A 57,671-nucleotide genomic window follows, 5' to 3' on the forward strand; every position below is an offset into this window, starting at 1 on the left:
GTCGTCAAGGGATCGGGGCCCACATGTACCAACAAGTTGCGCGAGTGCGTCATGATGAGGGCATGAGCAAGCAGCCGAAGTATCGGCAGGTGGCCGACGCGCTCCGCCGCGAGATCGACAACGGCACGTACGCCCCTGGGGCGCGGTTGCCGTCAGAAAGCGAGCTGTCCGCCCGGTTCGATGCGTCCCGCAATACGGTGCGGTCGGGTCTGAACCTGCTGGTCACGGAGGGATTGATCTCGTCCAGCCAAGGGCTGGGCTACGAGGTGCGTTCGCATGAAGTCTTCGTGCTGAACGCGTCCCGCTTCGAGAACTTGGATCTCCCGCAGAACGGCGACGCGTACAGCACCGACGTGACGGCCGCCGGACGCCGGCCGCATCAGACCTTCCGGGTGGAGCTCACCACGGCCCCGGAGTACGTGGCCGAGCGGCTCAAGGTCGAGGCCGGGGATACGGCGGTCCTGCGGTTCTGTCACCGCTTCGTGGACGACGTGCCATGGTCCACGCAGGCCACCCACTACCCGGAGTGGCTAGTCACCAAAGGCCCGCGCCTGACCGAGCCAGGAGACATCGCCGAAGGGACGACCCGCTATCTCGCCAGTCTGGGCATTGAGCAGATCGGGTACTTCGATGAGATCGCTACCCGCATGCCGACGCCGGAAGAGGCCCGGCTCTTGGAGATAGGAGCCGGGGTGCCGGTGCTCCTCTGGACGCGTACCGGCTTCTCGGATGAGCGCCCGATCCGCTGCACCATCACGACCTTCCGGGGCGACCTGAACCGGATGAACTACGAGATCGGCGAACTGTCCGCCCGAAGCGAGAACGAGCCCCAGTGATAATCACCCCTGCCCAGCCGGGCGACCTTGCCAAGCTGCTCGCCTTCCGAGAGGAGGCGGCGGCTTGGCTGAGGGAACTCGGGAGCGACCAGTGGAGCCGCCCGTACCCGGCCGACCGTCTGATGGCCACCATCGAGAGCGAGACCGTGTTCATGGTCCGCGACGAGGATGCCACCGCCGCCACCATCACACTGACCCCAGAGGCTGAGGCGGGTCTCTGGACGGGTGACGAACTGGGCGAGCCGTCGATGTTCATCAACAAGCTCACCGTTGCCCGCACTCACGCCGGGCAGAACGTCGGCGGCCGGTTGCTCGACTGGGCAGGGGACCGGGCGCACCGCGCGTCCGCGAAATGGCTCCGGCTCGATGCTTGGACCACCAACGAGGGTCTACAGCGCTATTACCTTCGCCAGGGGTTCGATCACGTCCGGACCGTGAGGGAAGGGGGAGCGGTCAACGGTGGCCCGCGCGTCTCGGGATGGTTGGCGCAGCGGCCGGCCCGTCCGACGGATCACGGGTTCGTGGACCTGACCCCCGCTCCATCTGCCGTTTCGCCCATTTCCTGATGCGCGGCTGGGGCCGTCTGTGGGCCGTCAAAGGGCCGCCAACGCCGACTGATGCCGACCAACGTCGACCGCTCGGGGGAGAGCGGCCGACGGAAGGAGCGCTGATCAGCGGCCTCTGACCTACCCATTCGCTCGCAGGGGTGGCGGTACGGCAAGATGGGGTGTATCTGCCCACACATCGATCTGCCGGACGGTTTCTCTTGGCTGAGTACATCTACACCATGCGCAAGACGCGCAAGGCGCACGGCGACAAGGTGATTCTGGATGACGTCACCCTGAGCTTCCTGCCCGGCGCGAAGATCGGTGTGGTCGGCCCGAACGGTGCCGGTAAGTCCACCGTTCTCAAGATCATGGCGGGCCTTGAGCAGCCCTCCAACGGTGACGCCTTCCTGTCGCCCGGGTACAGCGTCGGCATCCTCATGCAGGAGCCGCAGCTCGACGAGTCCAAGACCGTTCTGGAGAACGTGCAGGACGGCGCCGCCGAGATCATGGGCAAGCTCAAGCGCTTCAACGAGGTCGCCGAGCTCATGGCGACCGACTACTCGGACGCGCTCCTCGAAGAGATGGGCAGGCTCCAGGAGGACCTCGACCACGCCAACGCCTGGGACCTGGATGCCCAGCTGGAGCAGGCCATGGACGCGCTGGGCTGCCCGCCCGGCGACTGGCCCGTGGTCAACCTCTCCGGTGGCGAGAAGCGCCGCGTCGCGCTCTGCAAGCTGCTCATCGAGGCCCCGGACCTGCTCCTCCTCGACGAGCCCACCAACCACCTCGACGCCGAGTCGGTGAACTGGCTGGAGCAGCACCTCTCGAAGTACGCGGGCGCCGTGGTGGCCGTCACCCACGACCGGTACTTCCTGAACAACGTCGCCGAGTGGATCCTTGAGCTCGACCGCGGCCGCGCCATCCCGTACGAGGGCAACTACTCCACGTACCTGGACAAGAAGTCGGCCCGCCTCAAGGTCGAGGGCCGCAAGGACGAGAAGCGTCAGAAGCGGCTCAAGGAAGAGCTGGAGTGGGTGCGGTCCAACGCCAAGGGGCGTCAGACCAAGTCCAAGGCCCGCCTTGCCCGTTACGAGGAGATGGCCGCCGAAGCCGACAAGATGCGGAAGCTGGACTTCGAGGAGATCCAGATCCCGCCGGGCCCGCGTCTGGGCTCCATCGTCGTCGAGGTCGAGAACCTCTCGAAGGCCTTCGGCGACAAGGTCCTGATCGACGACCTGAGCTTCACGCTGCCGCGCAACGGCATCGTCGGCGTCATCGGCCCGAACGGCGCCGGCAAGACCACGCTGTTCAAGATGATCCAGGGTCTTGAGACGCCGGACAACGGCTCGATCAAGATCGGCGACACGGTCAAGATCAGCTACGTCGACCAGAGCCGCGCCAACATCGACCCCAAGAAGACGCTGTGGGCCGTCGTCTCCGACGAGCTCGACTACATCAACGTCGGCCAGGTCGAGATGCCGTCCCGCGCCTACGTCAGCGCCTTCGGCTTCAAGGGCCCGGACCAGCAGAAGCCCGCGGGCGTGCTTTCCGGTGGTGAGCGCAACCGCCTCAACCTGGCGCTGACGCTCAAGGAGGGCGGCAACCTGCTGCTCCTCGACGAGCCCACCAACGACCTCGACGTCGAGACGCTCTCCTCCCTGGAGAACGCGCTCCTGGAGTTCCCCGGTGCCGCCGTCGTGATCTCCCACGACCGCTGGTTCCTGGACCGGGTGGCCACCCACATCCTCGCCTACGAGGGCGAGTCCAAGTGGTACTGGTTCGAGGGCAACTTCGAGTCGTACGAGAAGAACAAGGTCGAGCGCCTCGGTGCGGACGCGGCCCGCCCGCACCGCGCCACGTACAAGAAGCTCACCCGGGGCTGATCGTCAGTGGCCCGTCATATCTACCGCTGCCCGCTGCGCTGGTCGGACATGGATGCCTTCGGGCACGTCAACAACGTGGTCTTCGTCCGGTACTTGGAGGAAGCCCGCATCGACTTCATGTTCCGGCTGGCGCCGGGCGACGGGTCGCCGTCGTTCCAGGGCGGGTCCGTCGTGGCCCGGCACGAGATCGACTACAAGCGACCCCTGGTGCACCGGCACGAGCCGGTCATCATCGAGTCGTGGGTGACGAAGATGGGCGCGGCGTCGCTGACCATCTCCTACGAGATCAAGGAGCCCGGCGACGGGGGCCTCGTGTACGTCACGGCGTCCACCGTCGTCGTGCCCTACGACCTCGCGGCGGGGCGGCCGCGGCGGATCACCGCCGAGGAGAAGGCCTTCCTGCGGGACTACCTGGACGACGACGGTGCCCGTGCCGACGGTCAGGAGCGGGCCGCGGCATGAACGCCGTGCTGGGGTTCGACGATGCCAGGGAGGTGGCGGATCTCGCCGCCTTCCTCGGTCGCCTGATCCACTACGACCGGGCCGCCGCCGTCCGCCTCCAGGCGGGTGGCGGGGCGCTGGCCGTCTTCGGCCGGCCGCCGTCCTTCGAGGTCCTCGCGATCCGCACGGCGCGGCTCAGCGACGCGTCCCTCGCCCTGGACGTGACCGTCTCCGCGGGTGAACTCCTCGAATCCCTCGACGAGTCGGCGGTCGCCGCGGGCGTTCCCGCCGCCGTCACCGGGCCGCCGTGGGCCGGGGTCCTGCCGCCGCGCGGTGGCTGGCAGCCGGTTCCGGGGCTGCCGGAGCCGGAGCGGATGCGGGGCGCGGTCGCGGCCGCGGTCGCCGAATTCCGGTCGCGGGACGAGGAGTTGCCCGAGGCGCTGCGTACGCGGGCCGAGCGCGAGCGGATCGGGCGTGAGATCTGGTCCCGTACGCTCGGCTCCACCGAGCTGCCGCTGCGGGCCGTGCACGCGGCCCAGTCCCTCGGGTTCCTGCGCCCCGTACGTGCGCTCGCCTCGGCGGGCGCGCCCTCCGCCCCCGAACCGGTGGCCCTTTTCGCCTCCGGCCCGTGGCTGCGGCTGCGCACGGCCTACGGCTCGGTCGCGCTTCGCCGCGCGGGTGCGGCGGGTCTGTCGGTAACCCCGGCCTGACCATACGGCCCCGCGCCCCGGCCCGGGCACGCCGCTCGCGCAGTTCCCCGCGCCCCCAACTTGCTCTTGTCTGCGGGCCGTTGGTGGTGTTCGCGCGGTTCCTCGCGCCCCTGACCCGTTCTTGTCTGCGGGCCGTGGTGGGCTGTTCGCGCAGTTCCTCGCGCCCCTGAACCCGCCTTCGTCTGCGGGCTCTGGTGGGCTGTTCGCGCAGTTCCTCGCGCCCCTAACCCGCCTTCGTCTGCGGGCCGTGGTGGGCTGTTCGCGCAGTTCCTCGCGCCCCTAACCCGCCTTCGTCTGCGGGCTCTGGTGGGTTGCTCGCCCAGTTCCCCGCGCCCCCAACTCGCTCTTGTCTGCGGGCCGTTCGTGGTGCTTGCGCAGTTCCTCGCGCCCCCAACCCGTTCTCGTCCGCGGGCCGGGGCAGGGGGAGCGTCGGGGTCCTACTGGTCGGCCGGGCGGATCTGGATGTGGTCGGGCTCCAGTTCCAGCGCAACCCGGTCTGCCAACTCCAGCGCGCGCATGTACTCCGCAGGCAACTGCAACCGCCCCGCCCGGTCGAGCATCGCGTACTCGCGGGCCACCAGGGACTCCTCGCCGGTCGCCGCGTCGACCTGCGTGCGGCGCAGCACCTCCGTCGAGGTGCGGCCGTCCCGGATGGCCACCGTGCGGCGGACCTCGCTCGCCACCGCCTGGTCGTGGGTGACGATCACGATCGTCGTGCCGAGCTCCTCGTTGGCCCTGCGGAACGCCGCGAAGATCTGCTCGCCCGTCGCCGAGTCGAGCTCACCCGTCGGCTCGTCGGCGAGCAGCACGGATGGGCTGTTCGCGAGCGCGACCGCGATGGCGACCCGCTGCTGCTCGCCGCCCGACATCTGGTGCGGCCTGCGGTCGCGGCAGTGCGCGACCTCCAGGAGGGCGAGCAGTGAGTCCGCCCGTTCGGCCTTCTTCCGCTTCGACTGGCGACTGCCCAACTGCATGGGCAGAGACACGTTCTGAATGGACGTCAGATACGGCAGCAGGTTGCGGGCCGTCTGTTGCCAGACGAAGCCCACGACATCGCGGCGGTAGCCGAGCCGGGCCCGGGAGTCCATCGCCAGCAGGTCCCGCCCGGCCACCCTCGCCGCCCCGGCCGTCGGGACGTCGAGCCCGGCCAGAATGTTCATCAGCGTCGACTTGCCGCTGCCCGAAGCGCCGACCAGGGCCATCAACTCGCCCTCGGAGACCAGGAGATCGAGTCCCTGGAGGGCCTGGACCTCTACGCCGTCGGTGGTGAAGACCCGTACGAGCCGGTCGCACGCGATCAGCGCGTCATGGCCGTAGGCGGGCCGCTCGCGGTGGGCGGTGGCCCGGCGCTCCAGGTCTTCGAGCGATGTGGTCATCGAGCGTCTCCTGCCCTGAGTTCGGTGATGGTTCCGCGGCGGCCGCTCCACCAGGCCTGTGCCGCCGCGACGCCCGCCGCGAGCAGCACCACGCATACGGCGGGCAGTACCAGTGACATCGGGTCCGCGCGCAACTCGGCGCCGACCGGCGCCAGGCCGCCGGTGCTGGCCAGGGCCAGACCCGCCAGGTCGATGCCGGGTGCGAGCAGGGCGATCGAGGCCCAGCCGGTGAGCGCGCCGCCCGCCCCGGCGAGGAGGGCCGGCGGCAGCGCCTCCAGGACCAGGAGCAGGCGCCCTTGACGGCGCGTCAGGCCCATCGTGCGCAGCCGGGCGAGCAGCGCGGAACGTTCGGGGGCGCCGCGCAGCAGCGAAAGCAGCAGGGCGAGGACGGCCAGGCCCGCGCCCGCTGCGACGGCCGCCGCGTAGATGCGTCCGGCGCCGGTCTGCAGGGGCGAGTCGGCGTACTCCTGGCGCACCTCGGAGCGCAGCAGCACGCTCGCGTGGGCGCCCTCGGCGGCCTTGCGCAACGCCTTCGCGTCCAGGGAGACCCCGCCGACGAGCAGTACGGTCGGGTACTTCGTGCGCAGGCCCGCGGTGTCGAGGAGCAGGAAGTCGCTCTGCGGTACGGCCGCCGAGCGGTCCTGGGCGGCGATCACCCGGACCGTCACGTCCTGACCCCCGACATGCAGCCTGACCGGTTCCTTGCCCAGGTGCCGGGCGACGGACGGCGAGGCGATGGCGGGCAGCACGGCCTTGCCGGGTGCGCCGGGCGGCGCCTCCAGCAGGTCGGCGTCGATGCCGAGCGCGGTGCCCGCGGTCAGCCGGGCGTAGGAGGCGGGGTCGATGCCGGCGACGGCGGTCCTGTCGCCGTCGCCTGCGCCGGAGGGCAGCGGCACCGAGTATTCGATGTGGACCGGCGAGACGCCGGCGACGCCCGGCACCTTCGAGACCCGCTCCGGCAGGTCCTCGGGCAGCGGCAGATCGCTGCCGATCCGCGCGTCGGTACCCGTCGCGTACAGCGCGGCCCGGTCGCGCGCGTCGGCCGAGCCCGCCAGGACCGAGCCGCCGAACGCGGCCGTGGTCAGCGCCGTGAGCAGGGCGAGCAGCGGCAGTGCGCCGCCTCCGGGGGCACGTCCGGCCCGGGCGAGCGACAGGAAGCCGACCGTGCTGCGCAGCCGGGCTGCCGGGCGGGCCGCCCAGCGCAGCGGCAGCGGATAGAGCCGGATCAGGACGAGCGCCGCGATCACCCCGACCAGTACCGGTGCCGCGCTGAGCAGCGAGTCGGTGGGGCCGCCCGCGGTGCCCCGGCGGCGCAGCGCGAACACCGCGGCCACCGCGAGCGCGAGCAGCGTCAGCTCGGCCACCGTGCGCCGCGCGGAGGGCTTCTCCCTTACCAGATCGGTGCGTTCGGCCGCCGAGCGGACCGTGCGGTGGGTCAGGGCCGCGCGTACCGGCAGCGCCAGGCAGCCGAGTGCGGCGACCCCGGCGGTCGCCGCGAGCGCGGGCCCGAACCGGCCCTCGGGCACGGCGAGCACGGCGAGCAGCAGGCCGAGGGCGGCGGCCGGCACGACCACGACCGCGCTCTCCGCGAGCAGCCGTCCGGCGATCTGGCGCAGCGCGCCGCCGCGGGCCCGCAGCAGGGCGAGTTCCGCGGTGCGGCGGGACGCGGCCAGGCCGCCCGCCATCAGGAGCACCACGGCGGCGACCGTCGCGGTGCCGAAGCCCGCCACCGCCACCACCGGGTCGATCGAGTCGCGCACGGCCTCGTAGGACAGGAGCACCCGGTCGAGCTCGGTGTAGGAGGTGGCCGAGGTGGCGTAGACGGTGTGCAGCCGGGAGAGCGCCGGGCCGCTCCCCAGGGACGCCAGTGACGACTTCACCCCGCCCAACTGACGTGCCGTCAACGTCGCTGTCCCGGGCGCGAGTTGGACGTACATTTCCGGCTTGCCCTCGGTCGCGAACAGGGTCGCGGCGGCGCCGGGTGCGAGCAGCAGACCGCCGTGCCAGTACTTCGGCGCGTCGCGGTCGTCGCTCGCGGGGACCAACTCCGGGGTGCGGAGCGCCGAGAGGACCGACCAGTAGCCGGCCTGCGGCAGCAGGGGTGCCACGATGCCGGTCACCCTGAACGCCAGCGGCGGACGTCCGAGCCCGGCCACGCGCAGCACCGAACCCGCCGTGATGTGCAGGGTCCTGGCGGTCTCCGCGGTGACGGCGACCTCGGCCTCCGCCGCCTGCCGGCCGGCGGAACCGGCGGGCAGCCGGCCCGACACCAGGCGGCTGTGCGAGCCCAGATCCGCCTGCGAGGCCACGGTGAACCGCGGCGGAAGCCCGTTGGGGCGGGGCAGGTACGGCTCGTCGGACACCAGCGTGCGGGTGGTCCGCAGCCCGTACGTCGACTGGGTCGGGTCACTGGTGAGCGGGGCGGGCACGTTCCGCACGACCGCGTCGAAGCGCTGCTTCATCGGCTGGGGGCCGACCATCTCGGCCCGCTGGTCGTCGGGCAGCGCGAGCCCGGGCGCGCCCGCGGTGAACTGCAGGGCGGTGCGGCCCGGCGGGGCCGATGCCACGGTGTCGCGCAGGCCCTCGTCCTCGTACGTGTCGACCCCGCGCGGGTAGGCGGCGGCCAGCCACGCGATCACCAGGACCAGGAGGGCGAGCGCGGCCGCGGCGCCCGGTGCGGTGCGCAGCCGGGTGCGTGTCCAGGGTGCGACTGCCTTGCCGGTCATGTCAGTTGCCCCCTTGGCTGCGGAGTGTGACGGCGGGGTCGGTGCGGCGCAGCGCGATCGCCGCGACGATCAGGACCGGCACCGCGGCGATCCCGGCAAGCAGCAGCGCCACCCGCCCGGCCGGCAGCTCGACCAGGACCGAGGGCACCGGCTGGGCGGCCTGGTCGGTCAGCACGATCAGCGGAACCACCGCTCTGGTCAGTACTTCGCCGAGGCCGAGCCCGGCCAGCAGCGCGATCCCGATCAACACGCCCTGTTCGGCGGCGATCAGCCGGGCGAGCTGGCGGCGCGGCGTGCCGAGCGCGCGCAGCACCCCGAACTCCCGGCCCCGCTCGCGCAGCGATCCGGTCGCGCTCACCGAGAACCCCACCGCCGCGAGCGCCGCGGCCACGACGGACGCGGCGGCGAGCGCGGACTGCGGGCCCGCACCCAGCGGGTCGCCGCCGAGCTCCTTGGCGATCTCGGTGCGGGACACGATCTGCGCGGGGTCGGTGTCGGGGCGGTCCCTGAGCGCGGCGGCGGCCTCGGCGGCGCGGCCCGGCGCGGTGGTCAGCCACCACTCCGTGGGGGACAGGCTGCCGCCCTTGTCCTGGAGGGCCCGGTTGACGGCCCGCAGATCGAGCAGCAGGCCACCGCCGTCGACGCCGGGCGCGTTCGTGACGCCGCCGCCGGGGCCGACGGCTCCGCTGCCAGTGGTGGGCAGCTGCTTCAGCCGCCCGACGATCCGCACCTTGACGGTCTGGCCGGAGAACGTCACGTCGATGGTCGCGCCGACCTTGCTGCCGCTGGACTCCAGGAACCGGTCGTCGGCGACGGCGGCCGGCATGGGCGCGGTGGGCCGGTGCGCGGCGAGCGTGAGCGTGCGGGTGGCCGAGGTGAGACCCGTGTCCCAGTTCGTCTCGCCCTTCACGTCCTCGCTGTCCGCGGTCCACTGTCCGGCCCTCGGGACCGCGAGTGCGGTCTCCTTGCCGCCCGGTCCGGTCGTGCGCAGCCCGTCCAGGATGAAGCTCTGCCGGGGGGTCCGCGCGTCGGACAGGCTGGACACCACGTCGAGACCGGTCAGGAGCAGCGGCCCGGCGGGGCGGCCCGTCGGCCTGCCCGCGGCGGCGCCCAGGTCGAGGGTGAGGTCGTGGGGGCGGCCGTCCGCGGGCAGCGTGCCGAAGCCGAACCGGTACTGCAGGCCGTAGCGGTCCTCCAGGGCGGCCGTCACCGTGCCGGCCTGGGCTCCCGGAGCCCCGCCGGTCAACCGCAGCGTGAGGTCGAGCCGCTCGGCGTCCGCGGGCAGGGCGGTTCCCGGCGGGGCGTCCTGCCGCGGCGTGAGGGGAGCGAGCACGTCCTTGCCGGAGCGGCCCGCGAGGTCCTCGCGCAGCAGGAAGCCGTCGGCGTGCCGGGTGTCCAGGGCCAGTACGGTGCCCGAGCGCCCGGCGCTCATCGACATCGAGGTACGGGCCGCGGGGGCGGCGGCGCGGACGCCGGGGACCGTGTCGTAGGACCCGGCCTGCCCCAGGGGGCTGGTGGTGGAGCCGAGGACGCGGATGTCGGTGCCCGCGCGGAAGTCGGCCTGGTCGCTCTGCGAACGGTTCCAGGTCGCCGACTGGCCGAGCGTGAGCAAACCCATCGCGACCGCGAGGACCAGGAGCAGCACCGGGCCCGCGCCGCGCAGCGGGCGGCGGCTGAACTGCCAGCCCGCGAGCGCCGTCGGAAGGCCGCGCCCGCCCGCCGCCCGCCGCTCCGCGAGCCGTGCGGCGGGCGGCATCAGACGCAGGACGAGTACGGTCCCGGCGAGCAGGGCGAGCGCGGGCGCCGCCACGAGCAGCGGGTCGATGCCGAGCCCGCCCGAGGAGTCGGTGCTGAGGGCGCCGCCCCCGGAGGCCGAGGTCTGCCGGTCGAGCTGCCAGTAGGCGACGCCCGCGATCACCAGGAGCCCGACGTCGGCGCCCGCGCGGACCGGTGCGGGCAGCGCGCCGGCCCGGCCCGCGCGGCGCAGCGGGCCCGCGGAGAGGGCAGGAGCCACGACCGCGGCGGCGCAGCCGAGCGCGGCCAGGACGGCGACCAGCCACACCGTGCCGGTGAGGGAGGTGTCCAGGCGGAGCCCGGCCCGGGCGAGTGCGCCGCGCCCGGCGAGCAGCCGGGTCAGCGGGCCCGCGAGCAACGGTGCGATCAGCGCGGCCGGCGCCGCGAGCAACAGGGCCTCGGCGGCGGCGAGCCCGGTGATCTGGCGCCGCGATCCGCCGCGGGCCCGCAGGAGTTCGATCTCGCCGGACCGTTCGCTGCTCAGGAGCCGGGCCACCAGGAGCAGCGCGTACCCGGCGAGCAGGACCAGTTGGAGCGCGACGATCAGGAGGGTGGAGCGGGAGACGAGCAGCGAGCGGTCGGCCCGCTCCAGGATCTCGGGCAGCGAGGTCACCGCGGTCGCGCTGCCCGCGAACACCGGTTGTTTCACCAGGGACTTGGGGCCGTCGACGGCCGTGCCGCGCAGTTTCGCGGTCCGGCCGGTGTCGATGCCGGAGAAGTCGGCGGCGGCGAGCCAGCCGCTCTGGCCCGCGCTGACCCGGCCGCCCGCGAGCACGGAGTCGTCGGCGAGCAGCGGGCCGTAGGTGGTGAAGTCGACCTTGCGCATGCCCCGGCCGCCGAGGTCGTCCAGCCGCCAGTACGCGTCGGAGACGTCGACGGCCCGGTAGATGCCGGTGATGCGGACGGTGACGCCCGGCCCGCCGAGCCGGTCGGCGAGGGCGAGTGTGGCGCCGGGGCGCAGGTCGAGGCGCCCGGCGGCGGACTGCGGCAGCGCGACCTGGATCTCGGCGGAGGGGGATGAGGCTCCGGAGCCGGCGGATGGGGCCGCCGGCCACCGGCCCGCGGTGAGGCGTACCCGGGAGCGGTCCATCGAGGCGAACAGGGTGAGGTCGGGGTTGCCCCCGCGGGCGTCCGGCGACTGCACGGAGCGCGGCAGGGAGTAGGGCCCGGACTGGGTGAACTCCCTTGTGGTGAAGGGAAGTCGGTCGAAGGTCGCGCGGGCCCCGGCGCGTACCGCGTCCGTCGCCGCCCGCCGTTGGTCCGGCTTGATCTCGGACTTGACGGCCAAGGCGGCGGGCGCCGCGGAGCGGGTGGCGAGGGTGCGGCGCAGCGCCGCGTCCGCGACCGATCCGGAGAACGCGGTCAGCGCGGCCAGTACCGAGGTCGTGAGCAGCACGGCGAGCAGCGCCGCCGCGAGCAGCAGGCGGTGTGCGCGGACGCGCAGAAAGACGAAACCCGGCACACGGCCCCCCAAGGCTTTTGAGCCATCCCCCCGAAATGTGCCCAGATGCTTTCAGAGGGTTTGGGGCCGCGGAAACCGCTTACCAACCGTTCTTGCTCGATCGTGATCGGAATGCGACCACAGACGACCGGATTCCGGTCGCGAGGGCAATCTCCGAGGGTGCTTTCGGGCACCGGGGGGTGAGGCCGGGGGCTCAGCCCTCGGAGTTGACCATCGAGGCGGCCGCGTACGTCAGGTAGTTCCAGAGCGTCTGCTCGTGCTCGGGGGACAGGCCCAACTCGTCGACGGCCGTGCGCATGTGACGCAGCCAGGCGTCGTGCGCCGCCCGGTCGACCGTGAACGGCGCGTGCCGCATCCGCAGACGCGGGTGGCCCCGGCCGTCGCTGTAGGTGCGCGGGCCGCCCCAGTACTGCATCAGGAACAGGGCGAGTCGCTCCTCGGCCGGGCCCAGGTCCTCCTCGGGGTACATCGGGCGCAGCAGCGGGTCCTCGGCGACGCCCCGGTAGAAGAGGTGGACGAGCCGGCGGAAGGTCTGCTCGCCGCCGACCTGCTCGTAGAAGGTCTGCTCCTGGAGCGTGCCGCGCGGAATCTCGGTCACGTTGAACACCCTCGCAATGCCAGTCGGGCCTGCCCCGGACCATGCCCGGGGTCCAGGGGCCGTCCCCCGGGAAATACGGCACGCTTCCATGGTCTCAGACGCGGTGACCGAGGACCGGCGGCGTAGGACCACGTGCCCGGCGGGCGGTGCGACGGGGAGCGCACGACCACTCGCCTCCGGGGCCCGGTCGCAGCACAGTGGACCCATGAGCGCGGACCTGGCACTGAGGCGGGACCTGGTGCGGCGGATCGCCGCGGGCGGGGCGCTCGCCGATCCGGCCCTGCGGGCCGCCTTCGAGGACGTGCCGCGCCATCTCTTCGTGCCGTACTACTACGAGGCGGCACCGGGCGGCCACGTCCGGTTGTGGGGCGAGGACCCCGATCAGGGCCGGCGGGAGCGCTGGCTGACCGGGGCGTACGCCGACGCCCCACTGGGGACCCGGATGCGCGACGGCGACCTCGTCTCCTCCAGCAGCCAGCCCTCGCTGATGGCCCGCATGCTGGAGGCGCTCGACCTGCGTGACGGGGACCGCGTCCTGGAGATCGGCGCGGGTACCGGATACAACGCGGCGCTGCTGTGCCACCGGCTCGGCGAGACGAACGTGACCACCGTCGACCTCGACCCCGAGATCACCGAATCGGCCCGGACGCACCTGGAGGCGGCCGGGTACCACCCCGCCGTGATCACCGGGGACGGGGCGCGCGGAGTGCCCGCGCGGGCACCCTTCGACAAGGTCGTGGCGACCTGCACGGTGGATTCGGTTCCGGAGGACTGGCCGGCCCAGTGCGGCACCGGCGCGCTGATCCTGGCCCCGCTCGCCACCGGCCTGATCCGGCTGCGGGTGGCGGGCCCGGGCCGCGCCGAGGGCCGCTTCCTGCACACCCCGGCCTACTTCGTGCCGCTGCGCGGTACGGGATCGCCGCCGCGGGGCACCCCGTACACGGGCGGCCTGCCCCGCGAGAGCGTCACGAACGAGCTGTTCCGCTTCCTGCTCGAACTGACCGCGGGCAGCCTCGATCCGTACGAGGCGCACGCGCTGTGGCGCCGCGAGCAGCGCCCGCCGCGCGAGCGGTTCGGGGTGACGGTGGACGGCGGGGCCCAGTGGGCGTGGCTGGACGATCCGCAGGGGCCCTATACCTGGCCCCTGCGGGATCGGCCCTTCAGCCCCGGCGGACGGTGATCGTCGTCCAGGCGCCGACGTGCACCCGGTCGCCGTCCTGGAGCGGCACCGGCACATACGGCTGGATCGGCTCGCTCGATCCGTTGACCGTGGTGCCGTTCGTCGAGTTCTGGTCGACGACCGCCCAGGTGCCGTCCGGCTGTTGCACGAGCACCGCGTGCTGGTGCGAGACGCCCGGGTCCTCCGGCGGCACCGACAGGTCGATGTCGGGTGCCTCGCCGGTGGAGTGGCGGCGGCGGCCGATGGTGATCTGGTTGCCGGACAGCGGGCGCTGCTGCTCGGGGGAGTACGCGGGCAGGTTGAGCCCGGCCGCCTCCGGGCCGCTGCGCTGCATCATCGCCAGGAAGTAGTCCCGGTCGGGACCGATGGTGATGGACCAGCCGGCCGGTGCCGGGGGCGTGACGGGCTGGGGCCAGTCGTCGTTCCGCTCGGGAGCGGACGGCGGAGCCGGCTGGGGCGCGGCCTGCGCCGGCGGCGTGGACCGGGGTGCGGGCTGCGGCCAGTCGTCGGCGCCCCGCTCCTGGGGCGGCTGCGGCGCGGACGGCGTGGCGGGCTGCGGCCAGTCGTCCCCGCGGTCGGGCACGGGCTGGGGCCAGTCGTCGCCGCGGTCCGGCGCGCCCCGGCGGCCCGAGTCCGGCACGGCCTGGGACGGCGGCGGCAGCGTCCAGTCGTCGTCGCGCGCGGGCGCGGGCTGCGACGGCTGCTGGACCTGCGGCGGGACCGGCGGTGCCTGGTGCTGGAAGGCGGGCGGCGGCGGGGGCGGACCGGCCTGGCCGCCGTTGAAGGGCCCGGGCGGCGGGGGCGGCTGCTGCTGGAACGCGTTCGGCGGCAGCTGCTGCCCGGAGCGCTGCGAGGGCTCGGCGGCCAGCGGCTCGGCCGGCCGGTTCACCTGCGAGGGCCGTGAGCTCTGGTACTCGTACGGGTCGCGCGGCGCGGGCGGCGGGCCCTGCTGGAAGGCGGGCGGCAGGTTCAGGCCCGGGCCGGGGCCGGGGGCCTGCGCGGGACCGGGGGCCGGACCGGGGCCGGGACCCTGGCCGGGCATCGGCTGCTGCGGGGCCAGCGGGGTGTACGACGTCGCCGTGTTGGTGAGGAAGTTCCAGCGGCACTCCTCGCAGAACGGCGCCCCCGCCTCGCGCGGGGTGCGGCACTGCGGGCAGAGCTCGGCCTGGGCGGTGGCGCCCGGATCCCCGGGACCCGGGTAGCCGTACGCGGGCGGAGGCGGGGGAGGCGGCGGCACGGCGCCCATGCGATGGCCGCAGATCTCGCACCAGTCGTCGGAACCCGACTGGTGTCCGTTCGGGCAGGTCGGCATGGAGTCGCTTCCCCCTCTCATCATCCGGCCCCGTGGGCCGCGGCGTTTCGGTGGTTCTGGGTGCTGTCGGTACTTCTCAGCACTTCTCAGCACTTCTCGGTGCGGATCAGAGCTTTTCGGGCGCAACCACGCGCTTCGCGGGCGTAGCTACTTCTTGTTCGCTTCTGGTTACTTCTTGACGCGAACGGTCTTGGTGGAGCGCGTTTCGAGGGTCATCTCGTCCGCTTCCGCGACCTTCGCCTTCAGTCGCACAGTACCCGTCGCCTCGTCGACGACGTCCACCACCTTCGCGAGCAGTTTCGCAGTATCGGCGTTCCCGGAGGCGGCGGCCAACTGCACCGCCCGGCCCAGCTTCGCGGTCGCCCCGTCCACATCGCCCGACTTGCGCGCATCGAGACCCTGTTGGATGACCTGTGCCAGTTCGGCCTGCCCCGTGTAGTGCGCGACCTGCGGGTTGATGGAGGTGGAGGCCGCCATGTCGTCGGTCCACACCGCCCGCACCAGGCCCTGCGAGAGCAGCTGGGGCGTACCGCCCTCACGGTCCGGCACGATCAGCGAGACCCGGGCCGCCAGCATTTCCTGGCCGACATTGGCCTGGGGCACCTGGACGCACACGTGGTAGTCACGGGACTCGTCCCCCCAGGAGCCGGTCGGATAGTCCCCGGCGCGTGGCCCGGCTTCGGTGCGACGGTCCGTCAACTCTTCGACCGTGGGCGCGACTTGCTTGACGAACTTGATCTCGACGCCGACCGGGGTCCACAGGCGCAGGGACACGTCCGCGACCTCCTTGCCCATGGCGTTCTCCATCATCTGCGTGAAGTCGGCGGCCAGGTTGGCGGGATCCGCGACGATGTCCGCGGTGCCGAGCAGGGCGGAGGAGATCGAGGTGACCTCCTTGACCTCCCAGTCGGTCCCCACGCCGCGGGCGTCACAGGTGAACCGCCCGGCACAGGCGTCCAGGGCCGAGCGCAGGTCCTCGGGCGACTCGTGCTCGTTGCGCCCGTCGGTCAGCAGGATGCCGTGCCGGATGGGCACGTCCGCCGAGGCGAGCAGCCGGTCGGCGAGCCGCAGCCAGGTGCCGATGGCGGTGCCGCCGCCCGCGCTCAGCTTGCGCAGCGCCTCCTTGGCCTGGGTGCGCGTCTGGCTGTCGGCGGTGGCGAGGCGGCCGTTGCCCGGGTAGACCTCGCGGGCGATGTGCGTACCGGAGACCACGGCGAAGGCGACGCCGTCGCGCAGGGTGTCGATGGCGGCGGCCGTGGCGTCCCGGGCGTTGCGCATCTTGGTGGGCGGGTACTCCATCGAGCCCGAGCAGTCCACCATGATCACGACGGCCGCGGTGGGCGGCCGGCCCGGTATGTAGGACGGCGAGGCCGAAGCCGTGCCGAAGGGGGTCCCGCCCAGGGTGCCGCCGCCGGTGGAGGCCACCGTGACGATCGCGTTGACCTCGCGGCCGCCCTCCGGCAGGAACTCGTTCTGGTACACCTCGACGGAGAACTGCGGCACGTTGGACTTGGAGAAGTTGGCCATCGGGAAGGCTCCTTGAGGCTCCATGGACCTGAAGTGAAGGAAGTCGGGCAAGCGGCGCAAGAGCGACGCAAAGGGGGAAGCGGGCCTAGTTGTAGGCGGATCCTGCCCCTTGCTCCGCCACCGCGAACGGCAGCACGGCCACTGTTACGTTGTCGTGGCCCCCGCCGTCCAGGGCGTGCCCGACGAGTACCCGGGCGCTCTGCAGCGGCCGTTCGGCGGCGTCCGCCGGGACGACCCGGGCCATCTCCTCGGCGGCCTCCGCGTAGTTCCACAGGCCGTCCGTGCAGACCACCACCACACCGGAGCGGTCCGGCTTGAACGAGGCGGTGTGCGGGTCGAGTTCGTACGCGTCCGCGCCGAGCCAGCCGGTGATGGCGTGGGCCCGTTCGTCCGCGTAGGCATCGGCCTCGCTCATCAGGCCGGCCGTCACCATCTGCGCGGCCCACGAGTCGTCCTCGGTGAGCCGGGCCGGCGCGGACGTGCGGTCGTCGGGCACCCAGTACGCGCGGCTGTCGCCGATCCACCCCACCACGAGCAGACCGCCCGCCGAAATGGCGGCCACCAGCGTGCACGCCGGGGCGTTCTGGTGGCGGTGCTGATCGTGCGCGAGGGCCGGTCCGGGCTCCTGCGCAAGGGAGTTGACGGCTTCGGCGGCCACGAGGATCGCGTCGTGCATCGCCTGCTGGGGGTGGGTGCCCTGCGGCAGCGCGGCGAGCAGCGCCTCGTTGGCGGCGGCCGCCGCGGCCGCGGACGCCTCGTCGGGGCGGGTCGCCGACGACACCCCGTCGCACACCACGGCCACGACGGCGGGCGAGCCGTCGGGCAGCGCGGTCGAGGACAGCGCGAAGGAGTCCTCGTTGCGGTGGTGGCGCAGCCCCCGGTCACTGACCGCGGACACCCCGCCGAGCTCCTGCTCCATGTGGTCGCGCTCGCGCGGCTGGGCGTGCCCGCAGTTCTCGCAGTACCCGTCGTCGTCGACCCGCCCGGCCCGGCAGGCCACGCACACCCGGGCGCCGGGCGCCGGGGGCCGGGCCACATGGGTGTCCGGGTCGGGCTCGGCGGCGCGCGGGTCGGGCGCGGGCAGCGGGTACTCGTCCGCTCCGCCCGGGCCGTCGGGGCCCGCGTCCGGCCCGTCCGTGCGTACGGGGTAGTGGAGTTGGGGCTGCTGCGGGGCCGCGGCCACCGGGGACGCCATCTCGATGGTCGGATGGTCCAGCGGCGGCTCGGGCACGGCCGACAGGTCGTACCCGCAGGCCCCGCAGAACAGGTCCCCCGTCTCCAGCGGCTCTTCGCAGCCGGGGCAGGCGGCGAGCTGATGCGTCTGCGACATCGTCACACCCAGGTCCGGGGGCGGAATCGGTTGGCCCGTTCCACCAGGTCGATCCTTTCCTCGCCACGCTGTGCGAGCCGGGCGAGCACCCGGTACGAACGTTCCAGACCGAAGCGCAGGCCTCGCTCGTCCACGTCGCTGCCGAGCAGAACGGTTCTGGTCTGCCCGGCGCCGGTGCTCCCCGACAGTACCCAGTCCAGGGCGGTGCCCAGGACCTCGGTCGCCAGCTGTTCACGTCGCACGGGGTCGAGACCGAATGCGTCGAGCGCCGCGACCTGGGCCGCGGCCGCCAACAGGTCGTCGAGCAGCGGGTCGTGGGGCGACCGGCTGCGCAGCCGCGCCCGCACCGCCGCGACCCGGGCCGCCGTGTAGTGGATGGAGGCCTCGGGCACCGATTCCAGGGTCCGCACCGCGCCGACGCGGTCCCCGGCCGCGAGCTGCACCCGGGCCAGGCCGAACGCGGCGCTCACATAGCTGGGGTCGGTCGTCCACACCAGGCGGTAGTACTCGGCCGCGTTGTCGAGCTGGCCGAGCACCTCCGCGCACACGCCGAGGGCGAGCTTGGGCGCGGGCTCGCCCGGGAACGCGTCGTAGATCGCGTCGAAGGACAGCGCCGCGTTCTCGTTGTCGCCGGTGGCCAGCGAGGTCAGCCCCCGGTACCAGACCACCCGCCAGTCGTCCGGGAAGTCGGCCTCCAGGGAGTCGAGGGCCTTGTCGGCGGAGACCCGCTCGTTCATGTCGAGCCGGGCCCGCAGCTCGCGCAGCCGGCGCTCGATGGAGTTGGCCGGGGCCGAGCGCAGCGCCGTGATCAGCTCGGCTGGCGCGGCCGCCATCAGGCCCGCGAGAAACCCCGCGTTGGGGTCGCCCGGGTCCACGTGCGGCACGGGCAGGGCGAGCGAGGTGCCGCGCGGGTCGAGCGGGGCGAGCACGGGTCCGGCGGGCCGGCCGCCGCCGCTCGTGCCCTCGGCGCGCGGCACCGGGACGGCGCCCTGCGTCGCCGGATGGGGAAGGCCGGGCGTGTTCGGCGCGAGGGCGGGCAGCGGAGGGGCGCCGGCCGGAACCGAGGCGAGGGCCGCGGCGGGTACGGCGGCGGAGGCGAGCGCCTTGCGCGCACGTCGGCCCACCGGCGCCACCCGGGCGCCCAGGCGCGAGACGTCCCCGCTCTGCGTGGCGAACAACTTCGTGTCGGTGACGCGCAGTTCGGTGCCGAACAGGGTGGAGAGGGCGGGCCTCGGGCGGCCCGTCTGGAGCGCCACGACCTCCCGCAGCACCCCCGTCAGCTGCTCCGCCATCTCCTGTGCGGAGGCGAACCGGCGGGCCGGGTCGGGGTCGGTGGCCCGCACCAGGAACCGGTAGAACGACTCGTACTGCCGGAACACGTCGATGTTGTCGGGGTCGGGCAGGCTGTCCGCGTAGACGTTGGTGTAGCCCTGGAAGTCGAAGCTGAGCACCGCGAGCGTGCGGGCCACCGTGTACAGGTCGGAGGCGACCGAGGGCCCGACCTCGGCGACCTCGGGGGCCTGGTAGCCGACCGTGCCGTAGATCGCCGACTCGTCGTCGTCCATCCGGCGCACCGCGCCCATGTCGATCAGCTTCAGCTGGTCCTCGGTCTGGATCGCGTTGTCGACCTTGAAGTCGCAGTACAGCAGGTTGCGGCTGTGCAGATGACCGAGCGCCTCCAGGGCCTCGATGCCGTACGCGCAGGCCTGCTCCACCGGCAACGGATCGCGCTTGCCCGCCGTGGTGCGGCGCTCGTTGGCGATCTCCTTGAGCGACTTGCCGCCGACGTACTCCATGACGATGTAGCCGTCGAGCGAGCCGGTGCGCTGGTCGAGGTGCTCCACGAAGTTGTAGATCCGCACGATGTTGGAGTGCTCGATCTCGGCGAGGAAGCGCCGCTCGGAGATCGCCGCCGCCATCGCGTCCTGGTCGCCGGTGTCGAGCAGGCCCTTGAGGACCACCCAGCGGTCGGAGACCGCACGGTCCACCGCGAGGTAGACCCAGCCGAGCCCGCCGTGCGCCAGACAGCCCACCACCTCGTACTGGCCGCGCACGATGTCGCCGGCCCGCAGCTTCGGCACGAAGGAGTACGGATGGCCGCACTTGGTGCAGAAGCCCTCGGTACGCCCGGGGCGGTCCCCGCGCGAACGGCCCACCTGCGCCCCGCAGTCCGAGCGCGAGCAGAACCGCTTGCGCTCGGGAACCTCCGGGTGCTCCATCACCGCCGAGCGCGGATCGGGCCGTGGGACCTGCGGCACCGACACCAGGCCGGCGCCGAGCCGGCTGCGCGCCGATGAGCCGGTCGAGGCGCCCGAGCTGCGCACCGACACCGACCGCGAGGTGGCCGAGCCGCTCAGCGAGGACAGGCGCCCGGAGACCGAGCGCCGCGAGGTGGAGGACCGCGAGGAGCGGGCCGAGGCGCGCGAGGAGGCGCGCGAGGACTGCGAGGCCGAGCGGTGACCGCCGCCGGTGATCCCGGTCGGCGGTGAGGAGACCATGCCCGTCGGCGAGACGACCGGGGCGAGCCCGCAGGTGTCGCAGTACAGCTCCCCGCCGCCCATGTCCTCGTACGAACCCGTGCAACCGGGGCGCTGGCACTGGGTGTTCTCGCTCATGATTCCCCCCTCTGGTCGACGGGCCCGGGATTTCTCGGGACCAGGACGTCCGCGGCCGCCCGCTGATAACGCAGCACCGCCTCTTCGGCGACGCGCAGATCGCAGGGCGCCGACCACAGCATCCGGCGCGCCGCGTCGTAGCGCTCGATCAGGAACGGGTCCTCGGCCAAGCCGTGCCGGGCCACCTTCGCCTTGTACGCGTCCAGCCTGCCGCGCAGCTCCGCGCGGACCGCGAGCGGCGCGGTGACCGCGGTCAACGACTCGCGGGCGCGCAGCAGTTCGTCCTCGGCCTCCTGTTCCAGGGATTCGAGGAGCGGCGACAGGCGGTGCCACTGGGAGTGCCTGCGGTACTCGGCGGCGGTGGCCAGCTGTTCCTGGAGCGCGATGGAGGGGCCGCTCACGGCGGGCACCTCACTGGCCGCGATCTTCGCGAGGACCTCGCCGCGCGCCGAGCGGGCCTCGGCCAGCGTGCGGTCCGCCCGGGACAGCACGTCCCGCAGCCGGATCAGCCGCTGCTCGGCATCCTGACGGACCGTCAGGACCGCGTCGATCTCCCGCCGGACGTCCTCCAGGGCGCGGGCCGCCCGGTCGTAGCGCCCGGTGTCGGGGCGGCCGCCGCCCGGCGCGGAGCTGCCCGGGGCGGGCACCCAGAACGCCAGCGGGTCGGAGATCACCTGGGCGCGCAGCTCGGTCAGCTCGGCCGTGATCGACTCCAGGTCGTCGCCCGAGGGGTGCTCGCCGGGCCGTACGCCCACCGAGTGCGCGAGACCCCGGGTGCGGTGCAGCTCGGCGGCCAGCAGGTCTATCCGCGCGGGCAGCGCCGACCACACCGCGTCGGCGGCGACCACCAGGTCGAGCGAGCGCGCGTACAGCTCGTTCATCCGGTCGACCAGTTCGGCGAGCGTGAAGCGCTCGGTGAGCTTCGCCGGGCCGCCGGCCAGGGTGGGCGCGCCGTGCAGGGCGGCGCCCGACAGCGTCACCGACTCGCCCCGCAGCCGCTCGGTCAGTTCCACCAGGTCCTCACGGCCGGGCCAGCGCCGCCGGGAGCGCAGCTCACGGGTGGCTTCGAGAGCCGCCGAGTACGCGTCGAAGTACCCCCAGAGCAGGGATATCGACTGCTCGGTGGCCGCCCAGCGCTCCTTGGTGACGCCGGTCAGGTCGGCGCCTTCCAGGAGCCTGCGCCCGGCATGGTCCTGGAGGGCGAGCAGCGAGGACTCCACGGCCTCGTGCTCGGCGCCGAGGCGTGCCAGGGCACGGTCGACCTCGTCCCGGTCCATGACCGGCTCCGGGGGTCCCCCGGTGGAGCTGGGGGAGGATCCCGCGCCCATCGATCACCTCTCCGCTCGTTGGTACGACTGTGCCGTCAACTGGCTCATCCTGTCCGGTACTTGGGGCCGGGCGGACTCGATATGCCCGGCAGGTCCGCCGCGAGCCACTTGCGGTAGGCCGTCATCCAGGGGCTGTTGGCCCCGCCGCTGCGGTAGTCCACCAGGACCTGGTTGATCCGCTGCACCAGATCGGTGTTGCCGAGCTTGACGGCGACGCCGTAGTACTCCGTGGTGAACGGGCTGCCCTTCAGCTGCACCGCCGGGTCCTGGGCGGCCTGGCCCGCGGCGAGCGCGTTGTCCGTGACGACCGCGTCCACCAGGTTCTGCTGGAGGCGGACCAGGCAGTCGAGCTGGTTGGGGACCGTGAAGTCCTGGTAGTCGGCGCCGTGCGCGTCTGCCTTGAGGGCGTCGAAGGCGGTGGAGCCCGCCGCCACACAGACCCGCTTGCCCTTGAGGGAGTCGTCGAAGCCGGTGATCGCGGAGGTCTTGGGGGCGAGGACCTGCTGGCCCGCCTCGAAGTAGGCGGTGGAGAACGAGGCCTGCTTGATGCGGGCGCAGTTGACGGTCATCGTGCGCACCACCACGTCCACCGTGCCGTTCTGGAGCGCGGGGATGCGCTGGCTGGTGGGGATGGCGCGGTAGATGACCGCGTTCTCGTCGCCCAGGATGTTCTTCGCTATCGCCTTCACCAGGTCGATGTCGAAGCCTTCGAGGGTGCGGGTCGCCGGATTGCGGTAGCCCCAGCGGAAGCTGTTCTGGTCGACGCCCGCGATCAGCTTGCCGCGCCGCTTGATGGCGTCGATGTTCGGCCCGTCCGCCGACGACGGGGACAGGCTCGCCTCCGGGTCCTTGCAGTCGTCGGCCTTCGCCTGCACGGCCCGCGCGACGCCGGGGCCGGCGATCGTGGCCGCGTCGGCCGCGTCGCCGTGCCGGGCCAGCGGGAAGAGCGCGCCGGCCGCGACCGCCAGGGCAAGGGCCATCCCGGCCACCCCGCCCCAGCCGCGCAGCCGCCCGGGCCCGCGCCGCTCGGCGCGGGGGGCCCGGCCCGTGCCGGGGGCGGCCGGAAGTGCCGGTTCCGTCGAGCCGTTCGCGCCGCTCATCGCGACCCCTCTCGCCGATGCGCCGCTCGCGCGTCCGTCGCCGCTGTCCATGCCGCTCACCTGTACTCCGCGAGCCTGCGGCTGATGCCGACGCCGGCGCCGGCGGCCGCGAGCACCGCGAGCAGTGCCGCCCCCAGCGGGAGGCCGGTCAGGGCGCCGTGCCCGTCGGACGCGGCCGTGGTGAACTGGGCCTGCTCATGGGCGATCGCCGAGTCGAGCTCCTTGTCCACCTGGTCGAAGCACTCGCCGGTGGAGCCCTTCGCGCCGAGGACCTGGGTCAGCGCGCCGTCGTAGTCGCCGCTGTCGTCCGTCTTGCGGGCCGCCGTGTGGCGCTTCTTCCACTCGTTCATGTCGCCGACGGCCTTCACGACGGGTTCCTGGCCCGCCGAGTCGTCGGCGAGGTCCTTGGCGGCGCCGAGCTTGTCGGTCAGGGACGCCATCTCCTTGGTGAACTCCGCCTCGTACAGGTCCTTGCCGTCCTGGGTGAGCACCGCGCCCCGGGCCACCAGCGTCAGGTTCTCGTTGGCGCGGGCCTGCAGGGAGCTGATCCGGGCGTCGTTGAGGACCTTCAGGGACTCCTGGCCGTGCGCCCGCGAGGTCGACAGGTCGGAGGAGGCCACCGCGTGCCCCACCACCAGCCAGAGCAGCACCACCGTGGAGGCCGCGGTCGCGGCGAGCAGGCCGTGGTTGAACACCCGGTTGGTGCGCAGGTAGTTGCGGCGCTGGACCGCGACGAGGCCGCCGAGCGCCACCAGGCCGAGCGCGATCGCCGCGTACGGCCAGGTGTCCGCCTGGTCGTAGTCGTCGTAGAGGCGGCCCGTCTCGGCCTCGTACAGCTTCTGGGCCGCGGGCAGCAGGCTGGTGCTCATCTTCTGGTTGGCGAAGCGCAGATAGGCGCCGCCGACCGGGAAGCCCTGCCGGTTGTTGGCGCGCGCCTGCTCGACCAGGCCGTTGTAGAGCGGCAGTTGCTCGTTCAGGGTGGCTATCTGCTGGGCCGACTCGGCGGACCCCGAGGTGTTCGCTGCCGCCTTGACCAGCAGCCGGGAGGCGGTCGAGATGTCCGTGTCGTACCGCTTGCGCACGTCCACCGGCTCCTGGCCGCCCGCCAGGAACCCGCTCGCGGCCGCCGTGTCGGCGTCGGCCAGGGAGCGGTAGATGGAGGCGGCGTCCGCGCTCAGCGGCTGGCTGCGGCTCACCACGTCGCTCGCCGCGGCCGACCGGTCCGAGACCTCCCAGGCGGTGATCCCGCCGAAGGCCACGACGAGCACCGCCACCACCGCGCCCATGATCCACAGGCGGCCGGGCTCGGTCGTCGCGGCGGCGCGCAGCCGCTCCCGCGTCTCGGCCCAGGCCCGGCGCGTGCCGGGCCGTGGCTGTGGCTGCGGCTGTGGCGCGGACCGGGCCGCGGACTCCCGCGTCTCCGGTTCGCGCACGTTCGGCGGATTCGCCACCTGACCTCCCCCTCGGTCGCTGCCTAGGCAGTATGGCCGCAGGGACCGACAACCATCCAGGGTTGTCTGGATCTTGTTACCTGCCGCTCGCGCCCCTCGGGGTGTCCGGCGGGCCCCCTCGCCCCCGTCCTGCGTCCCCACCATGTATACGCGGTGGCGATCCCGTCGGTTCCCCGGGGCCCCGCCCGTTTTCGGGGCTAGGCGTACTGGCCCCGCAGCCGCGCGTGGACGCCGGCGGGTGCCGACAGGTGGTCGAGGCCGAGCAGCCCCGCGCCGAGCACCGGCGAGGCGGTCACCACGAGCGGCTCCGCCTTGGGCGCCCGGACCGCGAGCAACTCGCGTACGCCGTCGTGGAGTTGCGGATGGCGGGCCGCGAGCACGCCGCCTCCGAGCAGTACCGGCGTCGGCACGTCGAGCAGATCGAGCCGGTCCAGGGCGACCGTCGCGAGCGCCACGATCTCCTCGGCCTGCCGGTCGACCAGGGAGCGCGCCACCGCGTCCCCGGCCGCCGCGACCTCGAACAGCACCGGGCTCAGCTCGTGGCGGCGCGCGAACGGGAGCCTGCCCAGGTGCAGTGCCTCGATCAGCTCGTACATCGAGGCGAGCCCGAAGTGGGCGGGCAGCGCGGCCGCGAGGGCGGTCGGGGTGCCCCGGCCGTCCTCGGCGCGCGCCGCGAAGAACAGCGCCTCCTCGGCGAGGCCGCCGCCCCCGCCCCAGTCGCCGGAGATCCTTCCGATCGCGGGGAAACGGGCGGTGCGCCCGTCCGGGGTCATGCCGACGCAGTTGATGCCCGCGCCGCACACCACCGCGACCCCGCGCGGCTCGGCGCCGCACGGCAGCCCGGCGCGCAGTATCGCGAAGGTGTCGTTGTACACCCGCACCGACCCGCCCCAGCCGCGCGCCTCCAGGGCGGCCGCCAACTCCCGTTCCTCCACGGGCAGATCGGCGTTGGCCAGACACGCCGAGACGTGGGCGACCCGCAGCGGCCCGGGGACCCGGGAGGCGAGGTGGGCCTCCTCCACCGCGGCGGCCAGCGTGCGCAGGGCCGCCTCGACGCCCACCGCCGGCGGCCGGAAGCCGCCGCCCCGGGCGGCGCCGAGCACCGTGCCGTCCGCGTCGATCAGGGCCACGTCGGTCTTGCTGTTGCCGGCGTCGATCGCCAGCACACTCATGCCCACGAAAGGTGCTCCCGGTTGTGCGCGATCAGCCGGTCGGTGAGCCCGTCGGCGTAGTCGTACTGCCCGACCAGCGGGTGCGCGAGCAGTGCCCGGAACACCCGGTCGCGCCCGCCGCGCAGGGCGGCTTCGAGGGCGAGGTCCTCGTACGCGGTGACGTGGGCGATCAACCCGGCGTACAGCGGGTCGAGTTCGGGCACCGCGAGCGGGACCGCGCCGACCGCGTCCACCCGGGCCGGCACCTCGATGACGGCGTCGTCCGCCAGGAAGGGCAGCGTGCCGTTGTTGTACGTGTTCACGACCTGCACGGGGCTGCCTCCGTTGCCGAGCAGCGAGGCCGCGAGGTCGACGGCCGCCTCCGAGTAGAAGGCGCCGCCGCGCTTGGCGAGCAGCTCGGGCTTCTCGTCGAGCGCCGGGTCGCCGTACATCGCCAGCAACTGCCGCTCCATCTGCGCGACTTCGGCGGCCCGCGACGGTTTGGTGCCGAGCTCGCGCACCACCTCGTCGTGCGCGTAGAAGTACCGCAGGTAGTACGAGGGCACGACGCCCAGCCGGTCGAGGACCTGGCGGGGCAGGCGCAGGTCGTCGGCGATGGCGTCGCCGTGCTCGGCGAGCAGCTTCGGCAGGACGTTCTCGCCCTCGGGCCCGCCCAGGCGCACCCCGAGCTCCCAGGTGAGGTGGTTGAGGCCGACGTGGTCCAAGTGGACCTCACCGGGCGTCACTTGGAGCAGTGCCGCGAACTTGCGCTGGAGCCCGATGGCCACGTTGCACAGGCCGACCGCCTTGTGCCCGGCCTGGAGCAGGGCGCGGGTCACGATGCCCACCGGGTTGGTGAAGTCGATGATCCAGGCGTCCGGGTTGCTGCGGCGTACGCGCTCGGCGATGTCGAGCACCACCGGCACGGTCCGCAGCGCCTTGGCGAGGCCGCCCGCGCCCGTGGTCTCCTGGCCCACGCAGCCGCACTCCAGCGGCCAGGTCTCGTCCTGCTGGCGGGCCGCCTGGCCGCCGACGCGCAGCTGGAGCAGCACCGCGTCCGCGCCCTCCACACCGGCGTCCAGGTCGGAGGTGGTGACGATCCTCCCCGGGTGCCCCTGCTTGGCGAAGATGCGCCGGGCGAGCCCGCCCACGAGCTCCAGGCGGTCGGCCGCCGGGTCGACCAGGACGAGCTCGCTGATGGGCAGCGTGTCCCGCAACCGGGCGAAGCCGTCGATGAGTTCGGGGGTGTAGGTGGACCCGCCCCCCACTACTGCGAGTTTCTTCGGCCGGGGGTTCGGGGGTTGTCCCCCGGGGGATTGCAGCATGCGTATCAGCCCTTCACTCCGGTCAGTGTGACGCCCTCGACGAAAGCCTTCTGCGCGAAGAAGAAGACGAGGATCACGGGGGCCATGACCAGAACGGTCGCGGCCATGGTCAGGTTCCAGTCGGTATGGTGCGCGCCCTTGAAGGACTCCAGGCCGTAGCTCAGGGTCCAGGACGCCGGCGTGTCGGACGCGTAGATCTGCGGTCCGAAGTAGTCGTTCCAGGCGTAGAAGAACTGGAAGAGCGCGACGGCGGCGATGCCCGGCCGGGCCATCGGCAGCACCACCTTGATCAGCGTGCGGAACTCCCCGCACCCGTCCACCTTCGCGGCGTCCAGGTACTCGTTGGGGATGGTCATCAGGAACTGCCGCAGCAGGAAGATGGTGAACGCGTCGCCGAACGCCAGCGGGATGATCAGCGGCCACAGCGTGCCGGCCATGTCCAGCTGCTTCGCCCAGAACAGGTACATCGGGATGATGATCACCTGCGGCGGCAGCATCATCATCGAGATGACCAGCATCAGTGACAGATTGCGGCCGCGGAAGCGGAACTTGGCGAGCGCGTAGGCCACCGGCACCGACGACACCACGCTGAGCACGGTGCCGAGTCCGGCGTAGAGCAGGGTGTTCTTCCACCAGGTCAGGAAGCCCGGAGTGTCGAACACCTTGCGGTAGTTGGACCACGCCCAGTGGTGCGGGACCAGGTCCCGGGTCAGGGTCTGCTGGTTGTCCATCAGCGAGGTCAGCAGCAGGAAGACGAAGGGCAGCACGAAGAACAGCGCGGCCGCGACGCCGAGCGAGTGCACCGCGATCCACTGCAGCAGGGCCTTGCGCCGGGCGACCTTGGCCGCCGGGCTGACGGCCTCGGCCTCCGGCGGCTTCGGTGCCTCGGGTGCCTCCGGTGTCTCCAGGGCGTACGTCATGTCACTCACCTGCCTGGATCAGTCCGCCGCGGCGCTTCATGAGGAGCGCCGTGAAGACCATGGAGAGGGCGAACAGGACCAGCGCGACTACGCACGCCGAGCCGTAGTCGAAGCGCTGGAAGCCCAGGTTGTAGACGAGCTGGGGCAGCGTCAGCGTCGACTTGTCGGGATAGCCGGGCTCGAACTGCTGGCCCGAGTTGCCGATGATGCCGGAGGCGACCTTGCCCGCCACCAGCGGCTGGGTGTAGCTCTGCATCGCCTGGATGACGCCGGTGACCACGGCGAACATCACGATGGGCGAGATGTTCGGCAGGGTGACGTAGCGGAACCGCTGCCAGGGCGACGCGCCGTCCAGCTCGGCGGCCTCGTACTGCTCCTTGGGCACGTCGAGCAGCGCGGCCATGAAGATGACCATGAGGTCGCCGACGCCCCACACCGCGAGCAGGGTGAGCGCGGGCTTGGACCAGGACGGGTCGGTGAACCAGTCCGGCGCCGGGATGCCCAGGTCGCCCAGGAGCGAATTGACCGGCCCGGTACCGGGGTTGAGCAGGAAGACGAAGCCGAGCGTGGCCGCGACCGGCGGGGCGAGGTAGGGCAGGTAGAACAGCGTGCGGAAGACGCCTACACCCGTCTTGATCTTGGTGATCAGCATGCCGATGCCGAGCCCGAACACCACCCGGCAGGCGACCATCACGACCACCAGCCACAGCGTGTTGCGCAGGGCCGGCCAGAACAGCGGATAGTCGTTGAACACGTACGACCAGTTCTTGAGGCCGTCGAAGGTGGCCGCGCCGAAGCCGTCGTAGTGGGTGAAGGAGAAGTAGACCGTGGAGATCAGCGGGTAGGCGAAGAAGACGCCGAACCCGATCAGCCAGGGCGAGAGGAACGCCAGGGTCCGCAGCGCCGAGCGGCGGTGCTTGGAGCGCAGTGTGTACGTGGTGCTCATGCCGGGCTACTTCGCCTGCGCGATCGCGGCGTCGATCTCCTGGGCGGTCCTGGCGAGACCGGCCCTGATGTCGGTCTGCTTCCCGCTCTCGACGTCGTAGCCGAGGTTCTGCAACGACACCAGGTACTGGCCGCCGTTGACGGAGGCCGGCGACGTGGTGGAGTTCGGGTTCTGGGCGATGTCCAGGAACGTCTTGAAGCGCGGATCGGCTTGCAGCTTGGGCGACTTGAGGGCGTCGAAGGTGGAGGGCACGTTGTGGATGGCGTTGGCGAAGTTCACCACCGCGTCCGTGTTGGTGGTCAGGAACTTCACCAGTTCCCAGGCCGCGTTCTGCTTCTTCGAGGTCGCGGCGATGCCCGCGATGGTGCCGGTCAGATAGCCCTTGCCGTGCGTGGCCTTCTGGTCGTCGGGGACGGGCAGCGGGGCCACCCCGATGTCGAACTTGGGCTTGCTGTCCAGGGCCATGCCGAGCCGCCACTCGCCGTCCATCGCCATGGCGACCTGACCGGTGTTGAACGGGTTGGTCTCGCCGTACTCCTCGCCGAACGAGGAGCGGTACTTCTCCAGCTTGGCGAAGCCGCCGAGGCCGTCGACGAGCTGCTTCTGGAAGGCGAGGCCCTTCTCGAACGCCGGGTCCTTGGCGATGTTCGACTTGCCGCTGGCGTCGAAGTACGTCGGCGACCACTGCGCCAGGTAGTGCTCGGTGGTCGTCTCGTAGGCGTGGTAGTTCGGCATGAAGCCGAGCTGCTCGTAGGAGTCGCCCTTGGGCTTGGTCAGGGCCTTGGCGTCCGTCTCGAACTCGGACCAGGTGGTGGGCGGGGCGTCGATCCCGGCCGCCTTGAAGGCGTCCTTGTTGTAGTAGAGGGCGTAGGAGTCCCCGAGCAGCGGCAGCGAGCAGCGCCTGCCCTGGAACTGGGTGTACTCGTTCATGGTCCTGGGGAACGTCTTCGCCGGGTCGATCCCGTCCTTCTTCAGGAACGGGGCGAGGTCGACGAAGGCGTTGGACGAGCAGAACTTGCCGACGTTGTTCGTGGTGAACGACGACACCACGTCCGGGGCGTTGGAACCGCCCGCGCGCAGCGCCTGGTTGATCTTGTCGTCGTTGATGTTGCCGACGACCTTCACATGGATGTTGGGGTGCGCGCTCTGGAAGGCGTCCACCTCGGCCTGGATGGCCTTGACCTCGTTGGGCGCGCTCCAGCCGTGCCAGAAGGTGATCGTCGTGTCCTTGGACGCGTCGTCCTTGGCGCTGGTGTTGCTCTGGCCCGTACAGGCCGAGGCGAACAGGGCTATGGATGCGGTCGCGGCCAGTACGGCGGCCGACTTCCGGCGGAATGCGGGCATGGCGGTGTCTCCCGGGGAGGGGGGTGGAGGGGCGGGGGCTGCTGTGGCGCCAGGTGGCGGGCGGGGGTTTCTTCGGCAGGGAGTTGCGGATGCGGCAGGGGTCGCTTCGGCGCGGTGAGGTGGGGCAGGGGCAGGGGCAGGGGCAGGGGCAGGGGCAGGGGTGGTTCAGCGCGAGGTGTCGAAGACCTCGTCCCGCGTGGTGGCGAGGGCGGCCTCCAACGCGCCGCGCAGTACGGGAAGTCGGGTCACTTCGCCGATGACGAGGCGGGGCCGGGAGGCCGCCAGCTCGCCCAGTTCGGTCTGGACGAGCGCGCGCAGCGGCTCGCCCCCGGCGGTGAGCAGGCCGCCGGACAGCACGACGAGCTCGGGGTCGAGCACCGCGACGAGGGAGGCGAGGCCGGTCGCGAGCCCAGTGGCGAACGCCTGGAGGAGCCGGCGCTCGGGGCCGTCCTCGGCTTCGGCGCCGCGCGCGATCAGGGTGGCGGCCACCTCGTTGACGGTGCCGCCCGGGATGTCGTCGACTCCGAGCTCCCGGGCGAGCCGGGGCAGCGCCTGCCCGCCGGCGAGCTCCTGGAAGCCGCCCGAGTTCGCCTTGGTGACATGGCGTACGAGGGGGGCGCCGGGCACGGGCAGGAAGCCGACCTCGCCCGCGCCGCCGGTGAAGCCGCGGTGCAGGCGGCCGCCGAGCACGAGGGCGGCGCCGAGTCCGCCCTCGTTCCAGAGCAGGACGAAGTCGTCGTGGTCGCGGGCCGCGCCCAGGCGCTGCTCGGCGATGGCGGCGAGGTTGACGTCGTTCTCGTACTCGACCGGCATCGGCAGCGCTGCGGCGAGCTCGTCGAGCAGCGCGGGGGAGTGCCAGCCCGGCAGGTGGGAGGCGTAGCGCAGCCGTCCGGTGCCGGGATCGAAGGCGCCCGGGGTGGCGATGACCACCCGGTGCAGACCGCCCCGGACGAGCCCGGCCGCCTTGGCGGCGCCGTCCAGCGCGCCGGTGACCTGCCGCACCACGGACTCGGCGCGCCGCCCCGGGGTCGCCACCTCGAACTCCCCGACGACGCTGCCCGCCACATCGGCGACGGCGGCGCGGATCCGCTCGGGCGTGACGTCGACTCCCGCCACGTGGGCGGCCGTCGCGTTGACGGCGTACAGCTGGGCGTTGGGCCCGGGCCGTCCCTCGGTCGTCCCGGTGGCGACGACGAGCCCGGCGGCCTCCAGCCGGGAGAGCAGTTGCGAGGCGGTCGGCTTGGAGAGCCCGGTGAGCTTGCCGATACGGGTCCGCGAGAGGGGCCCGTGCGCCAGCAGCAGATCGAGCGCGGCGCGGTCGTTCATCGCGCGGAGTACGCGCGGCGTTCCCGGGGTAGTACCGGCCACGACGAATCCCCTGCCCTTCGGGCTCCCGCTTTCCTGCACTGTTAGGAAAGTTTCCTGTTGGTTGTGAGGAACGTAGGGCGCCCGTCATCGGCCCGTCAATGGGCGTGCCCCGCCGGGGCGTCGGCGGCTACCAAAGCGTTATCTGCCGGGCGGGGCGGGTGGTCTGAGTATCCGTACGGATGGCAGGGCCCAACTGCGGTGCCAGGGTGGGTACATGACGATTCCGCGCATACGCCACGCATTGTCCGCCGCGCGCGAGAGGGTCGTGCGGCCCCTGGGGCTCCTCCTCTTCTTCGCGTACGCGGCCTACGCCTCCCGGGACCGTGCGCCGAGCCCGGAGGAGGTGCGCGGGCTCGCGGGCGATGCCGAGGTGCAACGGCGCCGCACGGAAGCCGAGTCGCGCCTTCGGGCCGTCGTGGACGCCTACGCCGAACAGACACCGCTCGGCCTCGGCCTGGTACGGGTGAGCGACCGATGCGTCGGGGGAGTGGCGAGGGAGCTGTTCGAACAGACCGGCAGGGATGAGTACAGGATCCGGTGCGAGATGCGGGTCACCGCCTACTACGGAGCCGACCCGCGCCGCGTCGGGGACGTCCTGGACGGCATCCTCGACGCTGGTGACCGGTATGCCTCCGTCGAGACCGGCGACGCGACGATCCCGTTCCGTCACCGGAACCAGTACGGCCTCCTCGTCGACTACTACCGCGGCACCGGCCCCGGTCCCAACGGCCCGAACGGGCCTGAACCGTGCATGCTGTCCGCTCCGGACCAGACCTTGTCGTGGGACGCCGTGCGCGGCATCGGGAGTCGGCGGACGCTCGTCGACGAGGAGCCGGACTGCTGCACGGAGAGTGATCCGCCACTGGTCCGATGCCTGCGCGAGCCGGAGGCGAGGTCGGTGGCCGACATACGTCGTCAGTGCGGAATGGTGTTCAAGCTGGAGCTTTCCACGGTCATGTACCACCGGGTGCCCCGGGGCCGGAGGGCGGCCCGACGCAGCCGCAGGCGGGCGGAGCGGTCCCGGCGGAGCGGCGGGTGACGCCGGTGCGTCGGCCACGGCCGCCTCCCGCCGGGCGGTCGGGTCGCCGCGGGTTCAGTCCGTGTCCGCGCGGGACTTGCGGGCCAGGAGGTGGACCTCCTTGAACTGGCGGCGGTCCGTGGGCTGCGGCTCGCGGATCATGCGGGCCACCTCGGTGAGCCCGGACGCACGCAGCAGCTCGGAGAGGTGGTCGGGCCACCAGCGGTGGGCCGGGGCGACCGCGTGGTCGAAGACCTGCGTGGGGCGGGACGCGTCGTCGCTCGCCGAGAAGCCGATCAGGAGATGGCCGCCGGGCACCAGCACGCGGCTGAACTCCCCTGCCATGGGCGGCAGTTCGCTCGGCGGCGTGTGAATGATGGACCACCGCGAGAGGATGCCGCCCAGCGCGCCGTCGGCGATGTCCAGGGCGCCCATCGAGCCCACCTCGAACGGGAGCCCCGGGTAGGCCTGTTGAGCCAGCTCGATCATCGCCGGGGAGGCATCGACGCCGAAGGGGGTGAGGCCCAGGTCCGCCAGATGGGCGGTGACGTGCCCCGGCCCGCACCCCAGGTCCGCGACCCGGCCGCCCCCACCCGCCCGCACCGCCTCGGCGAAGACGCCCAACATGGCCCGGTCCAGGGGACTTTCGCGCAACGAGTCGCGGAACAGCCGCGCGTAGGTGGGAGCGGCGGTGTCGTAGGCCTCGCGGGTGGCGGCCAGGGAGTCGTCGTGTTCGGGCATGCAGGTGACACTAGTTCCGGCGGCGTGGGTGCGTACCGAGAGCCGGGGCCGGGCGATGCTCAGCCATCCGACCGACGTACGCGGCGAGCGCGTGGTTCTCGTCCAGGTCAACTGGTACGGCTGAGTCGGGCCGTGGGGCAGTACCCCGTGCGATGAAGGGCGCCCCCTCCGGGAAGATCCGGAGGGGGCGCCCTTCGTGCGGCGTGCGCGCTGTTACTGAGGCTTCGACAGGTTCTGCGAAGGCGGGATCGGGGCCGTGGCCAGGGACTGCGGGGAGGTCGGGTTGTTCAGGGCGGAGGGGGCGGAGACCGCGGCCGACGGGTCGACCGCGACCGGCTCCTCCGCCAGCGGCACACCGCCGACGATGCGGATGCCCGCCGCGTCAAGGGCGATCTTGATGCGCCAGCGCAGCTCCCGCTCCACGCTCAGCGCCTTGCCCGGCATGGTCTTCGCGGACACGCGGACCACCATCGAGTCGAGCAGCACCTCGTCGAGGCCGAGGATCTCCACCGGCCCCCACAGGCGCTCGTTCCACGGCTCTTCCTTCGCCATGGACTCGGTCGCCTCGTTGATCACCGTGCGCAGCCGCTCCAGGTCCTCGCCGGCGCGGACCCGGACGTCCACCCCGGCCGTCGCCCAGCCCTGGGACAGATTTCCGATGCGCTTGATCTCACCGTTGCGGACGTACCAGATCTCGCCGTCCGCGCCGCGCAGCTTCGTCACGCGCAGGCCGACCTCGATCACCTCGCCCGAGGCCACCCCCGCGTCGATCGAGTCGCCGACGCCGTACTGGTCCTCCAGGATCATGAACACCCCGGACAGGAAGTCCGTGACCAGGTTGCGGGCGCCGAAACCGATCGCCACGCCCGCCACGCCCGCCGAGGCGAGCAGCGGGGCCAGATCGATGTTCAGGACGCCGAGGACCATCAGGGCGGCCGTGCCCATGATGAGGAAGGACGCCACCGAGCGCAGCACCGAGCCGATGGCCTCCGAGCGCTGACGGCGCCGCTCGGCGTTGACCAGGAGCCCGCCGAGCGCGGTGCCCTCGACCGCCTGGGCGCTGCGGTTCATCCGCTCTATGAGCTTGGTCAGGGCCCGGCGGACCAGAACCCGCAGGACCGAGGCGATGACGATGATCAGGAGGATGCGGAATCCGACGTACAACCACGTCGACCAGTTCTGCTCCACCCACCCGGCGGCTTCGGTCGCCGACTTCTGGGCGTCCTCCAGCGTCGCGGGTGTGGGCGGCGGCGATCCGTCGGCCAGGACGGCGGACCAGTTCACGGCAGGAACCTCCAGCGTTGCGGTGCCGGCGAAGGCGAGGGCAGACCCACCACACTAACGGGGCAAGAGCGGTGCTCCGTTGACGTGTTCGGGGGAGAGGGCCCTGCGGCCTGGGAAAGAAGGGTGTGTGGTCGAAAACACTTCGAGCCCGTTACCCGGACGTGGTGGCGCTTCGACCAGGCATGAGGAGAGACTGGAGAGCAGATCGTCCCGGCGCGAGCCACGCGCCGCCGGCGTAATAGGAGGCACCCGTGCCGCACGTCCTGGTCCTCAATGCGTCGTACGAGCCCCTCGGCGTCGTACCGCTCCGTCGCGCGCTCGTCCTCGTCCTCGAAAACAAGGCCGTCAGCCTTGAGGAGTCCGGCGCCTTCCTGCACAGCGCGACCCGTGCCGTGGCCGCGCCCAGCGTCGTCCGGCTCAAGCGCTTCGTGCGGGTCCCCTACCGGGGGCCCGTTCCACTGACCCGCCGTGCCCTGTTCGCCCGGGACGGTGGCCGCTGCATGTACTGCGGTGGCGTCGCAACCAGCGTCGACCACGTGATTCCGCGCAGTCGCGGTGGCCAGCACGCCTGGGAGAACGTCGTCGCCGCCTGCCGGCGCTGCAACCACGTCAAGGCGGACCGGCACCTCCTGGAGCTCGGCTGGCGCCTTCGCCACCAGCCCGCCCCGCCCACGGGCCTGGCCTGGCGGATCATCGGCACGGGCCACCGCGACCCGCGCTGGCTGCCCTACCTCCAGCCCTTCGGCGCGGACGACGCCATGGCCCGGATCGACGGCATCTCCGCCTGAGGGACCCGACGCGGTCCGGGCTCCGCCGTCCGCTCCACCGAGCCGTGCACGTTCGGCCGTGCACGGTCGGGCCGTACTTCGTAGGGCCCGGTACGCCCTGGGTCCCGGATGCCGTCAGTGCTCGACGGCGTACGCCTCGACCGACCACAGCGAACGGTCCGCACCGGACGCCCGCCCCAGCACCTCGATCCGGAGGAAACGGGCGTCCACGGCATCCATCGGAACGGATTCACGCCCGCCCCGGCCGCCCTCCACCGTCGCCGCCGTACGCCAGCTACGCCCGTCCGTCGACACCCGCACCGCATAGTGCCCGGCACCGGCCCCCTGCCACTGGAGCACCACCCTGCCCACCCGGGCCGGGCCCGCGAGCTCGGCCTGCCACCAGGGGCCGTCCCCCGGCGGCGGGGTCCAGCGGCTCGCCGGGTCGCCGTCGGCCGCCGCGCGTGCCGAGGAGTCCGGGCCCACGTCCCCGGAGGACGTCGCCTTCGCGCCCGCGACCAGGTCGGGCCCGCCCGTGCGCGGGAAGGCCCGTACGGTCAGGGTGACCTCCCGGCCCGCGAAGGACAGCGGCACCCGGTAGCTGCCCGCGGGCGCGCCCCGGGCCACGCTCACCTCGACCGGCACGTCCGCGCTGGTTCCGCGGGCCACCGAGGTGACCCGGGGCAGCCGCACGGTGATGCCCCGCGGGGCCCGCGCGGTGAGCGCGCCCCGCACCGGCCCCGGCCCCATCGCCGCGACCGAGACGGTGACGGGCCGCGCCGCCCCGCCGATCTCGGCGTCCACGGTGCCGCGACCGAGCGCGAGGTGGGCCGCGGGCTCGTCCGCGTACCAGGGCACCAGGCGGCGTACGCCGGAGGCCCCGCCCACGACCCGTACCGCATCCGCCCGCACCCCGCCCGCCGCCAGCTGGGTCCAGCCGGAGGCGTCGAGCGGGCCCAGGGTGTGCCAGTCCTCGCCCGGGACGTGCGCCTGGACCTCGCCCGTGGTGCCGGGGTCGGCCAGGACCGTCAGGGCCAGGACCGGGCGGGCGCCGCCCGGCGCGACGGCGTGGGCGCCCGGCGACCTCGTGACGCCGACGGCCGGATGGTCCGCGCCGGTCCAGGCGTCGGCCGCCCGGCCCGCCCGGTCAAGGAACGCGTCGAGTACGCCCGCGCCGACGGTGACCGGGGCGTCCCGCAGCCGCTCCCGCAACGGGGCGAGCGCGAGGGCGGCCCGCCAGGCCGCGGCGCCGTCGCCCGCCGACTGGGCCTGGAGCAGATCGACGGCGAGCTCGCCGGCCTGCCCGAAGAGCGCCAACTGGGCTGTCCAGGGCGCCAGTTCGACGCCGACCTGCTGCTGGGCGAGGCGCTGCGGGGCCTCCCGCAACACCGTGAAAGCGGCCCGCAGTGCCCCGGCCGTACGGTCACGCGCCACCGCGTCCGGGCCCGGACGCGCCGCCCAGAAGGCGGCCACGAACGGTCGCAGATACGCCGACTCGGGGTGGCCGAGCACCGACGCCGAGTCATTGCCCGCCACCGCGCCCAGCGCCTCGCGGACCATCGGATCGCCGCCCGCGAGGTCGTCGACGGCGGCCCGCCAGGACTCCTGCGGCCGGTAGGCGCGCGGGTTCCAGGCGAAGTCGGCGACGGTGAACAGTGGGATGCGGGACGCCGCCGGCTGCGCCATCGCACTGGCGAGCAGCGCCGCCGAACCTCCCGCGACGGCGCCGTCGCGGCCGGTGTACGGGCCGAGGAAGATCCGGCCCGGGGCGTAGTCGTTGACCGGATAGTTGTCCGCCGTCACGAGCGGATGCCCGAACGCGGCCCGGGCGGCGGCCAGTTGGGCCCCGGAGATGGTCTTCGGCACCACCCCCACCCCGGTCCAGGCGACCTGGACGCCCGGGGCGAGGGCCGCCGCGAGTGCGCGCCGGTAGTCGGTCGTCCCGTCCTCGTAGTACTCGGCCGGGAGCAGCGAGAGCGCCCCGGAGCCGGGGTGGGCGGCGGCGAGGTGGGCGGCCACCGCGCCCGCCACCCGGGCGTGCGCCGCGGCGGCGGCCCGGGGGCCCGAGCCGAACGTTTCCGCGTCCGCGTCGCAGTGCCATTCGCTGTAGGACACGTCGGGGAACTGCAACTGGAACGCCCGCACCCCGAGTGCCCACATCGCGTCCAGCTTGCGGTTCAGGCGCGCCACGTCGGCGTCCGACGACAGGCACAGGTCCGGGCCGGGCGCCACCGCCCAGGCCACCGTCACATGGTTGCGGGCCGCCCGCTCGGTGAGCGCCCGGAAGGCGGCGCGCTGCCCTGCGGGGTAGGCCTCGCGCCACCGGGCCTGGCGGTAGGGGTCGTCGCCCGGTGCGTACAGATAGCGGTTCTGCTTGGTGCGGCCCATGAAGTCGAGCTGCTCCAGGCGCTGTTGAAGGGTCCAGGGGCGTCCGTAGAAGCTTTCCGCGAGGCCGCGCACGGCGGTCCCCGGCCAGTCGCGCACGGCGATCCCCGGGATGCGCCGTCGCCCCCGGGCGTCCACGCCGACGAGCTGGCGCAGGGTCTGGGCCGCGTGGAACAGGCCGTCCTCGCCGACCCCGTCGAGCGCCACCGTGTCCCGCCCGCCGACCCGGCCCGCCCCGATCCGGTAGCCGCCGGGCGCCAGATCGTCCCGTGCCGGCACCCGCAGCGCCCGCAGCGCGCCCTCGGCGCCGGGGCCGCCGAGCCGGAACACCGGCCCCGCGCCCGGCAGCCGGCGGTGCACGGCCACCACCCCGGCCGCCTCCAGGACGTCCTCGACCGCCTGGACGGCATGCGGATCGGCGCCCGGGTCCGTGAGCAGCACCGCCTCGCCGCCGAGCGGGACCGGGGCGCCCGCGGCCCGCATCGACTGCGGCCGGGGCCACACCGCGGGCGGCGGGCCCGCCTCCAGGGCCGGGTCGAGGGCGGTGTGGGCGGGGCCGGGGGCGGCGAGGGCGCCGGGCGCCGAACCGATCAGCCCGCCGATCAGGGCGACCGCGAGGGCCGTCACCGTCCTTCCGCGACCGACGTGCACGGCCACCCCTTACGCGACACGGCGTGATCGCCACTCGGCTCATGACCCGCTGTGATCGCATCATGACGTGGCGTGAGGCACGAGCTCATCACCCGTCTGCCGAAGGTGTCAACGCGGGTGGCCGATCTGTCTGATATGCCTGGTGGGATGGACTCGGTACGAGCTTGTGTGCGGCGGTACGTCTGGCGGGCCGTCCTCTGGGTAGGGCATCCCTGTTCCTGCCGTCCACCGAAAATGGAGGCCCCCGTGGTCGCCCAAGCCCCCGAGCAGCCGCTGACCAGCGAGCCCCCGATGGCCGACGCCGAGCCCCTCATCAGCGAACCCCCCATGGCCGAGCCCCCGCTCACCAGCGAGCCGACGCCGGTCGCCGCTGCCGCGGGGTTCTCCGGCGAGCCGACGCCGGTCGCCGCTGCCGCGGGGTTCTGAGGCCATGACCCTGGCCCGGCTCGCCGCCCGGCACGGCGTGGCCACGTCCTACTCCCCGTCGGCGGGCCTCACCGTCGACGTGCCGGACGCCACGGTGGTCGCCGTCCTCGCCGCGCTCGGCGTGGACGCCTCGACCCCGGCCGCGCTGCGCCGGGCCCTGGCCGACGCCGAGGCCGCCGACGCGGACCGCCTGCTGCCCCCGAGCCTGGTGCGCTGGGGCGACGGGCCGGTGCCGGGCCTCTCCGACGAGCTGACGGTCGTCGGCACCCCGGTCGACCAACTCCCGCTCGGCGTGCACCAGTTGGATGTGCTGCACCGGGACGGACGGACCGCGACCGCGACGCTCGTCGTCGCACCGGCCGCCGTGCCGCAGCCCGAGGGGCGCGCGCACGGCTTCCTCGTCCAGCTCTACTCCCTGCTGTCCAACCGCTCCTGGGGCATGGGGGACCTCGGCGACCTCGCGGAGCTCGCCTCCTGGTCCGGACGCACGCTCGGCTCCGGATTCGTGCAGGTGAACCCCCTGCATGCGGCGGTGCCCGGCACCCCGACCGACCCCTCCCCGTACCGGCCGTCCTCGCGCCGTTTCCCGGACCCCGTCCATCTGCGCGTCGAGGACGTCCCCGAGTGCGCGTACGCCGCCGACCGCACCCGGCTCGACGAGCTGACCGAGCGCGCCGCGGACTTGCGCCAACGGGTGCTCACCAAGGGTGAGTTGATCGACCGGGACGCCGTCTGGGAGCTCAAGCGCGAAGCCCTCGACCTGCTGTACCGGGTGCCGCTCGGGCCCGGCCGCCGGGCCGCGTACTGCGACTTCCTCGCCGAGCAGGGCGGGGCCCTGGAGGACCACGCGACCTGGTGCGCGCTCGCCGAGCGGTACGGGCCGCACTGGCGGCGCTGGCCCGAAGGGCTGCGCGACCCCCGGTCCGCCGCGACCGGCCGGGCCCGGCGCGAGCTCATCGACCGCGTCCACTTCCACTCCTGGCTCGCCTGGCTCACCGACACGCAGCTCGCCGCGGCCCAGCGCGCGGCCCACGAGGCGGGCATGCCGATCGGCCTCGTCCACGACCTCGCCGTCGGCGCGCACCCCGAGGGTGCCGACGCCTGGGCCCAGCAGGACGCCTTCGCGCCCGGCATGTCCATCGGGGCGCCCCCGGACGCCTTCAACGCGCTCGGCCAGGACTGGGGTCTGCCGCCCTGGCGCCCCGACGTCCTCGCCGCCTCGGGCTACGCCCCCTACCGCGGGCTGCTCCGGAACCTGCTGCGGCACGCGGGCGCCCTGCGCATCGACCACGTGATGGGCCTGTTCCGTCTCTGGTGGGTGCCCGAGGGGCATCCGCCCACCGACGGCACGTACGTCCACTACGACGCCGAGGCCATGCTCGCCGTCCTCGCTCTGGAGGCGCACCGCGCGGGCGCCGTCGTCATAGGGGAGGACCTCGGCACGGTCGAACCCGGCGTGCGCGAGGCGCTCGCCGAGCGGGGCGTGCTCGGCACGTCCGTGCTCTGGTTCGAGCGCGACTGGGCCGGTACGGGGCAGCCCCTGGCGCCCGAGACCTGGCGGCCGGGCTGTGTGGCCACCGCCACCACGCACGACCTGCCGTCCACCGCGGCCCGGCTCACCGGCGAACACGTCCAGCTCCGCCACCGCCTCGGGCTGCTCACGAGCCCGCTCGCGACGGAACAGCGCGCCGCCCGCGCGGAGGTGTCCGAATGGCTCGGTTACCTCGAACGGCTCGGTCTGCTCCCCGACGCCCGCGGCGACGAGGAGGCCGAGGTCATCGCGGTCCACCGCTTCCTGCTGCGTACGCCCGCGCGGCTCGTCGGGGTGTGGCTGCCCGACGCGGTGGGCGACCGCAGGCCGCAGAACCTGCCGGGGACGTGGGACCAGTACCCGAACTGGCGCCTGCCGGTGGCCGGGCCCGACGGCCGGCCCCTGACCCTGGAGGCGGTCACGGCCTCGCCGCGGCTGCACGAACTGATGCGCGTGTTCCGGGGGGTGGGCGGGCGCTCGGGCCCCCGTACGGCACCCCCGGGCGCGCGGCCCTCCTAGGCGTTCGCTACGTTTGCACCGTGGACAAGAAGAACGCCCTGCGCGCCGGCGCCGTAGCAGCCGGTACGACGCTGATGATGCTGCTCATGTCGTCCCCGGCGCTCGCGCTCACGCGCGATGACGGTGACGACCCGGGGACCGGTCTGAGCGTGATCGACACGATCGGTCTGTTCGTGGTCGCGCCGATCGCGCTGTTCGCGATCATCGCCGGCCTGGTCATGGTCCTGGACAAGTCCCGGAAGACCCCCAACAAGGCGTAGCCCTCGCCGGGCGTGCGGGTGGTGGAAGGTGCCTGGGGCTGCGCCCCGGGCCCTTTTCCCGCCCGCCCGCCCGTTGCCCGGGGTTGGTTGGTTCCGGGTCCCCCTGGGGCTCCGCCCCAGACCCCGTTCGCGCCTTGAGGGCGCTCGTCCTCAAACGCCGGACGGGCTGTAGGTGCCCCGGCATCGGTGGGGTCAGGGGGGATTCCCGGGCGGGCTGTAGGTGTCCCAGCGCCGGTGCGGCCAGGGGCCGACATCCTCGGGCGGGCTGTAGGTGCCCCGGCGCCGAGTCCTTCAGGGGCCCCGGGTGGAGCCCCTGCGGGGTCGGGCGGTCATGCCACCCCGTGCCGTGCCGCGTCGTGCCGCGCTCAGTGTGCTGCCAGCAACTTCCTCAGCAGGGCCGAGAGTTGAGCCGTCTCCGCGGGGTCGAGCGCGGCGGACAGCACCTCCGTCTGTACCGCGAGCCCCGCCGTCACCGACTCGTCCACGAGCCGCAGCCCCCGCTCCGTGAGACTCACCCGCAGACCCCGCCGATCGTTCGGGTCGGGGCTGCGCAGCAGTAGGCCCGCCTTCTCCAGCTTGTCCAGGCGGCCCGTCATCCCGCCCGTCGTCAGCATCAGCGTCGCCGAGAGCTGACGCGGTGAGAGCGTGTAGGGATCACCCGACCTCCGCAGCGTCGCGATGACGTCGAACTCGCCGCGCCCGATGCCGAACCGCGCGTACTCCTTCTCCATCCGGTCGCCCATCGCGCGCGAGATCCGGTAGATCCGCCCGTACACCGCCATCGGCTCGGTCTCCAGGTCCGGGCGGACCTCCGCCCACTGCGCGGCGATCGCATCCACCGCGTCCGGAGCGGGAACGGCCACAGCAGCCGGAGAAGTCGCGGAAGTCGTCTTTGCCGTCGTCATGGGACCAGTATCCGAGCAAGGTCGGTCACGCGCAAGAAAGTTGCTTGACGATAAGTAGCTTAGAGGTAAGCTAATCGCCGTCGAGTAGTTGACGACGTTACCCATCGCCACCGCCCCGCCCGGGAGCCCCCATGCGTACGTTCCGCAGCACTCGCAGCCGTACCCGCGTCCCCCGCATACCCGGGGAGCGCCGCATGCTCGTCGCCATGGCGGTCGACGCGACGGGCTCCGGGATGTACGTCCCGTTCAGCCTCGTCTTCTTCCACCACGTCACCGGGCTCGGCTTCGCCACCGTCGGTCTCGTCCTGACCGTCGTCGGACTGCTCGGCCTCGGCGGACTGCCGCTCGCGGGGGCCGCGGTCGACCGGTACGGGGCGCGGCGCGTACAGCTCCTGCTGTACGGGGTGCGGGGTACGGGCTTCCTGCTCTACCCGTTCGCCCACTCCCTGCCGGCCTTCGCGGCCGTCGCCCTCGCCACCGCCTTCGGCGACCGGGCCTTCCCCGCCGTGCAGCAGTCCCTGATCGGCGAGGTCGCCCGGGGCGCCGACCGGGACCGGCTGCAGGCCTCCTCGCGTGCTCTGCGCAACGGCGGACTCGGCGCGGGATCACTGCTCGCCTCGCTCATCGTGGGCCTCGCGGGAGACGCCGGCTTCACCGCCGCGGCCTGGCTGAACGCGGCCAGCTTCGCCCTCGCGGCCGTACTGATGCGGGGCGTACGGGCCGAACGCGGGGCGCCGTCGGCCGACCCGGCCAAGCCGTCGGCCGGCTATCGGCAGGTCTTCGCCGACCGGCCCTTCCTCGGGCTCACCGCCGTCAACTTCCTCAACGCACTGGGTTATTCGGCCCTCTCGGTCCTCTTCCCGTTGTACCTGACCACCTGGCTGCGCGGGCCGCAGGCCATCACCGGCACCGCGTTCACGCTGAACACCGTGATGTGCGCGGCGGGCGGGGTCGTCGTCGCCGCCCGGGTCCGGGCGCGCGGCGCCCGGCGCACCCGCTCCACCGCGCTCGGCTCGCTCCTGTTCGCCGCCGCCTTCGCGGCCCAGATCGTGCTCGGCACGTTCCGGCCCGGCTCGGGGATCGTGCTCGGCGGGGCCCTGATGGCCATCGTCGCCCTCTACACGCTGGGCGAGCTCGTCCACAGCCCCTCGGCCGGAGCACTGTCGGTGGCCGCCGCTCCCGAGGCGCTGCGGGGCCGCTACCTCGCGGCGTACCAGCTGTCCTGGTCGCTGTCCGCCGCGCTCGCCCCCTCGCTGTTCACCGCCCTGATGGCGGTCGACGGACGTCTGCCGTGGGCCCTGCTCGTCGGTACGTCCCTGGTCGCGGCCCTGGCCGTGGTGCGGCTTGAGCGGGTGCTGCCCGCCGGGGCCGTCCGGGTGGCCCCCGCCGTCCCGGTCGCCGCCGCGCGGGTGGCGCCTTCGGCGCCGGTCGCCGCCGCCCGCTGATCCGCCCCCCTCGTCCCTTCGTCCCCCGGGAGTCCGTCATGAACCGGAACCGCCTCACCACCGTCGCCCTGACCGCCCTCGCGCCCGTCTCCTGGGGCTCCACCTACTTCGTGACCACCCAATTCCTGCCCGCCGACCGTCCGTTGTTCACCGGCATGATGCGGGCGCTGCCCGCCGGACTCGCGCTGCTCGCCCTGACCCGGCGCCTGCCGAGAGGCGACTGGTGGTGGAAGTCGGTGGTCCTGGGCGCGCTCAACATCGGGGCGTTCTTCCCGCTGCTCTTCCTCTCCGCCTACCGCCTGCCCGGCGGCATGGCCGCGGTGATCGGCTCGGTCGGGCCGCTGTGGGTGGCGGGACTCGCCGCCCTCTTCCTCGGCGAAAAGCCCACCCTGCGCACCCTGCTCACCGGCATCGCCGCCGCGCTCGGGGTCAGCCTCGTCGTCCTCAAGGCGGCCGGGTCCTTCGACGCGATCGGGGTGATCGCGGCGCTCGGCTCCTCGGCGTCGATGTCCGCCGGGACCGTGTTCACCAAGCGGTGGGGACGTCCGGAGGGGGCCGGGCCGCTGATCCTGACCGGCTGGCAGCTCACCGCGGGCGGGCTGCTCATCGCCCCGGTCGCCTTCTTCGTGGAGGGTGCGCCGCCCGCGCTCGACGGCCGGAACATCGCCGGATACCTCTACCTCGCCCTGGTGAACACGGCCGTCGCCTACTGGCTCTGGTTCCGCGGCATCGGCCGGATGACCGCCACCTCCGTCACCTTCCTCGGCCCGCTCTCGCCGCTCACGGCCGGGGTCATCGGCTGGGCGGCGCTCGGCCAGGCGCTCGCCCCCGTACAGCTCCTCGGCATGGCGATCGCCTTCGGGGCCACCCTGGCCGGACAGATCGGCACGGGCCCGAGGAAGCCCGTCGAAGAGATCGTACCGTTCAGTTCTACTGAAGGTAATGCCGCAGAACTTTCGATGGACGTAACCGGTGCGCCGGTGCGACGGTAGGGGCACATCGAGCGCCGCGGCAGGCGCGCCTAGCCCCACCGCCCCCGAAACGGAGTCATCGTGACCGTCCTGGACCCAGTCCGCAGCACACCGCGCGCCACTGCGGCCAAGAGGGCGGGGCAGGCCTCCGGGCTCGGCCTCGCCCTCGCGGCCGTCGCGACGGTCGTCTGGTCCGGGAGCTTCGTCGCCTCGCGCGCCCTGCACGACTCCGTCCCGCCGGTCCAGGCCGCGTTCTGGCGCTGGCTGATCGCCATCGCCGCGGTCACCCCCTTCGCGATCCGCGAGACCTGGCGCCAACGCGCCCTGATCCGGGCGCACTTGGGCCATCTGACGGTGGCCTCGCTGCTCGGCATCACCGTGTACAACACCCTCGTCAACCAAGCGGGCACCTCCACGTCGGCCGGCAACATGGGCATGATCATGGCCGCCTCGCCCGTGCTGATGGCCGTCCACGAGCGCCTCACCGGCGGTCGGCTCGGCGCCCGGCGCACCATCGGACTGCTCGTCGCCGTGGTCGGGGTGCTGCTCCTGGTCAGCAAGGGCTCGCTCACCCTCGACCTCGCCCCCGGCGACCTCTGGATGGTCGCGGCGGCCCTCAGCTTCGCCTCGTACAGCGTGCTCCTCCGTCGCCGACCGGCCGAACTGGGCTCGCTCACCTTCCTGTTGACCACCTTCGTGCTCGGCGCGCTGATGCTGGCCCCCGCGTACGGCGTCAGCCTCGCGGTGCAGGGCGGCTTCGACGCCCGGCCCGCCACCGTCGGACCGCTCCTCTACGTCGGCGTGCTCTCCTCCGCCGTCGCCTTCTTCGCCTGGAACAAGGCGATCTCGCTGATCGGCGCGGCCCGCGCCGGAGTCGTCTACTACCTCCAGCCGGTCTGTGTGGCGCTGCTCTCCTACCCGCTGCTCGGCGAGGCCACGGGCCCGGCGCAGCTGGTGTGCATGGCGCTCATCCTCGGCGGGGTCGTCCTCGGCTCCCGCAGGTGAGGCGGCCGTGCGGGGCGCCGGTATGTTGCGTCCCATGAGCGAGTGGGACATCAAGAAGCTGCACATCCTGCGGACCCTGCGCGAACAGGGCACCGTGACCGCGACCGCCGAGGTGCTCCTGATGACGCCCTCGGCGGTCTCGCAGCAGTTGTCCAACCTCGCCAAGCAGCTCGGCGTGACGCTGCTCGAAGCGCACGGCCGACGGGTCCGGCTCACCGACGCCGCCCATCTCGTACTGCGCCATGCCGAGGCCGTCTTCGCCCAACTGGAGCGTGCGGACGCCGAGTTGGCGGGCTACCTCCAGGGCGAGGCGGGTGAGGTGCGGGTCGGGGCGTTCTCCACCGCCGTGCCCGCCCTGGTCGTACCGGCCGTACGCCGGCTGCGCCTCAGTCACCCCGCTCTCGAAGTACGGGTCAGGGAGGCCGAGGCGGCCGAGGCGTTCGAGCTGCTCTCGGCCGGTGCGGTGGACCTCGCCCTGTCGCTGGCCGCCCACGCGCCGAGCGCCCGTGACCCCAAGTTCGCGCTCCTTCCGCTGCTCGCCGACCCCCTCGACGTGGCCCTGCCCGCCGGGCACCCGCTCGCCGCCGAACCGGGGCTCAGGCTCGCCGACCTGGCCCACGAGCCGTGGATCTTCGGCGGCAGCGGGCCTTGGTCGGAGATCACCACGGCGGCCTGCGAGGCGGCCGGATTCGTCCCCGAACAGGCCCACAGCGCGGCCGGCTGGACGGCGATCCTGGCCATGGTGGAGGCGGGCATGGGCGTTGCCCTCGTCCCCAGGATGGCCGCGGCCGACCGCCGCGGGGGCGTCGTCACGCGGATACTCAGTGCGGATCAGCCCCGGCGGCACGTCGTGGCCGCGGTGCGGCGCGGCGCGGAGGACGGCCCGGCCCTGGCCCGCGTGCTGGCCGCGCTGCGGGACGTGGCCGGTCCCGCGTGAACACTCCGCTGGGGTGGGGGCTTTGGGCGCGGATTGCTCGCGGCTGGGCTCGCGCTGTTCCCCGCGCCCCTGAACCCGGCCTTCGGCCGCGGGACGTGCGCGGCCGGTCACGCAGTTCCCCGCGCCCCTTGAGGGGTTGGGGGTTCGGCGCGTTCCGGGAGGTGCGCCCCTCAGGGCCTCCTCAGGCGGCCGAGCCGTGGAGCGCGTCCAAGCGGGCCAGTTCGTCGACGTCGAGCCGCAGCCGGCCCGCCGCCACGTTGTCGACGAGGTGGCCGAGGTCGCCGGTGCCGGGGATGGCCAGCACGTGCGGGCCGCGTTGCAGGGTCCACGCGAGGCGCACCTGTGCCGCGCTCACGCCCCGCTCGCGCGCCACGGCCAGCACCTCGTCGCTCTCCACTCCGCTCGAACCCTCCTCCCGGCCCTCCCCGGCGATCGCGTAGAACGGCACGAAGGCGATGCCCCGCTCGCCGCACAGCCGCAGCATCTCCTCCTGCGCGGCGGGCGCGCCGATCCCGTACGGGTTCTGCACGCAGACGACGGGCGCGATGGCCAGCGCCTCCGCCAGGTGGGCGGGGCCCACGTTCGACAGGCCCAGGTGCCGGATGAGCCCGGCCTCGCGCAGTCCGGCGAGCACGCCGAAGCGCTCGGCGATCGAATCGGTGCCGCTGATGCGCAGGTTCACCACGTCCAGGTGGTCGCGGCCGAGCTGACGCAGGTTCTCCTCGACCTGCCCGCGCAGCGCCCGGGCCGTCCGCGCGTGCTCGCCCCACTCGCCCGAGGGGACCCGCGTGGGGCCGACCTTGGTGGTGATGACGAGGTCGTCCGCGTACGGCGCGAGCGCCCGGTTGATCAGCTCGTTCGCGCTGCGCAGCGGGGAGAAGTAGAACGCGGCGGTGTCGAGGTGGTTCACGCCGAGCTCAACGGCCTTGTGCAGTACGGCGATTGCCTGCTCGCGATCGCGCGGCACGGCATCCGCACACAGTGCGGCACCCACCTGTGGCAGCCGCATCGTGCCGAAGCCGATCCGGTTGACGCTCAGGTCGCCGAGCTCCCAGGTGCCCGCGGCGGCTGCGGTGATCTCATGTGAAGTCGTGGTCATGCCGGGAGTCTGGCAGGGGAGCGGGCGGGCACCGCGACGGGGCAGCCAATGGCCACATTTGTTCATCTCAGCTGAACAGACCGTGCGGAAACTTTCGATGGACGTGAGCTGTGACGGCGGGCGAAAGTCAAGGCATGACTTCCGCCACCGAGCACAACGCAGACCACGCATCCGCAGCGGACCCGCACGCCAACGACGCCGCGCCCTACGGCGGCGGCGACCCGTACGCCGACTACCGTTCCGGTGACTTCGCGTTCACCGAGCTCGTCGATCTCGCGGACCGCCGGCTCGGCGCCGGAGTCATCGCCGCCAACGACGAGTTCTTCGCCGAGCGCGAGAACCTCCTCGTCCGCGAGCGGGCCGTGTTCGACCCGGAGCACTTCGGGCACAAGGGCAAGATCATGGACGGCTGGGAGACCCGCCGCCGTCGCGGTGCGGACGCCGACCACGTCTTCCCCGCGCCCGAGGACCACGACTGGGCCCTTGTCCGGCTCGGCGCGCCCGGTGTGATCAAGGGGATCGTCGTCGACACGGCGCACTTCCGCGGCAACTACCCGCAGCGAATCTCCGTACAGGCAACGGCGGTCGAGGGCTCGCCCAGCCCCGAGCAGCTCCTCGCCGACGACGTGAAGTGGGACGAGATCATCGCGCCCACGCCGGTCCGCGGCCACGCCGAGAACGGCTTCGAGATCACCACCGGCCGCCGCTACACCCACGTCCGGCTCTGCCAGCACCCCGACGGCGGCGTCGCCCGCCTGCGCGTGCACGGCGAGGTCGTACCGGACCCGGAGTGGCTCGACACCCTCGGCACGATCGACCTCGTGGCGGTCGTCAACGGCGGTTCGTACGAGGACGCTTCGGACAAGTTCTACTCCTCGCCGACGCAGATCATCCTGCCCGGCACCTCCCGCAAGATGGACGACGGCTGGGAGAACCGCCGTCGCCGTGTCCGCGACACCAACGACTGGGTGCGCTTCCGGCTGGTCGCGCAGGGGGCGATCAGGGCGGTCGAGATCGACACGGCGTACCTGAAGGGGAACTCGGCGGGGTGGATCGCGCTGAGCGGCCGCAACGGCGAGTCCGGGGAGTGGTTCGAGATCATCCCGCGTACGCGTCTGCAGCCCGACACGCTGCACCGGTTCCGCCTGCCCGCGCAGGCGGTGGCGACGCACGTCCGCCTCGACGCGTTCCCGGACGGCGGGGTGGCCCGGATGCGCCTGCACGGCGCCCTGACGGCCGACGGCGCGGCCGAACTCCGCCGCCGTTACACGGAGTTGACCGGCTGACCCCGATCGCTCGCCCTGACTCCCGCCCGGCGGAACGGTTGCGCTCCGACGCCCGTCCGCCGGGCGGTTCTCATTTCCGTCAGAACGCGCGCGCCTTGAGCGCGTCGATGAACGTGCCGAACGACTCGGCGCGGAAGAGCAGTGCGGGGCCGTCCGGATTCTTGGAGTCCCGTACGGGGACGGTCGCGTGGCCGTCGGCTATCTCCACGCAGCTGCCTTGGTCGGGGCCGCTATGGCTGGACTTGCGCCAGCCGGTCAACGCGGAAGCCTTGGGGATGATGCGGTCAATTGTCATCGTGTCCGTAGTCCTTCGCTGTCGCCCTCAGTAGGGCAAGTGACTCCTTCAGCGGCAACGCGTCGCTCAGCGCGAGAGCGTATGTGCCCTGGAGGCATTCCACTACCGCCGGAGAGTCGTGGACCTTGCCCGTGTGGAGCCCCTCGACGTAGGCGATCGGGGGCTGGTCCTCGAACCACATGAGCGTGACCATGCTGTGCAGCAGGGGGTGTGCGCCGGTGCTGAACGGCAGCACGTGCACGCGAATGCGCTCCGCTTCCACCAAGTCTGCCAGGTGAATCAGCTGTTCGGCCATGACAGTTGGGCCACCTACGGGGTGTCGCAGAACGGCCTCGTCCAGGAGGGCCCACACGACGGGCGTCACAGGGCTGGAAAGGATGCGTGATCGCTCCAGGCGCGTGGCGACGGCTTGGTCTCGCTCCTCATTGCTCAACGGAGGGAAGGCGGCGCCCAGCATGGCGCGAGCGTACGCCTCTGTCTGAAGGATGCCGGGGACACAGGAGATCGCGAACTCGCGGATCATCGAGGCCTGTTGCTCGAACTGCCGAGCCGCCTCGAAGTGATCGGCAACCGGCTGCGCATGCTTGTCCGGCAGAAAACTCGCCAGCACATTCCCCGTGTTGAGCGCCCGGTCAAGCCGCTTCGCGTCGTCCTGAGAGGGCCAGCGGCGCCCCGCCTCGATGTGGGCGATGTGCGTGCGGCTCATGATGGCCGTCTCGGCCAGCTGCTGCTGGGTGAGGCCGGCGTGCTCCCTCTGGTCCTTCAGCCACTCTCCGTAGGCCATCGTCATGGCTCTCAACTCCCTTGTGCGACATGCACGTCAGGGCGGTCGCTACCCCTGCGCCGGGGCGGTCATCTCCACGGGGTGGCGCGCAAGGGTGTTCGGACGGCCCGGCGTTCCGTCCGAGACGGGTAAAGGCCGACCCGGGCGAACGCGCGGCAGCTCAAAGAATCGGTGGGCGTCCGAGGCGGGTCATGCGCCACACTGTGCGCCACCTCATCGCCCCGCGCGGACCGCACGGCTCGCGGATGCCCTCGGCGAAGCCACCCCACCACGCTCTGGCGCCGGGAAGGGACCGGATGCGGGCCATGGTGAGCAGGAACCAGACGCCGAGGTAGACGGGAATGAGGGGGAGGGGGAGACGGCGGCGGGCCAGCCAGACCCGGTTCCGGGCCGTGAAGCGGTAGTAGACCGCGTGCCGGGCCGGGGCCGTCGCCGGATGCTGCAGGACGAGTGCGGGTTCGTAGAGGATCTTCCAGCCCGCGTCGAGCGCGCGCCAGGCCAGGTCGGACTCCTCGTGCCCGAAGAAGAACTCGGCGGCCCACAGGCCGGTTTCCCTGAGCATCGGCATCGAGAAGGCGTGGCCGCCGCCGAGGAACGCGGTCACCAGGCCGCGCCGCATGGGGTCGTCGGCGCGCAGCCGGGGCACCCAGCGCCGTTCGGTGTGGCCGTGCTCGTCCGCCACCCGGAAGCCGACGATGCCGAGTCGCGGATCGGAAGCGAACAGGTGCTGGACCGTCCGGAACACGTCCGCGTCGATGAGCAGACCGTCGTCGTCCAGCTCGATGGCGACGTCGACATCGCCGGAGTCGCGCAACATCTCCAGGCCGACGTTGCGGCCTCCGGGGCACCCGAGGTTCTCACCGAGCGGGATCTTGATGACGTTCTCCGGCGCGTCCACATCGGTGAGGGGCGTCGCGTTGCCGACCAGTGCCACGCGTGTCGCCGGGACGTCCTGCTTCTCCACCGAGGCGAGCAGAGCCGCCAGCTCCTGCGGCCGCGTGCCCATGGTTACGATGACAACTCCGATACGGGGCAACGGCATTGCGGCGAACTCCAGGGGTCGGTGGAGTGCCGATGCTAGCGCCGCGCGCCGGCGTTCCCGTACCAAGCATTGGGGGCGCCCCCGCACAGGAGGCGCCCCCGTCGAACGAACGGCTACGCCGATGCCTCCGCGTCCGCCGCCCGCGCTCGCAGGGCTCGCTCGATGCCCGCTCGGGATTCCGAGATCAGGCGGCGCAGGGACGCGTTCGGCTCGGCCGAGGTGAGCCAGGCGTCCGTGGCGTCCAGGGTCTCCTGGGAGACCAGGAGGGCCGGGTACAGGCCCACCGCGATCTGCTGGGCGATCTCGTGGGAGCGGGACTCCCACACGCCCTTGACCGCCGAGAAGAACTTCTCGGAGTAGGGGGCGAGCAGCTCGCGCTGGTCGGTCTGGACGAAGCCGCCGATCACCGCTTCCTGCACCGCGTTGGGCAGGGTGTCGCCCTCCACGACCGACTCCCACGCCTCGGCCTTGGCCTCCGGCGTCGGGCGCGCGGCCTTCGCGGTCGCCGCGTGGCGCTCGCCCGCGGCCGTCTTGTCGAGCTCCAGCTCCGCCGCGATCTCCACCTCGTCGAAGACGCCGGTCGCCGCGAGGCGCTGCACGAACGCCCAGCGCAGCTCGGTGTCCACGGCGAGGCCCTCGATGACCTCCGCGCCCGTCAACAGGGACTGGAGCAGGTCGAGTTGCTGCGGGGTGCGGGCCGTCGCCGCGAAGGCGCGGGCCCAGGCCAGCTGGTGGTCGCTGCCCGGCTCGGCGGTGCGCAGGTGCGCCAGCGTCGCGTCCGTCCACTGGGTCAGACCCGTGTCGCGCCACTCGGGCGCCGCGTACAGGTCGATGGCCAGCTTCACCTGGCGGTGCAGGGACTGCACCACACCGATGTCGGACTCCTTGGTGATGCCCGAGAGCACCAGCGCCAGGTAGTCGCGGGTGGCCAGCTCGCCGTCGCGGGTCATGTCCCACGCCGAGGCCCACGACAGGGCGCGCGGCAGCGACTCCGCGAAGTCGCCGAGGTGCTCGGTGACGACCCGCAGGGACTCCTCGTCCAGGCGGACCTTCGCGTAGGAGAGGTCGTCGTCGTTGAGCAGCACCACCGCCGGGCGGCGGGTACCGGCGGGCAGCTCGACCTCGGTGCGGGCCGCGGCCTCGATGTCCAGCTCGATCCGGTTCGTACGGACCAGCTTGCCCGCGCCGTCCAGGTCGTAGAAGCCGATGGCGATGCGGTGCGGGCGCAGGGTCCCACGCGGCGGAGCCGCATCATCGGACACAGCGCCCTTGGCGCCGGCCGGCAGGGCCGGGGCCTCCTGCAGGACGGTGAAGGACGAGATCGCGCCCGCCTCGTCCGTCACGATCTCCGGGCGCAGGATGTTGATCCCGGCCGTTTCCAGCCAGGCCCGCGACCACGTCTTCAGATCGCGCCCGCTGGTCTTCTCCAGCGCGCCGAGCAGGTCGGACAGGCGCGTGTTGCCGAAGGCGTGCGCCTTGAAGTAGGCCTGCACGCCCTGGAAGAACTCGTCGATGCCGACGTAGGCGACGAGCTGCTTGAGCACCGAGGCGCCCTTGGCGTACGTGATGCCGTCGAAGTTGACCAGGACGTCGTCCAGGTCACGGATGTCCGCCATGATCGGGTGCGTCGAGGGAAGCTGGTCCTGCCGGTAGGCCCAGGTCTTCATCGAGTTGGCGAACGTGGTCCACGCGTGCGGCCAGCGCGAGCCCTCGGCGTACGCCTGGCAGGCGATCGAGGTGTAGGTGGCGAACGACTCGTTCAGCCACAGGTCGTTCCACCACTCCATCGTGACCAGGTCGCCGAACCACATGTGGGCGAGCTCGTGCAGGATGGTCTCGGCCCGCACCTCGTACGCGGCGTCCGTCACCTTCGAGCGGAACACGTACTGGTCGCGGATGGTGACCGCGCCCGCGTTCTCCATCGCGCCTGCGTTGAACTCCGGCACGAAGAGCTGGTCGTACTTGGCGAACGGGTAGGCGAAGTCGAACTTCTCCTGGAACCAGTCGAAGCCCTGGCGGGTCACCGCGAAGATGTCGTCCGCGTCGAGGAACTCGGCGAGCGAGGGACGGCAGTAGATGCCCAGCGGCACCGACTGCCCGTTCGGGCCCTCGTACGAGGAGTGCACCGAGTGGTACGGGCCCACGATCAGCGCGGTGATGTACGTGGAGATGCGCGGCGTCGGCTCGAAGACCCAGACGTCGTCCTTGGGCTCCGGCGACGGCGAGTTGGAGATGACCGTCCAGCCGTTCGGCGCCTTCACGGTGAACTGGAAGGTCGCCTTCAGGTCGGGCTGCTCGAACGAGGCGAAGACGCGGCGGGCGTCCGGCACCTCGAACTGCGTGTACAGGTAGGCCTGTTGGTCCACCGGGTCCACGAAGCGGTGCAGGCCCTCACCGGAGTTGGTGTAGGCGCAGTCAGCGACGACCCGCAGCTCGTTGGGGCCCGCCTCCAGGCCCGCAAGGGCGATCCGGCTGTCGTTGAACACGGCGGCCGCGTCCAGCGTGGTGCCGTTCAGGACGACCTCGTGCACGGTCGGCGCGACCAGGTCGATGAAGGTGTCCGCCCCGGCCTCGGCGGAATCGAAGCGCACGGTGGTCGCGGACCGGTAGGTCCCGCCCTCCTGCGCGCCGCTCAGGTCGAGCTCGATCTCGTACGAGTCAACGGTGAGCAGGGCTGCCCGCCGCTGCGCCTCTTCGCGGGTCAGATTCGTGCCAGGCACCCGGTCATCTCCTTCAGATGCTTCAGTTCCATCAGATCGTGACGTTCCGGCCATCCTTGCACGCAGCATGCACGCAGCGCGATGTCCGTTTTCCGCCGGTGAACAGGGCTTGGCGCGCCCACGCTGGTGCCATGACGATCTACACCGCGCGCCCCATCGACCCCGGCGTCCTCAAGGAGCTCCGCGACCTCGACGACGCCGGACGCCCCTGCGACCCGTACGTCGATCCGGAGGGCGGCGACCCCCTGCGCTGCTGTCTGCGCCCGATCCGGCCCGGCGAGCTGGTCGCCCTCGTCTCGTACGCCCCGCTTCGACGTTGGGCGGCCGGGACGGCGGCTTCGCCGGGGGCGTACGACGAGCAGGGGCCGGTCTTCATCCACGCCGAGCCGTGCGCGGGTCCCTCCGGGGACGGCTACCCCTTCGCCCGGCCCGGGGCGCTGCGCACCCTGCGCCGCTACGACGCGCGGGGACGTATCGCGGGGGGCCGCCTCCTGGAGATCCCGGTCGCCGCGGACGAGGCGTTCGACGCGGCCCTGGACGACGCCTTCTCCGACCCGGAGGTCGCCCTGGTGCACGTCCGTGCGGTCGAGTACGGCTGCTACCAGTTCGAGGTGCGTCGCCCTTGACGGTCGGGTGCGGGCAGCCACAGGCGGCCCGCGGCCCGACGGTGGACGCACCCGAAGGGGGCTAGCCCCTCAGCTCGGCCGCCACCAGCTCCGCGATCTGGACGGCGTTCAGCGCGGCGCCCTTGCGGAGGTTGTCGTTCGAGACGAAGAGCGCGAGACCGTTCTCCACGGTCTCGTCGTCGCGGATGCGGCCCACGTACGACGCGTCCTTGCCCGCGGCCTGGAGCGGCGTCGGGATCTCGGAGAGCTCGACGCCGGGTGCGTCCTTGAGGAGCTCGTACGCGCGCTCCACGCTGATCGGACGCGCGAAGCGGGCGTTGACCTGGAGCGAGTGGCCGGAGAAGACCGGCACGCGGACACAGGTGCCGGACACCTTCAGCTCCGGGATCTCCAGGATCTTGCGGGACTCGTTGCGGAGCTTCTGCTCCTCGTCGGTCTCGAAGGAGCCGTCGTCGACGATGCTGCCCGCGAGCGGGAGCACGTTGAAGGCGATGGGACGCTTGTAGACGGCGGGCTCGGGGAACTCGACCGCGTCGCCGTCGAAGGTCAGCCGGTCGGCCTCGGCTACGACCTTCTGCGCCTGGGTGTGCAGCTCGGCCACGCCCGCCAGGCCCGAGCCGGAGACGGCCTGGTAGGTGGTGGCGACCAGGGCGGTGAGGCCGGCCTCGTCGTGCAGCGGGCGCAGCACCGGCATCGCGGCCATCGTGGTGCAGTTCGGGTTGGCGATGATGCCCTTGGGGCGGTTCTTGATCGCGTGCGGGTTGACCTCGGAGACCACGAGGGGGACCTCGGGGTGGCCGCGCCAGGCGGAGGAGTTGTCGATCACGACGGGGCCCTGCGAGGCGACCTTCTCGGCCAGGGCGCGCGAGGTGGCGCCGCCCGCCGAGAACAGCACGATGTCCAGGCCCGAGTAGTCGGCGGTGGACGCGTCCTCGACCGTCACGCCGTCCAGGACCGTGCCCGCGGAGCGCGCGGAGGCGAACAGGCGCAGCTCGTCGACCGGGAAGTCCCGCTCGACGAGGATCTTGCGCATGACTGAGCCGACCTGTCCGGTGGCTCCGACGATTCCGACCCTCACGGTGACTCCTTTGGTGCTCACGTGCAGCTCACGTGGTCTTCTGACGACTCCGGCGCATCCATGATGCGTCGGCGCCCGGCGGACTTGTCCAATCCATTGTCCGGGGTGTGGGACACCTGCCCACTTGTGACAAGTCCATGGCATCCGTGTTGCATCCGCCCCGAAATGCCCTACACGGTCGTTTTCGCTGGTTACGGTCCTGGCAAGCCGGTCGATCATCGGCGACACCGCACCGCATTCCGGAGGATTTCCCGTGCCCGTATCCCGTCGCAGCCGGGCCATAGCCGCCCTCGCAGCCGCCCCGGTGATCCTGTCCCTGGCGACGCCCGCCGTCGCCCGTGGGGCCCACGACCAGCACCTGGCGAAGAAGCTGGTCAAGGAGGCGTCCGGGGAGAGCGCCCACCGTCACCTGGAGGCCTTCCAGAAGATCGCCGACGCCAACGGCGGCAACCGGGCCGCGGGCACCCCCGGCTACGACGCCTCGGCCGCCTATGTGTACGGGCAGCTCAAGCGCGCCGGGTACGACGTCTCTTACCAGGACTTCACGTTCTACGAGTCGAAGACCCTGCGGCAGAAGCTGACCGTCGGAGGGCGCCAACTGCCCACCGCCGCCTACAAGTTCAGCAAGTCGACCCCGGCCGGCGGGCTCACCGCCCAGGTGAAGGCCGCCCGCGTCGACGACACCCCGGGCTGCTCGCTCGACGACTACGCCTCGGGCACCTTCACCGGGAAGATCGCGCTGGTGAAGCGCGGCAGCTGCACCTTCCAGGAGAAGGAGGCCGTCGCCGCGAAGGCGGGCGCGGCCGGCGTGATCGTCTACAACCACTCCGGGACCGACCCCGTGCAGGGCACCGTCGAGTCGCCGGACAACGCGCACATCCCGGCCGCCGGGATCAGCCTGGCCGACGGCGAGGCGTTGGCCGGGCAGCTCGCCAAGGGCCCGGTCGAGGTCACCCTGGACGTGGCCACCGAGGCCGTGGCCAAGAAGACCCGCAACGTGATCGCCGAGACCCGCACCGGCAACCCGGACAGCGTGGTCGCGCTCGGCAGCCACCTCGACTCGGTGCCCGCCGGGCCCGGCATCAACGACAACGGCTCCGGCTCGGCCGGTCTGCTCGAAGTGGCCCTCAAGCTCGCCAAGGAGACCAAGCAGACCCGCAAGCACCCCAAGCAGCTCCCCAACAAGGTGCGGTTCTCCTGGTGGTCCGGCGAGGAGCTCGGCCTGCTCGGCTCGGAGCACTACGTCAAGAACCTCACCGAGCGGCAGCGGAAGCAGATCAAGCTCTATCTGAACTTCGACATGATCGCCTCGCCGAACGCGGCCCAGCTCGTCTACGACGGCGACGACTCCGACAAGAAGGGCGCGGGCCCCGGCCCCGAGGGCTCGGCACAGATCGAGGGCCTCATCAACGGCTACCTCGACAAGCGGCACGTCCAGCACGAGGGCTACGACTTCGACGGCCGCTCCGACTACGGCCCCTTCATCGCCGTCGGCATCCCGGCCGGCGGCACCTACACCGGCGCCGAGGAGATCAAGACGCCCGAGCAGGCCAGGAAGTGGGGCGGGAAGGCCGGGGAGGCCTTCGACCCCAACTACCATGCCGCGGGCGACACGTTGAAGAACATCGACAAGAAGTACTTCGACCTCAACATCGACGTCATCGCCCAGGCGGTCGGCACGTACGCCTACGACCTGAGCTCGCTGAAGCACTGAGCCGACGCGGGCGGCGGACAGGAAACAGGCGGGGCGGGTGCTCGTGATGAGCACCCGCCCCGCCGTCGTTCGCACGGAGTGCTACTGCGTGACCTTCCCGATGAGCACGCTGCCGGTGCCCGCCGCGGTGCCGCGCTCGTTCACGAGCTGCACGGTGCCGAAGAACTGACGTCCCTCGGGAGCCGCGCCCGCCACGACGACGTCCGCCGCCACCTGCGCGGAGGCGCCGCCCGCCAGCTTGACGGTCTTGGTGTCGTCGACCTTGACGGTGCCGAGCGAGGGCGCGAAGTACACGTCCTTGTAGGCGTACGTCGTCGACCCGGCCGGGACCGCGTAGCCCGCGACCTGGATCGTGTACGTGCCCGCGGCCGGCTTGACCAGGCTGACCGACTCGTTGGAGCTGCTCGTCGTCGACTGGGCGACGGCCTTGCCGCTCTGGTCGAGGACGTACAGGTCGAGGTCGGCGCCCGCGTCCGAGGTGTTGCCGATGGAGACGTCCAGGTGCTCGACGCCCGCGCCGATGGTGACCGTGCTGGTCTGGGTCTCACCGGCCTTGATGGTGCCGGTGGCGACCTTCGCGGAGCCGAGCGAGCCGCCCTTGAGCTTGCCCTCGATGCCGGCGAAGTTGTTGGTCACCTTCCACTGCACCGGGGCCGGCGTGCCGATCTTCGCCTCCGGCACCGTCTGGGTGGCCGGGTCGAAGGAGACACCGAGCACCGAGGCGTCCAGCTTGAACGAGTTGTCCAGGTACGGCGACGTACGGCGCGCCTCGACCTCGATCTCCCAGACACCGGCCTGCGGGTTCGCGTACGAACGCAGGTCGGGGCGGCAGGTGTTGGCCGGGTTGTCGTAGTTCGGGTAGCAGTTCGGCGTGCCCGTCGGGTCCACCGCCACACCGTAGGGGTGGATCG

Annotated in this window: 47 protein-coding genes (1 of these 47 running past the window's edge); 19 read left to right on the plus strand and 28 right to left on the minus strand. The window is 72.5% G+C overall.

Features of this window, described 5'->3' with window-relative positions; all coding sequences use genetic code 11:
* The first annotated feature begins 62 nt into the window (after positions 1-62).
* The 5 genes from IE267_RS32625 (at position 63) to IE267_RS32645 (ending at position 4,418) form a co-directional block, all read left to right on the plus strand.
* Positions 63-836 (plus strand): GntR family transcriptional regulator, encoded by a 774-nt coding sequence (locus IE267_RS32625; protein ID WP_100578490.1) that lies wholly within the window; start codon positions 63-65, stop codon positions 834-836.
* A complete protein-coding gene (locus IE267_RS32630) occupies positions 833-1,402 on the plus strand; it encodes a GNAT family N-acetyltransferase (RefSeq protein WP_189765645.1) in 570 nt (189 codons plus the stop codon). Before IE267_RS32625 ends, IE267_RS32630 begins: the two co-directional genes overlap by 4 nt.
* Before the next feature lie 200 nt (positions 1,403-1,602).
* Positions 1,603-3,267 (plus strand): energy-dependent translational throttle protein EttA, encoded by a 1,665-nt coding sequence (gene ettA / locus IE267_RS32635; protein ID WP_161256472.1) that lies wholly within the window; start codon positions 1,603-1,605, stop codon positions 3,265-3,267.
* Positions 3,268-3,273: 6 nt separating this feature from the next.
* Positions 3,274-3,729: an acyl-CoA thioesterase gene (locus IE267_RS32640; RefSeq protein ID WP_161256469.1), complete on the plus strand. Its 456-nt coding sequence runs from the start codon at positions 3,274-3,276 to the stop codon at positions 3,727-3,729.
* Entirely contained in the window at positions 3,726-4,418 is a 693-nt protein-coding gene (locus IE267_RS32645; RefSeq protein WP_167153105.1) for a DUF8185 domain-containing protein, read from the plus strand. Before IE267_RS32640 ends, IE267_RS32645 begins: the two co-directional genes overlap by 4 nt.
* A gap of 437 nt (positions 4,419-4,855) precedes the next feature.
* Here the strand turns inward: IE267_RS32645 and IE267_RS32650 are convergent, their stop codons facing one another.
* The 4 genes from IE267_RS32650 to IE267_RS32665 form a co-directional block, all read right to left on the minus strand.
* Positions 4,856-5,794: an ATP-binding cassette domain-containing protein gene (locus tag IE267_RS32650; protein ID WP_167153106.1), complete on the minus strand. Its 939-nt coding sequence runs from the start codon at positions 5,792-5,794 to the stop codon at positions 4,856-4,858.
* Entirely contained in the window at positions 5,791-8,520 is a 2,730-nt protein-coding gene (locus IE267_RS32655) for an FtsX-like permease family protein (RefSeq protein ID WP_189765646.1), read from the minus strand. Before IE267_RS32655 ends, IE267_RS32650 begins: the two co-directional genes overlap by 4 nt.
* 1 nt (position 8,521) lies before the next feature.
* A complete protein-coding gene (locus IE267_RS32660; RefSeq protein WP_189765647.1) occupies positions 8,522-11,776 on the minus strand; it encodes an ABC transporter permease in 3,255 nt (1,084 codons plus the stop codon).
* Between the two features lie 193 nt (positions 11,777-11,969).
* A complete protein-coding gene (locus IE267_RS32665; protein WP_161244241.1) occupies positions 11,970-12,374 on the minus strand; it encodes a globin in 405 nt (134 codons plus the stop codon).
* A 205-nt stretch (positions 12,375-12,579) separates the two neighbouring features.
* On the opposite strand from IE267_RS32665, the gene IE267_RS32670 reads away from it, so the two are divergent.
* Positions 12,580-13,554 carry a methyltransferase domain-containing protein gene (locus IE267_RS32670; protein WP_189765648.1) on the plus strand — a complete coding sequence of 325 codons (975 nt, stop codon included), beginning with the start codon at positions 12,580-12,582 and terminating at the stop codon, positions 13,552-13,554.
* Here the strand turns inward: IE267_RS32670 and IE267_RS32675 are convergent.
* From IE267_RS32675 to IE267_RS32735, 13 genes are all read right to left on the minus strand, one after another.
* Positions 13,535-14,866, minus strand: coding sequence for an FHA domain-containing protein (locus tag IE267_RS32675; RefSeq protein ID WP_189765649.1), 1,332 nt, complete (start codon positions 14,864-14,866; stop codon positions 13,535-13,537). The genes IE267_RS32670 and IE267_RS32675 overlap by 20 nt on opposite strands.
* A gap of 168 nt (positions 14,867-15,034) precedes the next feature.
* Entirely contained in the window at positions 15,035-16,393 is a 1,359-nt protein-coding gene (locus IE267_RS32680; protein WP_167153110.1) for a vWA domain-containing protein, read from the minus strand.
* An 85-nt stretch (positions 16,394-16,478) separates the two neighbouring features.
* On the minus strand, positions 16,479-17,729 hold the full coding sequence (locus IE267_RS32685) for a PP2C family protein-serine/threonine phosphatase (RefSeq protein WP_229861543.1): 1,251 nt from the start codon (positions 17,727-17,729) through the stop codon (positions 16,479-16,481).
* Complete coding sequence (locus tag IE267_RS32690) at positions 17,726-20,338, minus strand: serine/threonine-protein kinase (protein ID WP_189765651.1); 2,613 nt, start codon at positions 20,336-20,338, stop codon at positions 17,726-17,728. Before IE267_RS32690 ends, IE267_RS32685 begins: the two co-directional genes overlap by 4 nt.
* Positions 20,335-21,615 carry a coiled-coil domain-containing protein gene (locus IE267_RS32695; RefSeq protein WP_161249148.1) on the minus strand — a complete coding sequence of 427 codons (1,281 nt, stop codon included), beginning with the start codon at positions 21,613-21,615 and terminating at the stop codon, positions 20,335-20,337. The genes IE267_RS32690 and IE267_RS32695 overlap by 4 nt, the downstream gene beginning before the upstream one ends.
* A gap of 95 nt (positions 21,616-21,710) precedes the next feature.
* Positions 21,711-22,766: a glutamate ABC transporter substrate-binding protein gene (locus IE267_RS32700; RefSeq protein ID WP_189765653.1), complete on the minus strand. Its 1,056-nt coding sequence runs from the start codon at positions 22,764-22,766 to the stop codon at positions 21,711-21,713.
* A gap of 56 nt (positions 22,767-22,822) precedes the next feature.
* The gene (locus IE267_RS32705; RefSeq protein WP_373304621.1) at positions 22,823-24,217 is read right to left on the minus strand and encodes a GlnX family signal transduction membrane protein; all 1,395 of its coding nucleotides are present in this window, start codon (positions 24,215-24,217) and stop codon (positions 22,823-22,825) included.
* Positions 24,218-24,414: 197 nt separating this feature from the next.
* Positions 24,415-25,389: an N-acetylglucosamine kinase gene (locus IE267_RS32710; RefSeq protein ID WP_189765654.1), complete on the minus strand. Its 975-nt coding sequence runs from the start codon at positions 25,387-25,389 to the stop codon at positions 24,415-24,417.
* A complete protein-coding gene (locus IE267_RS32715) occupies positions 25,386-26,693 on the minus strand; it encodes a 6-phospho-beta-glucosidase (RefSeq protein WP_189765655.1) in 1,308 nt (435 codons plus the stop codon). The genes IE267_RS32710 and IE267_RS32715 overlap by 4 nt, the downstream gene beginning before the upstream one ends.
* A gap of 5 nt (positions 26,694-26,698) precedes the next feature.
* The gene (locus tag IE267_RS32720; protein ID WP_161245255.1) at positions 26,699-27,613 is read right to left on the minus strand and encodes a carbohydrate ABC transporter permease; all 915 of its coding nucleotides are present in this window, start codon (positions 27,611-27,613) and stop codon (positions 26,699-26,701) included.
* A gap of 1 nt (position 27,614) precedes the next feature.
* Positions 27,615-28,559: a carbohydrate ABC transporter permease gene (locus IE267_RS32725; RefSeq protein ID WP_167153116.1), complete on the minus strand. Its 945-nt coding sequence runs from the start codon at positions 28,557-28,559 to the stop codon at positions 27,615-27,617.
* A 6-nt stretch (positions 28,560-28,565) separates the two neighbouring features.
* Positions 28,566-29,903 (minus strand): ABC transporter substrate-binding protein, encoded by a 1,338-nt coding sequence (locus IE267_RS32730; RefSeq protein ID WP_189765656.1) that lies wholly within the window; start codon positions 29,901-29,903, stop codon positions 28,566-28,568.
* 165 nt (positions 29,904-30,068) lie between these two features.
* A complete protein-coding gene (locus tag IE267_RS32735; RefSeq protein WP_189765657.1) occupies positions 30,069-31,271 on the minus strand; it encodes an ROK family transcriptional regulator in 1,203 nt (400 codons plus the stop codon).
* A 214-nt stretch (positions 31,272-31,485) separates the two neighbouring features.
* Here IE267_RS32735 and IE267_RS32740 point away from each other — a divergent pair, with 214 nt between their 5' ends.
* The gene (locus tag IE267_RS32740) at positions 31,486-32,310 is read left to right on the plus strand and encodes a hypothetical protein (protein ID WP_189765658.1); all 825 of its coding nucleotides are present in this window, start codon (positions 31,486-31,488) and stop codon (positions 32,308-32,310) included.
* 54 nt (positions 32,311-32,364) lie between these two features.
* Here IE267_RS32740 and IE267_RS32745 read toward each other — a convergent pair whose 3' ends face one another.
* Positions 32,365-33,030 (minus strand): class I SAM-dependent DNA methyltransferase, encoded by a 666-nt coding sequence (locus tag IE267_RS32745; protein ID WP_189765659.1) that lies wholly within the window; start codon positions 33,028-33,030, stop codon positions 32,365-32,367.
* Between IE267_RS32745 and IE267_RS40200 the strand changes: the two genes are divergently transcribed.
* Positions 33,029-33,154 (plus strand): hypothetical protein, encoded by a 126-nt coding sequence (locus IE267_RS40200; protein ID WP_268251610.1) that lies wholly within the window; start codon positions 33,029-33,031, stop codon positions 33,152-33,154. The two genes, IE267_RS32745 and IE267_RS40200, sit on opposite strands and share 2 nt — an antisense overlap.
* Positions 33,155-33,243: 89 nt before the next feature.
* Here IE267_RS40200 and IE267_RS32750 read toward each other — a convergent pair whose 3' ends face one another.
* The gene (locus tag IE267_RS32750; RefSeq protein WP_229861544.1) at positions 33,244-34,314 is read right to left on the minus strand and encodes a mechanosensitive ion channel family protein; all 1,071 of its coding nucleotides are present in this window, start codon (positions 34,312-34,314) and stop codon (positions 33,244-33,246) included.
* Positions 34,315-34,565: 251 nt separating this feature from the next.
* Between IE267_RS32750 and IE267_RS32755 the strand changes: the two genes are divergently transcribed.
* On the plus strand, positions 34,566-35,102 hold the full coding sequence (locus tag IE267_RS32755) for an HNH endonuclease (protein ID WP_161245686.1): 537 nt from the start codon (positions 34,566-34,568) through the stop codon (positions 35,100-35,102).
* A gap of 114 nt (positions 35,103-35,216) precedes the next feature.
* Here IE267_RS32755 and IE267_RS32760 read toward each other — a convergent pair whose 3' ends face one another.
* Complete coding sequence (locus IE267_RS32760) at positions 35,217-38,117, minus strand: glycoside hydrolase family 84 protein (protein WP_189765660.1); 2,901 nt, start codon at positions 38,115-38,117, stop codon at positions 35,217-35,219.
* Positions 38,118-38,363: 246 nt separating this feature from the next.
* Here IE267_RS32760 and IE267_RS32765 point away from each other — a divergent pair, with 246 nt between their 5' ends.
* From IE267_RS32765 to IE267_RS32775, 3 genes are read left to right on the plus strand one after another with little or no spacing between them, the layout of a single operon-like run.
* A complete protein-coding gene (locus IE267_RS32765) occupies positions 38,364-38,543 on the plus strand; it encodes a hypothetical protein (RefSeq protein ID WP_167150890.1) in 180 nt (59 codons plus the stop codon).
* A gap of 4 nt (positions 38,544-38,547) precedes the next feature.
* On the plus strand, positions 38,548-40,593 hold the full coding sequence (malQ, locus tag IE267_RS32770) for a 4-alpha-glucanotransferase (protein ID WP_189765661.1): 2,046 nt from the start codon (positions 38,548-38,550) through the stop codon (positions 40,591-40,593).
* 20 nt (positions 40,594-40,613) lie between these two features.
* Positions 40,614-40,853, plus strand: coding sequence for a hypothetical protein (locus IE267_RS32775; protein WP_100579665.1), 240 nt, complete (start codon positions 40,614-40,616; stop codon positions 40,851-40,853).
* 365 nt (positions 40,854-41,218) lie between these two features.
* Here IE267_RS32775 and IE267_RS32780 read toward each other — a convergent pair whose 3' ends face one another.
* Entirely contained in the window at positions 41,219-41,758 is a 540-nt protein-coding gene (locus IE267_RS32780) for a MarR family winged helix-turn-helix transcriptional regulator (protein WP_167153123.1), read from the minus strand.
* 131 nt (positions 41,759-41,889) lie between these two features.
* Between IE267_RS32780 and IE267_RS32785 the strand changes: the two genes are divergently transcribed.
* Genes IE267_RS32785 through IE267_RS32800 form a run of 4 tightly spaced genes read left to right on the plus strand, consistent with a single transcriptional unit; the run spans position 41,890 to position 46,116 of the window.
* Entirely contained in the window at positions 41,890-43,203 is a 1,314-nt protein-coding gene (locus IE267_RS32785; RefSeq protein WP_189765662.1) for an MFS transporter, read from the plus strand.
* Positions 43,204-43,241: 38 nt separating this feature from the next.
* Positions 43,242-44,195 carry an EamA family transporter gene (locus tag IE267_RS32790; protein ID WP_189765663.1) on the plus strand — a complete coding sequence of 318 codons (954 nt, stop codon included), beginning with the start codon at positions 43,242-43,244 and terminating at the stop codon, positions 44,193-44,195.
* A gap of 60 nt (positions 44,196-44,255) precedes the next feature.
* Positions 44,256-45,179 carry a DMT family transporter gene (locus IE267_RS32795; protein WP_189765664.1) on the plus strand — a complete coding sequence of 308 codons (924 nt, stop codon included), beginning with the start codon at positions 44,256-44,258 and terminating at the stop codon, positions 45,177-45,179.
* A 34-nt stretch (positions 45,180-45,213) separates the two neighbouring features.
* Positions 45,214-46,116, plus strand: coding sequence for a LysR substrate-binding domain-containing protein (locus IE267_RS32800; protein ID WP_167153127.1), 903 nt, complete (start codon positions 45,214-45,216; stop codon positions 46,114-46,116).
* Positions 46,117-46,297: 181 nt separating this feature from the next.
* Here IE267_RS32800 and IE267_RS32805 read toward each other — a convergent pair whose 3' ends face one another.
* Positions 46,298-47,215: an aldo/keto reductase gene (locus IE267_RS32805; protein ID WP_189765665.1), complete on the minus strand. Its 918-nt coding sequence runs from the start codon at positions 47,213-47,215 to the stop codon at positions 46,298-46,300.
* A 134-nt stretch (positions 47,216-47,349) separates the two neighbouring features.
* Between IE267_RS32805 and alc the strand changes: the two genes are divergently transcribed.
* Positions 47,350-48,501, plus strand: a complete 1,152-nt coding sequence (gene alc, locus IE267_RS32810) for an allantoicase (RefSeq protein ID WP_167153129.1) — start codon at positions 47,350-47,352, stop codon at positions 48,499-48,501.
* Positions 48,502-48,580: 79 nt separating this feature from the next.
* Here the strand turns inward: alc and IE267_RS32815 are convergent, their stop codons facing one another.
* From IE267_RS32815 to pepN, 4 genes are all read right to left on the minus strand, one after another.
* Positions 48,581-48,796, minus strand: a complete 216-nt coding sequence (locus tag IE267_RS32815; protein WP_189765666.1) for a DUF397 domain-containing protein — start codon at positions 48,794-48,796, stop codon at positions 48,581-48,583.
* A complete protein-coding gene (locus IE267_RS32820) occupies positions 48,786-49,586 on the minus strand; it encodes a helix-turn-helix domain-containing protein (protein ID WP_189765667.1) in 801 nt (266 codons plus the stop codon). Before IE267_RS32820 ends, IE267_RS32815 begins: the two co-directional genes overlap by 11 nt.
* Positions 49,587-49,740: 154 nt before the next feature.
* Positions 49,741-50,622: a glycosyltransferase family 2 protein gene (locus tag IE267_RS32825; protein ID WP_189765668.1), complete on the minus strand. Its 882-nt coding sequence runs from the start codon at positions 50,620-50,622 to the stop codon at positions 49,741-49,743.
* A 113-nt stretch (positions 50,623-50,735) separates the two neighbouring features.
* On the minus strand, positions 50,736-53,342 hold the full coding sequence (gene pepN / locus IE267_RS32830; protein WP_189765669.1) for an aminopeptidase N: 2,607 nt from the start codon (positions 53,340-53,342) through the stop codon (positions 50,736-50,738).
* A 131-nt stretch (positions 53,343-53,473) separates the two neighbouring features.
* On the opposite strand from pepN, the gene IE267_RS32835 reads away from it, so the two are divergent.
* Entirely contained in the window at positions 53,474-53,968 is a 495-nt protein-coding gene (locus tag IE267_RS32835) for a DUF1203 domain-containing protein (RefSeq protein WP_189765670.1), read from the plus strand.
* A gap of 61 nt (positions 53,969-54,029) precedes the next feature.
* Here IE267_RS32835 and IE267_RS32840 read toward each other — a convergent pair whose 3' ends face one another.
* Positions 54,030-55,046 (minus strand): aspartate-semialdehyde dehydrogenase, encoded by a 1,017-nt coding sequence (locus tag IE267_RS32840; RefSeq protein ID WP_167153134.1) that lies wholly within the window; start codon positions 55,044-55,046, stop codon positions 54,030-54,032.
* A gap of 253 nt (positions 55,047-55,299) precedes the next feature.
* Between IE267_RS32840 and IE267_RS32845 the strand changes: the two genes are divergently transcribed.
* The gene (locus tag IE267_RS32845) at positions 55,300-56,760 is read left to right on the plus strand and encodes a M28 family metallopeptidase (RefSeq protein ID WP_167153135.1); all 1,461 of its coding nucleotides are present in this window, start codon (positions 55,300-55,302) and stop codon (positions 56,758-56,760) included.
* An 81-nt stretch (positions 56,761-56,841) separates the two neighbouring features.
* Here the strand turns inward: IE267_RS32845 and IE267_RS32850 are convergent, their stop codons facing one another.
* Positions 56,842-57,671, minus strand: the final stretch of a protein-coding gene (locus IE267_RS32850; RefSeq protein ID WP_167153136.1) for a S8 family serine peptidase. Its footprint extends 2,497 nt past the window's final position; the window shows 830 of its 3,327 coding nt (coding positions 2,498-3,327); its start codon lies off the right edge, out of view; it ends in the stop codon at positions 56,842-56,844.

Origin of the sequence: Streptomyces xanthochromogenes, assembly GCF_014650455.1 — a bacterium.
Taxonomy (GTDB): domain Bacteria; phylum Actinomycetota; class Actinomycetes; order Streptomycetales; family Streptomycetaceae; genus Streptomyces; species Streptomyces xanthochromogenes.

Coding starts and splice junctions, on each gene's coding strand:
- IE267_RS32780 (WP_167153123.1), bottom strand. CDS start 41,758: ATGACGACGGCAAAGACGACTTCCGCGACTTCTCCGGCTGCTGTGGCC.
- IE267_RS32670 (WP_189765648.1), top strand. CDS start 12,580: ATGAGCGCGGACCTGGCACTGAGGCGGGACCTGGTGCGGCGGATCGCC.
- IE267_RS32725 (WP_167153116.1), bottom strand. CDS start 28,559: ATGAGCACCACGTACACACTGCGCTCCAAGCACCGCCGCTCGGCGCTG.
- IE267_RS32730 (WP_189765656.1), bottom strand. CDS start 29,903: ATGCCCGCATTCCGCCGGAAGTCGGCCGCCGTACTGGCCGCGACCGCA.
- IE267_RS32675 (WP_189765649.1), bottom strand. CDS start 14,866: ATGCCGACCTGCCCGAACGGACACCAGTCGGGTTCCGACGACTGGTGC.
- IE267_RS32700 (WP_189765653.1), bottom strand. CDS start 22,766: ATGAGCGGCGCGAACGGCTCGACGGAACCGGCACTTCCGGCCGCCCCC.
- IE267_RS32710 (WP_189765654.1), bottom strand. CDS start 25,389: ATGAGTGTGCTGGCGATCGACGCCGGCAACAGCAAGACCGACGTGGCC.
- IE267_RS32785 (WP_189765662.1), top strand. CDS start 41,890: ATGCGTACGTTCCGCAGCACTCGCAGCCGTACCCGCGTCCCCCGCATA.
- IE267_RS40200 (WP_268251610.1), top strand. CDS start 33,029: ATGCAGGTGACACTAGTTCCGGCGGCGTGGGTGCGTACCGAGAGCCGG.
- IE267_RS32715 (WP_189765655.1), bottom strand. CDS start 26,693: ATGCTGCAATCCCCCGGGGGACAACCCCCGAACCCCCGGCCGAAGAAA.
- IE267_RS32690 (WP_189765651.1), bottom strand. CDS start 20,338: ATGAGCGAGAACACCCAGTGCCAGCGCCCCGGTTGCACGGGTTCGTAC.
- alc (WP_167153129.1), top strand. CDS start 47,350: ATGACTTCCGCCACCGAGCACAACGCAGACCACGCATCCGCAGCGGAC.
- IE267_RS32655 (WP_189765646.1), bottom strand. CDS start 8,520: ATGACCGGCAAGGCAGTCGCACCCTGGACACGCACCCGGCTGCGCACC.
- IE267_RS32815 (WP_189765666.1), bottom strand. CDS start 48,796: ATGACAATTGACCGCATCATCCCCAAGGCTTCCGCGTTGACCGGCTGG.
- IE267_RS32825 (WP_189765668.1), bottom strand. CDS start 50,622: ATGCCGTTGCCCCGTATCGGAGTTGTCATCGTAACCATGGGCACGCGG.
- IE267_RS32835 (WP_189765670.1), top strand. CDS start 53,474: ATGACGATCTACACCGCGCGCCCCATCGACCCCGGCGTCCTCAAGGAG.
- IE267_RS32680 (WP_167153110.1), bottom strand. CDS start 16,393: ATGGCCAACTTCTCCAAGTCCAACGTGCCGCAGTTCTCCGTCGAGGTG.
- IE267_RS32820 (WP_189765667.1), bottom strand. CDS start 49,586: ATGACGATGGCCTACGGAGAGTGGCTGAAGGACCAGAGGGAGCACGCC.
- IE267_RS32790 (WP_189765663.1), top strand. CDS start 43,242: ATGAACCGGAACCGCCTCACCACCGTCGCCCTGACCGCCCTCGCGCCC.
- malQ (WP_189765661.1), top strand. CDS start 38,548: ATGACCCTGGCCCGGCTCGCCGCCCGGCACGGCGTGGCCACGTCCTAC.
- IE267_RS32805 (WP_189765665.1), bottom strand. CDS start 47,215: ATGACCACGACTTCACATGAGATCACCGCAGCCGCCGCGGGCACCTGG.
- IE267_RS32645 (WP_167153105.1), top strand. CDS start 3,726: ATGAACGCCGTGCTGGGGTTCGACGATGCCAGGGAGGTGGCGGATCTC.
- IE267_RS32625 (WP_100578490.1), top strand. CDS start 63: ATGAGCAAGCAGCCGAAGTATCGGCAGGTGGCCGACGCGCTCCGCCGC.
- IE267_RS32745 (WP_189765659.1), bottom strand. CDS start 33,030: ATGCCCGAACACGACGACTCCCTGGCCGCCACCCGCGAGGCCTACGAC.
- IE267_RS32800 (WP_167153127.1), top strand. CDS start 45,214: ATGAGCGAGTGGGACATCAAGAAGCTGCACATCCTGCGGACCCTGCGC.
- IE267_RS32740 (WP_189765658.1), top strand. CDS start 31,486: ATGACGATTCCGCGCATACGCCACGCATTGTCCGCCGCGCGCGAGAGG.
- IE267_RS32720 (WP_161245255.1), bottom strand. CDS start 27,613: ATGACGTACGCCCTGGAGACACCGGAGGCACCCGAGGCACCGAAGCCG.
- IE267_RS32650 (WP_167153106.1), bottom strand. CDS start 5,794: ATGACCACATCGCTCGAAGACCTGGAGCGCCGGGCCACCGCCCACCGC.
- IE267_RS32695 (WP_161249148.1), bottom strand. CDS start 21,615: ATGGACCGGGACGAGGTCGACCGTGCCCTGGCACGCCTCGGCGCCGAG.